The 54,742-nt window shown below is 70.6% G+C and carries 57 protein-coding genes (1 of these 57 cut by a window edge); 35 read left to right on the top strand and 22 right to left on the bottom strand.

All coding sequences use genetic code 11. The features are described 5' to 3' along the window. The first annotated feature begins 23 nt into the window (after window positions 1-23). Complete coding sequence (locus JI746_RS04630) at window positions 24-1,169, top strand: 2OG-Fe(II) oxygenase (protein ID WP_236599559.1); 1,146 nt, start codon at window positions 24-26, stop codon at window positions 1,167-1,169. Here JI746_RS04630 and JI746_RS04635 read toward each other — a convergent pair. Beyond that, a complete protein-coding gene (locus tag JI746_RS04635; protein ID WP_201687616.1) occupies window positions 1,159-2,934 on the bottom strand; it encodes an ABC transporter transmembrane domain-containing protein in 1,776 nt (591 codons plus the stop codon). The genes JI746_RS04630 and JI746_RS04635 overlap by 11 nt on opposite strands. Before the next feature lie 93 nt (window positions 2,935-3,027). On the opposite strand from JI746_RS04635, the gene JI746_RS04640 reads away from it, so the two are divergent. The 19 genes from JI746_RS04640 to JI746_RS04730 all read left to right on the top strand — a co-directional run bounded on the left by JI746_RS04640 (window position 3,028) and on the right by JI746_RS04730 (window position 23,217). After that, on the top strand, window positions 3,028-3,624 hold the full coding sequence (locus JI746_RS04640) for a hypothetical protein (RefSeq protein WP_201687617.1): 597 nt from the start codon (window positions 3,028-3,030) through the stop codon (window positions 3,622-3,624). A 49-nt stretch (window positions 3,625-3,673) separates the two neighbouring features. Further along, window positions 3,674-4,873: a PP2C family protein-serine/threonine phosphatase gene (locus tag JI746_RS04645; protein WP_201687618.1), complete on the top strand. Its 1,200-nt coding sequence runs from the start codon at window positions 3,674-3,676 to the stop codon at window positions 4,871-4,873. A gap of 15 nt (window positions 4,874-4,888) precedes the next feature. Continuing rightward, the gene (locus JI746_RS04650; RefSeq protein ID WP_201687619.1) at window positions 4,889-5,746 is read left to right on the top strand and encodes a glycoside hydrolase family 16 protein; all 858 of its coding nucleotides are present in this window, start codon (window positions 4,889-4,891) and stop codon (window positions 5,744-5,746) included. Next, window positions 5,746-6,672: a hypothetical protein gene (locus JI746_RS04655; protein WP_201687620.1), complete on the top strand. Its 927-nt coding sequence runs from the start codon at window positions 5,746-5,748 to the stop codon at window positions 6,670-6,672. The genes JI746_RS04650 and JI746_RS04655 overlap by 1 nt, the downstream gene beginning before the upstream one ends. A gap of 29 nt (window positions 6,673-6,701) precedes the next feature. Beyond that, the gene (locus JI746_RS04660; protein WP_201687621.1) at window positions 6,702-7,043 is read left to right on the top strand and encodes an STAS domain-containing protein; all 342 of its coding nucleotides are present in this window, start codon (window positions 6,702-6,704) and stop codon (window positions 7,041-7,043) included. Next, the gene (locus JI746_RS04665) at window positions 7,040-7,477 is read left to right on the top strand and encodes an ATP-binding protein (protein WP_201687622.1); all 438 of its coding nucleotides are present in this window, start codon (window positions 7,040-7,042) and stop codon (window positions 7,475-7,477) included. Before JI746_RS04660 ends, JI746_RS04665 begins: the two co-directional genes overlap by 4 nt. Beyond that, the gene (locus JI746_RS04670) at window positions 7,474-9,318 is read left to right on the top strand and encodes a glycosyltransferase family 2 protein (protein ID WP_201687623.1); all 1,845 of its coding nucleotides are present in this window, start codon (window positions 7,474-7,476) and stop codon (window positions 9,316-9,318) included. The genes JI746_RS04665 and JI746_RS04670 overlap by 4 nt, the downstream gene beginning before the upstream one ends. Next, window positions 9,315-10,664, top strand: a complete 1,350-nt coding sequence (locus tag JI746_RS04675; protein ID WP_201687624.1) for a DUF3131 domain-containing protein — start codon at window positions 9,315-9,317, stop codon at window positions 10,662-10,664. Before JI746_RS04670 ends, JI746_RS04675 begins: the two co-directional genes overlap by 4 nt. Further along, complete coding sequence (locus JI746_RS04680; protein ID WP_201687625.1) at window positions 10,664-12,058, top strand: DUF3131 domain-containing protein; 1,395 nt, start codon at window positions 10,664-10,666, stop codon at window positions 12,056-12,058. The genes JI746_RS04675 and JI746_RS04680 overlap by 1 nt, the downstream gene beginning before the upstream one ends. Further along, window positions 12,052-13,398 carry a DUF3131 domain-containing protein gene (locus tag JI746_RS04685; RefSeq protein ID WP_201687626.1) on the top strand — a complete coding sequence of 449 codons (1,347 nt, stop codon included), beginning with the start codon at window positions 12,052-12,054 and terminating at the stop codon, window positions 13,396-13,398. Before JI746_RS04680 ends, JI746_RS04685 begins: the two co-directional genes overlap by 7 nt. Before the next feature lie 877 nt (window positions 13,399-14,275). Further along, window positions 14,276-15,223: a LysR substrate-binding domain-containing protein gene (locus tag JI746_RS04690; RefSeq protein ID WP_201687627.1), complete on the top strand. Its 948-nt coding sequence runs from the start codon at window positions 14,276-14,278 to the stop codon at window positions 15,221-15,223. A 33-nt stretch (window positions 15,224-15,256) separates the two neighbouring features. Beyond that, the gene (locus JI746_RS04695; protein ID WP_201687628.1) at window positions 15,257-16,471 is read left to right on the top strand and encodes a CaiB/BaiF CoA transferase family protein; all 1,215 of its coding nucleotides are present in this window, start codon (window positions 15,257-15,259) and stop codon (window positions 16,469-16,471) included. Next, window positions 16,468-17,406, top strand: coding sequence for a hydroxymethylglutaryl-CoA lyase (locus tag JI746_RS04700; RefSeq protein ID WP_201687629.1), 939 nt, complete (start codon window positions 16,468-16,470; stop codon window positions 17,404-17,406). The genes JI746_RS04695 and JI746_RS04700 overlap by 4 nt, the downstream gene beginning before the upstream one ends. 53 nt (window positions 17,407-17,459) lie before the next feature. Further along, window positions 17,460-18,434, top strand: a complete 975-nt coding sequence (locus tag JI746_RS04705; RefSeq protein WP_201687630.1) for a Bug family tripartite tricarboxylate transporter substrate binding protein — start codon at window positions 17,460-17,462, stop codon at window positions 18,432-18,434. Window positions 18,435-18,543: 109 nt separating this feature from the next. Continuing rightward, complete coding sequence (locus tag JI746_RS04710; protein ID WP_201687631.1) at window positions 18,544-18,843, top strand: hypothetical protein; 300 nt, start codon at window positions 18,544-18,546, stop codon at window positions 18,841-18,843. A 39-nt stretch (window positions 18,844-18,882) separates the two neighbouring features. Next, complete coding sequence (gene ltnD / locus JI746_RS04715) at window positions 18,883-19,764, top strand: L-threonate dehydrogenase (protein WP_201687632.1); 882 nt, start codon at window positions 18,883-18,885, stop codon at window positions 19,762-19,764. A gap of 277 nt (window positions 19,765-20,041) precedes the next feature. After that, window positions 20,042-20,242: a hypothetical protein gene (locus JI746_RS04720; RefSeq protein WP_201687633.1), complete on the top strand. Its 201-nt coding sequence runs from the start codon at window positions 20,042-20,044 to the stop codon at window positions 20,240-20,242. 125 nt (window positions 20,243-20,367) lie between these two features. Next, window positions 20,368-21,807 (top strand): NAD-dependent succinate-semialdehyde dehydrogenase, encoded by a 1,440-nt coding sequence (locus JI746_RS04725; RefSeq protein ID WP_201687634.1) that lies wholly within the window; start codon window positions 20,368-20,370, stop codon window positions 21,805-21,807. Between the two features lie 621 nt (window positions 21,808-22,428). Next, window positions 22,429-23,217 carry a Crp/Fnr family transcriptional regulator gene (locus tag JI746_RS04730; RefSeq protein WP_201687635.1) on the top strand — a complete coding sequence of 263 codons (789 nt, stop codon included), beginning with the start codon at window positions 22,429-22,431 and terminating at the stop codon, window positions 23,215-23,217. Here the strand turns inward: JI746_RS04730 and JI746_RS04735 are convergent. From JI746_RS04735 to JI746_RS04765, 7 genes are all read right to left on the bottom strand, one after another. Next, entirely contained in the window at window positions 23,159-23,563 is a 405-nt protein-coding gene (locus JI746_RS04735) for a GNAT family N-acetyltransferase (protein ID WP_330892941.1), read from the bottom strand. The two genes, JI746_RS04730 and JI746_RS04735, sit on opposite strands and share 59 nt — an antisense overlap. A 36-nt stretch (window positions 23,564-23,599) precedes the next feature. Then, window positions 23,600-24,028 (bottom strand): DUF1810 domain-containing protein, encoded by a 429-nt coding sequence (locus JI746_RS04740; RefSeq protein WP_201687637.1) that lies wholly within the window; start codon window positions 24,026-24,028, stop codon window positions 23,600-23,602. Continuing rightward, window positions 24,028-24,426, bottom strand: coding sequence for a cupin domain-containing protein (locus JI746_RS04745; RefSeq protein WP_201687638.1), 399 nt, complete (start codon window positions 24,424-24,426; stop codon window positions 24,028-24,030). Before JI746_RS04745 ends, JI746_RS04740 begins: the two co-directional genes overlap by 1 nt. Window positions 24,427-24,471: 45 nt before the next feature. After that, window positions 24,472-25,230 carry a hypothetical protein gene (locus tag JI746_RS04750; RefSeq protein ID WP_201687639.1) on the bottom strand — a complete coding sequence of 253 codons (759 nt, stop codon included), beginning with the start codon at window positions 25,228-25,230 and terminating at the stop codon, window positions 24,472-24,474. Window positions 25,231-25,475: 245 nt separating this feature from the next. After that, complete coding sequence (locus JI746_RS04755; protein ID WP_201687640.1) at window positions 25,476-26,459, bottom strand: Bug family tripartite tricarboxylate transporter substrate binding protein; 984 nt, start codon at window positions 26,457-26,459, stop codon at window positions 25,476-25,478. Continuing rightward, window positions 26,456-27,406, bottom strand: a complete 951-nt coding sequence (locus JI746_RS04760) for a ketopantoate reductase family protein (protein ID WP_201687641.1) — start codon at window positions 27,404-27,406, stop codon at window positions 26,456-26,458. Before JI746_RS04760 ends, JI746_RS04755 begins: the two co-directional genes overlap by 4 nt. Further along, the gene (locus JI746_RS04765; RefSeq protein ID WP_201687642.1) at window positions 27,403-29,130 is read right to left on the bottom strand and encodes a thiamine pyrophosphate-requiring protein; all 1,728 of its coding nucleotides are present in this window, start codon (window positions 29,128-29,130) and stop codon (window positions 27,403-27,405) included. Before JI746_RS04765 ends, JI746_RS04760 begins: the two co-directional genes overlap by 4 nt. 160 nt (window positions 29,131-29,290) lie before the next feature. Between JI746_RS04765 and JI746_RS04770 the strand changes: the two genes are divergently transcribed. After that, window positions 29,291-29,497 (top strand): dodecin, encoded by a 207-nt coding sequence (locus tag JI746_RS04770; RefSeq protein ID WP_201687643.1) that lies wholly within the window; start codon window positions 29,291-29,293, stop codon window positions 29,495-29,497. 16 nt (window positions 29,498-29,513) lie between these two features. Here the strand turns inward: JI746_RS04770 and JI746_RS04775 are convergent, their stop codons facing one another. Both JI746_RS04775 and JI746_RS04780 read right to left on the bottom strand, forming a co-directional pair. Next, window positions 29,514-29,948 carry a VOC family protein gene (locus JI746_RS04775; protein ID WP_201687644.1) on the bottom strand — a complete coding sequence of 145 codons (435 nt, stop codon included), beginning with the start codon at window positions 29,946-29,948 and terminating at the stop codon, window positions 29,514-29,516. Window positions 29,949-29,971: 23 nt separating this feature from the next. Beyond that, window positions 29,972-30,490 (bottom strand): GFA family protein, encoded by a 519-nt coding sequence (locus JI746_RS04780; RefSeq protein ID WP_201687645.1) that lies wholly within the window; start codon window positions 30,488-30,490, stop codon window positions 29,972-29,974. 154 nt (window positions 30,491-30,644) lie between these two features. On the opposite strand from JI746_RS04780, the gene JI746_RS04785 reads away from it, so the two are divergent. The 3 genes from JI746_RS04785 to dctP all read left to right on the top strand — a co-directional run bounded on the left by JI746_RS04785 (window position 30,645) and on the right by dctP (window position 33,895). Continuing rightward, on the top strand, window positions 30,645-32,327 hold the full coding sequence (locus JI746_RS04785; RefSeq protein WP_201687646.1) for an acyl-CoA dehydrogenase family protein: 1,683 nt from the start codon (window positions 30,645-30,647) through the stop codon (window positions 32,325-32,327). 119 nt (window positions 32,328-32,446) lie between these two features. Next, complete coding sequence (locus JI746_RS04790; protein ID WP_201687647.1) at window positions 32,447-32,905, top strand: cupin domain-containing protein; 459 nt, start codon at window positions 32,447-32,449, stop codon at window positions 32,903-32,905. A 264-nt stretch (window positions 32,906-33,169) separates the two neighbouring features. Further along, window positions 33,170-33,895, top strand: a complete 726-nt coding sequence (gene dctP / locus JI746_RS04795; RefSeq protein WP_201687648.1) for a TRAP transporter substrate-binding protein DctP — start codon at window positions 33,170-33,172, stop codon at window positions 33,893-33,895. A 27-nt stretch (window positions 33,896-33,922) separates the two neighbouring features. Here dctP and JI746_RS04800 read toward each other — a convergent pair whose 3' ends face one another. The 5 genes from JI746_RS04800 to JI746_RS04820 all read right to left on the bottom strand — a co-directional run bounded on the left by JI746_RS04800 (window position 33,923) and on the right by JI746_RS04820 (window position 39,506). After that, complete coding sequence (locus JI746_RS04800; RefSeq protein ID WP_201687649.1) at window positions 33,923-34,750, bottom strand: hypothetical protein; 828 nt, start codon at window positions 34,748-34,750, stop codon at window positions 33,923-33,925. Between the two features lie 38 nt (window positions 34,751-34,788). After that, window positions 34,789-35,316 carry a menaquinone-dependent protoporphyrinogen IX dehydrogenase gene (gene hemG / locus JI746_RS04805; protein WP_201687650.1) on the bottom strand — a complete coding sequence of 176 codons (528 nt, stop codon included), beginning with the start codon at window positions 35,314-35,316 and terminating at the stop codon, window positions 34,789-34,791. Between the two features lie 106 nt (window positions 35,317-35,422). Beyond that, window positions 35,423-36,472: a lipocalin-like domain-containing protein gene (locus JI746_RS04810; RefSeq protein ID WP_201687651.1), complete on the bottom strand. Its 1,050-nt coding sequence runs from the start codon at window positions 36,470-36,472 to the stop codon at window positions 35,423-35,425. After that, on the bottom strand, window positions 36,472-38,988 hold the full coding sequence (locus JI746_RS04815; protein ID WP_201687652.1) for an ABC transporter permease: 2,517 nt from the start codon (window positions 38,986-38,988) through the stop codon (window positions 36,472-36,474). Before JI746_RS04815 ends, JI746_RS04810 begins: the two co-directional genes overlap by 1 nt. Before the next feature lie 38 nt (window positions 38,989-39,026). Continuing rightward, window positions 39,027-39,506 carry a hemerythrin domain-containing protein gene (locus JI746_RS04820; RefSeq protein WP_201687653.1) on the bottom strand — a complete coding sequence of 160 codons (480 nt, stop codon included), beginning with the start codon at window positions 39,504-39,506 and terminating at the stop codon, window positions 39,027-39,029. Between the two features lie 220 nt (window positions 39,507-39,726). Here JI746_RS04820 and JI746_RS04825 point away from each other — a divergent pair, with 220 nt between their 5' ends. The 4 genes from JI746_RS04825 (at window position 39,727) to JI746_RS04840 (ending at window position 42,654) form a co-directional block, all read left to right on the top strand. Then, complete coding sequence (locus tag JI746_RS04825) at window positions 39,727-39,987, top strand: hypothetical protein (protein ID WP_201687654.1); 261 nt, start codon at window positions 39,727-39,729, stop codon at window positions 39,985-39,987. Between the two features lie 72 nt (window positions 39,988-40,059). Next, complete coding sequence (locus JI746_RS04830) at window positions 40,060-40,449, top strand: response regulator (RefSeq protein ID WP_201687655.1); 390 nt, start codon at window positions 40,060-40,062, stop codon at window positions 40,447-40,449. Continuing rightward, a complete protein-coding gene (locus tag JI746_RS04835) occupies window positions 40,446-41,048 on the top strand; it encodes a thioredoxin fold domain-containing protein (protein WP_201687656.1) in 603 nt (200 codons plus the stop codon). The genes JI746_RS04830 and JI746_RS04835 overlap by 4 nt, the downstream gene beginning before the upstream one ends. Window positions 41,049-41,226: 178 nt before the next feature. Continuing rightward, window positions 41,227-42,654 (top strand): IS1182 family transposase, encoded by a 1,428-nt coding sequence (locus JI746_RS04840; protein ID WP_269129401.1) that lies wholly within the window; start codon window positions 41,227-41,229, stop codon window positions 42,652-42,654. Between the two features lie 197 nt (window positions 42,655-42,851). On the opposite strand, the gene JI746_RS04845 is transcribed toward JI746_RS04840, so the two are convergent. Beyond that, a complete protein-coding gene (locus JI746_RS04845; protein WP_201687658.1) occupies window positions 42,852-43,496 on the bottom strand; it encodes an ABC transporter ATP-binding protein in 645 nt (214 codons plus the stop codon). Further along, window positions 43,496-44,434: a tRNA (adenosine(37)-N6)-dimethylallyltransferase MiaA gene (gene miaA / locus JI746_RS04850; protein ID WP_201687659.1), complete on the bottom strand. Its 939-nt coding sequence runs from the start codon at window positions 44,432-44,434 to the stop codon at window positions 43,496-43,498. Before miaA ends, JI746_RS04845 begins: the two co-directional genes overlap by 1 nt. Window positions 44,435-44,566: 132 nt before the next feature. Here miaA and JI746_RS04855 point away from each other — a divergent pair, with 132 nt between their 5' ends. From JI746_RS04855 to aroD, 3 genes are all read left to right on the top strand, one after another. Next, entirely contained in the window at window positions 44,567-44,953 is a 387-nt protein-coding gene (locus tag JI746_RS04855) for a response regulator (RefSeq protein ID WP_201687660.1), read from the top strand. A 154-nt stretch (window positions 44,954-45,107) separates the two neighbouring features. Further along, complete coding sequence (locus JI746_RS04860) at window positions 45,108-45,278, top strand: hypothetical protein (protein ID WP_201687661.1); 171 nt, start codon at window positions 45,108-45,110, stop codon at window positions 45,276-45,278. A gap of 53 nt (window positions 45,279-45,331) precedes the next feature. Then, a complete protein-coding gene (aroD, locus tag JI746_RS04865) occupies window positions 45,332-46,102 on the top strand; it encodes a type I 3-dehydroquinate dehydratase (RefSeq protein WP_201687662.1) in 771 nt (256 codons plus the stop codon). On the opposite strand, the gene JI746_RS04870 is transcribed toward aroD, so the two are convergent. Next, the gene (locus JI746_RS04870; protein ID WP_201687663.1) at window positions 46,089-46,934 is read right to left on the bottom strand and encodes an alpha/beta hydrolase; all 846 of its coding nucleotides are present in this window, start codon (window positions 46,932-46,934) and stop codon (window positions 46,089-46,091) included. The two genes, aroD and JI746_RS04870, sit on opposite strands and share 14 nt — an antisense overlap. 53 nt (window positions 46,935-46,987) lie before the next feature. Next, the gene (gene mutL, locus JI746_RS04875) at window positions 46,988-48,838 is read right to left on the bottom strand and encodes a DNA mismatch repair endonuclease MutL (protein WP_201687664.1); all 1,851 of its coding nucleotides are present in this window, start codon (window positions 48,836-48,838) and stop codon (window positions 46,988-46,990) included. 43 nt (window positions 48,839-48,881) lie between these two features. On the opposite strand from mutL, the gene JI746_RS04880 reads away from it, so the two are divergent. The 4 genes from JI746_RS04880 (at window position 48,882) to JI746_RS04895 (ending at window position 52,562) form a co-directional block, all read left to right on the top strand. Further along, window positions 48,882-49,535, top strand: a complete 654-nt coding sequence (locus tag JI746_RS04880) for a DedA family protein (protein WP_201687665.1) — start codon at window positions 48,882-48,884, stop codon at window positions 49,533-49,535. A 252-nt stretch (window positions 49,536-49,787) separates the two neighbouring features. Then, a complete protein-coding gene (locus tag JI746_RS04885; RefSeq protein WP_201687666.1) occupies window positions 49,788-50,726 on the top strand; it encodes a M14 family metallopeptidase in 939 nt (312 codons plus the stop codon). A gap of 34 nt (window positions 50,727-50,760) precedes the next feature. Beyond that, window positions 50,761-52,086 carry an aromatic ring-hydroxylating dioxygenase subunit alpha gene (locus JI746_RS04890; RefSeq protein ID WP_201687667.1) on the top strand — a complete coding sequence of 442 codons (1,326 nt, stop codon included), beginning with the start codon at window positions 50,761-50,763 and terminating at the stop codon, window positions 52,084-52,086. Further along, a complete protein-coding gene (locus tag JI746_RS04895) occupies window positions 52,083-52,562 on the top strand; it encodes an aromatic-ring-hydroxylating dioxygenase subunit beta (RefSeq protein WP_201687668.1) in 480 nt (159 codons plus the stop codon). The genes JI746_RS04890 and JI746_RS04895 overlap by 4 nt, the downstream gene beginning before the upstream one ends. A gap of 2 nt (window positions 52,563-52,564) precedes the next feature. Here JI746_RS04895 and JI746_RS04900 read toward each other — a convergent pair whose 3' ends face one another. The 3 genes from JI746_RS04900 to JI746_RS04910 all read right to left on the bottom strand — a co-directional run. Further along, on the bottom strand, window positions 52,565-52,789 hold the full coding sequence (locus JI746_RS04900; protein ID WP_201687669.1) for a glycine zipper 2TM domain-containing protein: 225 nt from the start codon (window positions 52,787-52,789) through the stop codon (window positions 52,565-52,567). A gap of 245 nt (window positions 52,790-53,034) precedes the next feature. Further along, complete coding sequence (locus JI746_RS04905; protein WP_201687670.1) at window positions 53,035-53,241, bottom strand: glycine zipper 2TM domain-containing protein; 207 nt, start codon at window positions 53,239-53,241, stop codon at window positions 53,035-53,037. A gap of 243 nt (window positions 53,242-53,484) precedes the next feature. Next, window positions 53,485-54,742 carry the 3' portion of an N-acetylmuramoyl-L-alanine amidase gene (locus JI746_RS04910; protein ID WP_201687671.1) on the bottom strand. 62 nt of this gene lie beyond the right edge of the window, so the window shows 1,258 of its 1,320 coding nt (coding positions 63-1,320); its start codon lies beyond the right edge, outside the window; it ends in the stop codon at window positions 53,485-53,487.

Here is a 54,742-nt window from a genome sequence, read left to right on the forward strand (position 1 = left end):
GCCCGAAGTCACGTCCGGGAGGGATGATGGACGCATCCGGCTACCGCCAGCTCGCACCGGGCGAGCCCGCGCCGTGGTTCCGCCAGCGGACCACCGCCAAACCGTCGTTCGTTTTCGACACCGCCGGGGGGCGCTACATCGTCCTGTGCTTCTTCGCGTCCGCGCAGGATGCGGGCGGGCAGGCGGCCCTCGCCTTCGCCCAGGAGCACCGCTCCCTGTTCGACGACGTGCGCTTCTCCTTCTTCGGCGTCACCACCCACCCGGCCGACGTCGCCTCGGGCCGCTGCGTGGAGTCGCTGCCCGGCATCCGCCACTTCCTGGATTTCGACGGCTCGGTGTCGCGCCTGTACGGCGCGCTGCCGCAGGGCCCGCGGTCCGAGGGCGCGCCGTCGGAACGCTATCGCCGCATGTGGGTGGTGCTGAACCCCGGGCTGCAGGTCAAGGCCGTCCTGCCGTTCCGGCGCGACGGCAGCGATCGCCGGGCGCTGCGCGAGCTGCTGGCCGCGCAGCCGCCGGTCTCGCACTACGGCGGGCTGGAGATGCACGCGCCCGTCATCATCGTGCCGGACGTGCTGGAGCCGGCGCTGTGCGCGCAGCTGATCGAGTGCTACGACACGGCCGGCGGCAAGCCCTCCGGCTTCATGCGCGAGGTGAACGGGATGACGGTCGCGATGCACGACCCCGGCCACAAGCGGCGCAGCGACCACACGATCGAGGACGAGGCCTTGCGCCGGCTGCTGCAGCAGCGCGTGCAGCAGAAGGTGCTGCCGGTGATCCAGAAGGTGCACTGCTTCGAGGCCACCCGCATGGAGCGCTACCTGGTGGGCTGCTACGACGCCGAATCCGGCGGGCACTTCGCGCCGCACCGCGACAACTCGACCCGCGGCACCGCCCATCGCCGCTTCGCCCTGTCGGTCAACCTGAACGACGACTTCGAGGGCGGGGAGCTCGGCTTCCCGGAATACGGGCCGCGCAGCTACAAGGTGCCGGCCGGCTGCGCCATCGTGTTCGCCGGCGCGCTGCTGCACACCGTCAGCCCGGTGCGGCGGGGCCGCCGCTATGCCTTCCTGCCGTTCCTGTACGACGAGGAGGCGGCGGTCGTGCGGGAGCGCAACAGTGCCTATCTCGCGCCCGAGGTCGGCACCGCGCCGGCCTTGCTCAGGTCATGAACTGCAGCGCCGCCAGCCGCGCATACATGCCCTGCGCCTCCAGCAACTGCTCGTGCGTTCCTGATTCGACGATGTGGCCGTGGTCCAGGACCACGATGCGGTCGGCCTGTTGCACGGTCGCCAGGCGGTGGGCGATGACCAGCGTCGTGCGGCCCCGCATCGCGCTGGCGAGGGCGGCCTGCACCATGCGCTCGCTCTCGGCGTCCAGTGCGCTGGTCGCCTCGTCCAGCAGGAGCAGCGGCGGGTCCTTCAGGATCGCCCGCGCGATCGCGATGCGCTGGCGCTGCCCGCCGGAAAGGCGCACCCCTCGCTCGCCGAGGAAGGTGGCGTAGCCCTCCGGCAGCGCCCGCAGGAAGCCGTCGGCGAAGGCCGCCTGCGCCGCGGCATGCACTTCCTCGTTGCTGGCCTGGGGCCGGCCGTAGCGGATGTTCTCCAGGGCCGATGCGGAAAAGATCACGGGCTCCTGCGGCACCAGCGCGATGCGTGCGCGCAGCGCCTGCAGCTGCCAGTCCTGCACCGGGGTGCCGTCGATGGCGACGCTGCCCTGCTGCGGGTCGTAGAAGCGCAGCAGCAACTGGAACACCGTCGTCTTGCCGGCGCCGCTGGGGCCGACCAGGGCCACGGTCTCGCCGGGTGCGACCGCCAGCGCGAAGTCCGCCAGCGCCGCCGTCTGCGGCCGCGACGGGTAGTGGAAGCGCACGCTGTCCAGCCGCACCGCGCTGCCCCCGGCCGGCACCGGGGGGGCCACCGGCTGCGGCGGCGACACCACCGGCGAGCGGCTCGCCAGCAGTTCCATCAGCCGCTCGGTCGCGCCGGCGGCGCGCAGCAGTTCGCCATAGACCTCGCCCAGCACCGCCACGGCGCCAGCGAAGATCGCCACGTAGAAGGCGGCCTGCCCGAGCTGGCCGGCGGTGAGTTCGCCGCGCAGCACGGCCTGCGTGCCCTGGTACAGGCCCCACAGCATCAGCCCCGCGTTGGCGATGATCACGAAGGCCACCAGCGCGGCGCGGGCGCGGGTGCGCCGGATGCCGGTCTGGAAGGCGTTTTCGGTCGCCGCGGCGAAGCGCAGCGCCTCGCGCTGCTCCGCGGCGTGGCTCTGCACCACGGGAATCGCGTTCAACACTTCGGCGGCGATCGCGCTGGAATCGGCCACGCGGTCCTGGCTCGCCCGCGACAGCCGGCGCACGCGGCGGCCGAACAGCATGGCCGGCAACACCACCAGCAGGACGACGAGCAGCACCAGGGCCATCACGCGCGGATGCGTCACCACCAGCATCGCCAGCGCGCCGACGCCCATCACCAGGTTGCGCAGCCCCAGGGAGAAGGACGATCCCACCACCGTCTGGACCAGCGTCGTGTCGGTCGTCAGGCGCGACAGCACCTCGCCGGTCTGGGTGCTCTCGAAGAAGGCCGGGCTTTGCTGCAGCACGTGGGCGTAGACGGCGTTGCGCAGGTCCGCCGTGACGCGCTCGCCGATCCAGCTCACGAGGAAGAAGCGGGCGGCGGAGAACACGCCCAGGCCCACCGCGACGGCAAAGAGCAGCAGGAAGTGCTCGCGCAGCGCCACGATGCGCGTGCCGGGGTCGTTGTTCAGGCCGCGGTCGATCATCGTGCGCAAGGCCACCGGGAACACCAGCATCGCGCCGGCGGCCAGCAGCAGGAACAGGCCGGCGAGCGCCAGGCGGCCGCGGTAGGGCCGCAGGAAGGGCAGCAGGCCCGACAGGGAGCGCGGAGAGCGGGGCTTGGCCGCGGCAGCATCGGGCATCGCGGCAGTGTAGCCAGCAGCCCGGGCAGGGCCTTAATCTGGCTGACGGGCACGGAAGGGGGTGCCCCGGCGGCGGCTACAGTACGCGACGTGATGACTCCCTCCGTTCCCAAGGTTCCCCCGCGCAAGGGGGTCGATCTCGACCAGCCGTGGCATGCCGCCGACCCCATTCCGGCCGCCGAGGCGATCGCGAGCGACGGCGACTCCGCCTGGGCCCTGTGGAACGAGGTTTCGAAGCAGCACGAACAGAAGTTCGCCCCGACGGCGCCGATGACCCTGCCGCCCGGCCACCGGGAGCTGCCCGCCACCCTGGGCCCCGGCGAACGCGCCTGGGCCAGTACCGTGCCGGCCGATCGCTTGCCCCTCCTGCCGGTGCGGCGACCCAGGGAGGCGCTGTTCACGCTCGACACGGCCATGCTGGTGGCGCGCCGGAACAACCGCGTCTGCCCGCGCCCGGTGCGCTGGACGGAGTTCTTCGCCATGCTGCCACCCCGCAAGACGGCGCGCGGCCAGTACCTCCCGCCCGCCCCCGCCACCGGCCCCGCGTGGGACGTGACGCCCGCGCTCACCAAGCGCCTGTGCTTTCGCGAGCACATCGAATGGGCCGAGCGCGCCGGCATGCTCGAATCCGTGATGGCCTTCATGCAGTCCATGCGCGAGGACGAGTGGCTGCACATGGGCGAGGACTGAGGCAGCGTCCGAGCCCCGGCCTGCCCGGTCTGTGGCAGCATCGCGGCCCATGAGCGAGCCGCCCCCCAGGATCCGCGCGCTGGTGGTCGACGACGACCCCGTCGTGCTGCTGCTGCTCACCCGCTTCCTCCAGGGCCGCGGCTACGGCGTCGAGCACTGCCCCGACGGCGAGGCCGCGCTCGCGCGCGTGCGCGCCGGCGGCATCAACCTGGTGGTGACCGATCGCAACATGCCCCGCATGGACGGCCTGGCCCTGTGCCGGGCCGTGCGCGCGCTGGCCACCGAGCCCTACGTCTACACCATCATGCTCACCGCCTCGAACGAGCAGCAGTCGCTGGTCGCGGCAATGGAGGCGGGAGTCGACGATTTCATCGCCAAGCCGCCGAACCTGCCGGAGCTGGGCGCCCGCCTGCGCGCCGCCGAGCGCGTGCTCTCGCTGGAAGCGGGGCTCGCGCGCCGCAACGGGCAGCTCGCCGACGCCTACGGCCAGCTGCAGCGCGACCTGGAGCTGGCGCGCACGCTGCAGGTGGGCCACCTGCCCGCGCCGGGCGCCTTCGGGCCGGTTCGCTTCGACTGGCGCTTCGAGGCCTCCGGCTACGTGGGCGGCGACACCTTCGACTACTTCGCGCTCGGTGAGCATCACCTGTGCTTCTATCTCGCCGACGTCGCGGGCCATGGCGTGGCCGCCGCGATGATGGCCTTCCATGCCCAGCACCAGCTGCGCGCCGGCGCGGAACGCATGGCGCAGGCGCTGGCGCTGCCGCATGCCGACCTGGCACGGACCGCTGCCGCCGTCGTGGCCGAATACAACCGCCGCTTCCTGCAGATGGGCGAGAGCAGCCTGTTCGTCACCATGCTGTTCGGCCTGCTCGACCTGCGCAGCCTGCAGGCGGCCCTGGTGCATGCCGGCCATCCGCCGGCGCTGTTCTCGCCCGTGCGCGGCGCGCCCTTCGAGGCCATCGGCAGCGGCGGCGTGCCGGTCGGCGTGCTCGAGGAGCCGGGCCACGAGGCCACCCTCCTGCAACTGGCCGCCGGTGCCCGCCTGGTGCTGTATTCCGACGGCGCGACCGACTGCCGCGATGCCGGCGGCGAGCCCTTCGGCACGGAGCGCCTGCGCGACGTGCTCGCGTCGGCGGCCGGCGCGCCGCTGGAGAGGACCTGCGGGAGCGTGCACGCGGCGCTGCGCGCCTGGCGCGGCGAGGCGGGCTTCGAGGACGACGTGACCCTGCTCGCGCTGGAGCTCGGTTGAACGATGCGCATCGGCGTGGCCGCACTCCTGCTCCTGCCCGCGTCCGCTGCCATGGCGGGCTGGAAGCTGCAGCACGCGTTCGATTTCGCCGGCACGGGCACGCTCGATCCCGCCTTCTGGTCGCTTGAAACCGGCTTGCTGCGCAACCAGGAAAGCCAGTACTACACGCCGGCCAACGTGAGCGTCGAAGCGGGCTTCCTGCGCATCGAGGCGCGGCGCGAGCAGGTGCCCAACGCCGCCCACCGGCCGGGCGCGCGGGGCTGGCGCAGCAAGGCCGCGAACGCGCAGTACACCTCCGGCTCGATCGCCAGCCAGCCCGCGTTCCTCTACGGACGCTTCGAGATCGTGGCGCGCTCGCCGGGCGGCGCCGGCGTGTGGCCCGCGATCTGGCTGCTGCACGAGAGCGCCGGCCAGTACGGCGAGATCGACGTCCATGAATCGGTCGGCAAGCACCCGGACACGGTGTTCGCCGGCGTGCATTTCGGGCGCACGCCGAACACGCGCCAGCACCGCAACGCGAGCCGCGTCGTGCCGGGCTTCGAAGGCAGCTGGCGCACGCACGTGCTCGAATGGACGCCCGAGCGCATCGCCGTCTCGCTCGACGGCCAGCCGCTGATGGAGTTCGACCCGCGCAGTGCCGCCGGCGGCGGCATCGACCCGCTGCGCCGTCCGATGCGCCTGCGGATCAACCTCGCCCTCGGCGGCACCTGGGGCGGGGCGATCGACGACAGCCGCCTGCCGGCGCGCCTGGACATCGCCTCGATCCGCATCTGGCGCTGGGAGCCCGGGGCCGGCGAGGCGAGCACGCCGCCGCTGCAGGCCGCGCACGCGGCGTCCGAACCGTCGCCGCAAGTGCCGAGGTGGGGGCGCTGATGCGGGGGCTGCCGCTGGTCGTCGTGGCCCTCGCCGGCAGCGCTGCGGCGCAGGACCCGCCGCCCTCGGTGATCACGGAGCAACGCGGCGGCGTCTACGTGGCGCCGCCGGCCGAGGTGGATCCGGTCTACACCCCCGCCGGCCCGAACGCGCCGCCGCCGGCCGCTGCGGCCGAGGCTGCGCTGACGCTGCGCCTGGCGCTCGACGTGCCCCTGCGCCGGGGTGGCAAGGCCGGCGCCGGCCGCGGCGTGCAGGGCTCCACCACGGCGTCGTCGCCCACCTTGCAGGCGCAAGTGCGCTGGCAGCCGCTGCGCGATACGTGGTGGTTCGCCCAGCTCACCGCCTACCGCTACCTGCGCGGCGACCGGCAACAGCCCTGGCATCCCGACTTCAGCTACGCCTTCGGCTACGACGACTGGCACCCGGGCAGCTGGAGCCTGTTCTACGCCAACTACACCGGCACGCGCTGGCATCCCGATGCAGCCGCCGGCGAGCACCGCTTCAACTTCCCGGAGGGGCAGTGGACGCTGGCGCGGCGCTTCGCCCTGCCGGCGCGGCTGGAGCCGGCGCTGCTGGTCGGCGACGGCGACCAGGCGAACTGCAGCGCGGGCGCGCATCTCATGCCGCGCTTCGCCCGCAACGAAGGCGGTGTCGGCCGGCGCAAGAAGTCGGTGTCGCTCGGCTGCCGCTACACGCGCCCGCAGGGCTGGTACGCCGAGGCGGTCGTGTTCGCGTACCCGCAAGGTGGGCAGCAGCAGCCCTGGGACCCCGATTTCACCTATGGTTTCGGCTACACGGGCCAGCGGGGCCTCTCGGTGCAGTACAACAATTACTCGGGCAACCGCTTTCCCGGCCGCGCGCGCGCGCCGGGGGAGGGCCGCTTGCGCAGCGGCAGCCTCTCCGTTTCGTGGAGCACCCCGTGGTGAGCCGGAAGCAAGCGCACAAGGAGCGATGAATGGATCTGTTGGCCGTCAGCCGCGAGCGCGGCATCGCCGTCGTTGCACCGGCCGTGAAGCGGCTCGATGCGGCCGTCGCGCCCGCGTTCCGCCAGGCCGTGCTCGCGCTCGTCGAAGCCGGCGAGACGCGCCTCGTGCTGGACCTGCAAGGCCTGGAGTTCCTCGATTCGAGCGGGCTGGGCGCCATGGTGTCCATCCTCAAGGGCCTGGGCAGCCGCGGGGCGCTGGCCGTGTGCGGCGTGCACGGCGCGGTGCAGAGCCTGTTCCAGCTCACGCGCATGGACAAGGTGTTCGTCATCGTCCCCGGCCGCGACGAGGCCGTCACGCGGCTGGCCGGGTGAGCACGCCGCACAGCCCGCAGCTCCTGGTGCAGGCCACCCTGCAGGACGTGGCCCGCGCCGTGCCGGCGCTGCGCGCCGTCCTGCCGGCGCGCCTGGCCGGGCCGGAGCGCGACGCGCTGGAGATCGCGCTGGGCGAGGTGCTGACGAACATCGTGCTGCACGGCTTCGCCGGTGCCGTCGGCGCGCCCGTCGAAGTGCGCTGGGCGGAGCATCCGCACGCCTTCGTGGTGGAAGTCCGAGACACCGGCTGTGCCATCCCGCGCGCCAAGCTGGAAGCGGCCGGCACGGCGAGCTTCGCCTTCGATGCCGAGGACATCGCGGCACTCCCCGAAGGCGGCTTCGGGCTGGCCCTGGTCAAGGCTGCCTTCGACGTGGTGGATTACCGCAGCGAAGACGGCGTCAACTGCATGCACCTGGAGAAGCGACTGGCATGACGGCTCCCGGCTTCTACTTCGACCGCTTCGAACACCGGCGCCCGCCGCCGCCCCTGCCGTTCTCGCCGGCGCGCGAGCTGCTGTGGCAGTTCCTCGTGATCGTCGCGCTCGTGCTGGGCGCCAACTACATCCGCTGGCGCTGGATGCATTCGCTCAACCCGGATGCCCTGTGGTTCGCGATCCCGCTCGCGCTGGCCGAGACGCTGGCCTACATCGGCCTGGTGCTGTTCGCGTTCAACCTCTGGTGCACCCGCGACGTGCCGCGGCGGCCGCCGCCGGCGAGCATCGCCGAGTGCGGCGCGGATCCCGGCGCGGGCGAACGCCCGCTCGCCGTCGACGTCTTCATCACCACCTACAACGAGGACGAGGAACTGGTGCGGCTGTCGATCCGGGACGCCCGGCGCATCGCCTATCCGCACCCGATCACGCTGCGCATCCACGTGCTGGACGACGGCCGGCGGCCCACGATGCAGCAGGTGGCGCAGGAAGAGGGCGTGCACTACATCACGCGCGCGAACAACGTGGGCTTCAAGGCCGGCAACCTGCGCAACGCGATGGAGCAGACCTCGGGCGACTTCATCGTGATCTGCGACGCCGACACCCGCCTGTTCCCCACCATCCTCGCGCACACCCTGGGCTATTTCCGCGACCCGGACGTCGCCTGGGTGCAGACGCCGCAGTGGTTCTACGACATCCCCGAAGGCGTCGCGCTGCCCGACTGGCTGGGCCGTCGGCTCGGGGCGGCCGGCCGGCTGCTGGGACGCGGCATCGAGCGGGTGGTGGGCGAGGTGCGGCTCGGCCGCGATCCCTTCGTCAACGACCCGCAGATGTTCTACGACGTGATCATGCGCCGGCGCAACTGGTGCTTCGCCTCCTTCTGCTGCGGCGCCGGCTCGATCCACCGGCGCGAGGCGGTGATGCAGGCGGCGCTGCGCAGCTTCGCGCTCTCGGTCGACCGCGAGGTGGGCCGCTTCACCCGGGACATTCCCGACGCGCAGCTGCGCGACGACTTCGGCGACGCCATGCGCACGCAGGTCGCCATCGAGCAGGAGCTCACGCCCTACAAGTTCCACGTGTCCGAGGACATCTACACCTCGATCGTGCTGCACAACGACCCCGTGCGGCGCTGGAAATCGGTGCTGCATCCGGAGGTCGAATCGAAGATGCTGTCGCCGCAGGACCTGCTCACGTGGATGATCCAGCGCTTCAAGTACGCGGGCGGCACGCTCGACATCGCGCTGCGCGACAACCCGCTGCTGCGCGGCCGCATGACCTTGCCGCAGCGGCTGATGTACCTCACCACCTTCTGGTCCTACCTCGGCTGCCTGTGGAACATCGTGTTCCTGGCGGCGCCGGTCATCTACCTCTTCACGGGCATCGCGCCGCTGGCCGCGTATTCCAACGCGTTCTACCTGCACGCCTTGCCCTTCCTCGTCGTGACGGAGATCGCCTTCATGGTCGGCACCTGGGGCCTGCGCTCCTGGGACGGCAAGGCCTCCTACCTGTCGTTCTTCCCGGTGAACCTGCGCGCGCTGTGGACCGTGCTGCGCGGCCAGAAGATCAAGTTCCACGTCACGCCCAAGGACCGGCAGGAAGGCACTTTCCTGCACCTGGTGTGGCCGCAGATCGCCGTGATCGTGCTCACGCTCGCGGGCCTCGCCTATGCCGCATGGCGCGTGTTCGCCGCCGGTCACGCCGACGAGCTTCCGAACCTGGTGGTCAACGCCGCCTGGGGCCTGAACAACGTGGTCGCGATGCTGCCGCTGGTGCGCGCCGCCGTCTGGCGTCCCGACGACGAAACCGCGACCGATGCGGCCGCCACGGCGGCGGGTACGGCGTGAGCGCGCCCGCGCAAGGCAACCTGGTGCGCGCGCGCGGCAGCATCGTGTGGCTGCTGGCGCTGGCCTGCGCCTTCGGTGCGGTGTGGTGGATCGAGCGCGAGAGCGGGCGCGAACTCATTGCGCACCGGGCGCCGGCGGCAGCGCCGCCATCCGCGCCACCGCAACTGTCCGCCACCGCCCCGGTGACCGAGCCGGCGCCCCGGCCGCTCACCGAACAGGAGCGGCAGTGGGCCCGCATCGCCTGGAAGTACTTCGACACCAACATGGATGCGCGCAGCGGCCTGGCGCACTCGGTCGATGGCTTTCCGGCCGCCACCCTATGGGACACGGGGTCCTACCTGCTCGCGCTGCTCGCGGCCGAGGAACTCGAAGTGGTGGAGAAGCGCGAGTTCGACCTGCGCATCGCCAAGGCGCTGGTGGCGCTCGAACAGATGCCCCTCTACGCCGGCAAGCTGCCGAACAAGTCCTACGACACGGGCACGCTGTCCATGACCGACTACCGCAACCAGCCGGCGCCCGCCGGCATCGGCTGGTCGGCGCTCGACATCGGCCGCCTGCTGGTGCCGCTGCAGGCGCTGGTGTGGCGGCACCCGGTGCACACGCCGGCGGTGCGGCGCGTGCTGGCCCGCTGGGACCTGTCGCAGCTCGCCCGCGAGGGCCAGCTGTTCGCGATGCAGGCCGGCGCCCAGGGCGCGCCGCAGGCCGTGCAGGAGGGGCGCCTCGGCTACGAGCAGTACGCGGCACGTGCGTTCGCGCAGCTCGGGGTGGATGTGGCCACCGCCGGCGACTGGCGCAACCACCTGCGCCTGGTCGACGTGGAAGGCGTGCAGGTCTGCGCCGACGACCGCGACCCGCAGCGCTTCGGCGCGCCGAACTACGTGGTCAGCGAGCCCTACCTCCTGGCCGGACTCGAGTTCGGCTGGACGCGCAACGGCCGCGAGTGCGCCTGGCGCGCCTACCGCGCGCAGGAAGAACACTGGCGCCGCAGCGGCACGCTGACGGCCGTCACCGAGGACCACGTGGACCGGCCGCCGTACTTCGTCTACAACAGCATCTGGTCGAACGGCCGCGCCTGGGCCACCGTGACCGACAAGGGCGAGGACGCCGCGCCGCTGCGCACGCTGTCCGTCAAGGCGGCGTTCGGCTGGCACGCGCTGCTGCGCACCGAGTACACCGCGAAGCTGGTCGAGCGCGTCGCCACGCTGAACGATCCCGCCCGCGGCTGGTATGCCGGCCTCTACGAGGAGGACGGCAAGACCAACCAGGCCCTGGCCGCCAACACCAACGCCGTGGTGCTGGAGAGCCTGGCCTACCTCCAGCGCGGACGCCTGCTCCAGTACCGTTGATGGCCCATCCCATGACACCCCTGCTGCTCGCCCTGGCGCTCCTGCTTCCGCTCGCCGCTGCCGCGGCCGATCCGCCCGTCGCGCCCGCCGGCTGCCCGCAGCCGCTGGCGGCGGCGCAGTACGAACGCCGCAGCGGAGCGCTCACGGAGCGCGAGCTCGCGATGGCGCGCACCGCGTGGAAGTACTTCGAGAACAACACGCAGCCTTCCGGCCTCGCCAATGCGGTCGACAACTATCCTTCGTCGACGATGTGGGACACCGCTTCCTATCTCGCTGCCATCGTAGCGGCGCGCGAGCTGGGCGTGACCACGGCGCAGGATGCCGACAGCCGCCTCGGCAAGCTGCTGGAGGCGCTGGGGCGCCTGTCCTTCTTCCGCGACGAACTGCCCAACAAGGTCTACCACACGCAGACGCTGGAGAAGGTGGACTACGCGAACCGGCCGGGCGAGATCGGCTTTTCGGCGCTGGACCTCGGCCGCCTGCTGATCTGGCTGAAGATCGCCAAGGAGCGCTATCCGCGGCACGCCGATGCGATCGACCGCTTCGTGCTGCGCTGGAAGATGGACAAGGTCGTGGACCGCAGCGGCATGCTGTTCGGCGCCATCCTCGACCCGGAGCGCAAGGTGCAGTACGTGCAGGAAGGGCGCCTCGGCTACGAGGAGTACGCGGCGCGCGGTTTCGAGCTGTGGGGCTTCTCCACCGAACTGGCGGCGCGCAAGGAGCCGTTCGCCACCGTACCGGTCTACTGCGTGGAAGTGCCTTACGACGCGCGCGACCCGCGCAAGTTCCACCAGCACAACTACGTGGTTTCGGAGAGCTACGTCCTCGACGGCATCGAGTTCGACTGGGACCGCACCGGCGAGCGCGGCGCGGCCGGGCGCCACACGCACCCCTGGATGGCGGATTTCGCGCAGCGCGTGTACCAGGCGCAGGAGAACCGCTTCCGCGCGACCGGCATCCTCACGGCCCGCTCGGAGCACCAGCTCGAAGCCGAACCCTACTTCGTGTACGACACCGTCTTCACCGATGGCTATCCCTGGAACACCATCACGGAGGACGGCAAGTACGTGCCGCAGTTCGCCGCCGTCTCGCTGAAGGCGGCGCTGGGCATGTGGGTGCTGTGGCGCTCCGAGTACACCGACCGGCTGTTCGAGGCGATCGCGACGCAGTCCAATCCCGCGCGCGGTTTCCACGAAGGCATCCTCGAAAGCGGCAAGGGACCGATCCGCGCCTTCACGGCCAACAACAACGGGATCATGCTGGAAGCCTTGCTGTACAAGGCGCAGGGCAAGCTGCTGCGCTGGGGCCCGGCGCGCGAATCGCTGTGGGACCGCAGGGAAAGCACCGCGCCGGGCGCGCGACCCGGCTGCACCGCGGGAGCTGCAGCGTGCTGAGCCGGCGCGCATGGTTGGCAGCGGCTTCGGCGTTGCCGCTGGCGGGCTGCGGATGGTTGTTCCGCCCTGGGGCGCGCACGGGCCCGGCGCGCGGTGCTTCGCAGGCCGCGCCTTCCGACGAGCGTCGCGGCCGCATCGCGTGGCGCTACATCGAGAACAACACCGATTACGACACCGGCCTGGTCAACGGCATGGACCGCGCGCCCGTGTTCACGGCCTGGAACCTGGCCGACGCGATCGCGGCGGTGGTGGCCGGCCACGAGCTGAACCTGATCGAGACGCGCGAATTCGACCTGCGCCTGTCGCGCCTGCTCGGATTCGCCGCCACCATGGACCTGTCGGGTGGACAGATGCCCCACAAGGCGTATCACGCGGCCACCGGCAAGATGGTGGCCTTCGACGGCCGGCCGGACGACATCGGCTGGTCGGCGATCGACAGCGGCCGCCTGCTGCTGTGGCTGCGCATCGTGGCGCAGCGCCATCCGCGCTTCGCCGAGCACGCCGACAAGGCGGTGCTGCGCTGGAGCTTCTGCGACGCGATCGACGACTGCGGCACGCTGTACGGAACGGCCCGCACGGGCGGACAGGTGCAGCGCTACCAGGAAGGCCGCCTCGGCTACGAGCAGCTCGCGGCGGCCGGATACGCCGCCTGGGGCTTCGAGACGCGCCATTCGGCGAGCTGGGCGAACACGCAGGCGGTGAACATCTACGGCATCCCCGTCGCCCACGATGCGCGCGACCCGCGCACCACCGGCGCGCAGGCGCCCGTGCTCACCATGCCGCATGCGCTCATGGGCCTGGAGCTGGGCTGGCGGGATGCCCGCGCCCGCGCGTTGGCCGACGCGGTGTACCGGGTGCAGCAAGAGCGTTGGCGCCGCGAAGGCCAGCTCACTGCGCGCACGGACTACCAGAGCCGCCAGCCGCCCTACGTGGTGCTGGATTCCGTGTTCGCCGCAGGCTATCCCTGGAACACGATAGGCGCGGATGGCAAGGAATACGAGCAGCTCGCTCTGGTCTCCACGCGCGCCGCCTTCGCGATGGCGGCGCTGTGGCCGGGCGAGTACGCGCAGCGGCTGATGGAGGGCGTGCAGTGGCTGCACGACCCCGATCGCGGCTGGTACGAAGGCCGCTACGAGCAGGGCGGCGCGCCGCTGGCGAACATCACCTTGTCGACCAATGCGGCGATCCTGGAGACGCTGTTGTTCAAGGCGAAGGGACCGCTGTACGCGGGGCAGCCGCGCACGGGATTGTTCGAGCTGCGCACCGGGGATGTGTTCCAGCGGACCAAGCGCTGCAGCCCGGCGGAGCGGGCGGCATGCGCGGCGGAGGCGGCGCGCTGAGTTGCATTGCTCTTTCTCGTTCTCCCTCTCCCGCTTGCGGGAGAGGGCTGGGGTGAGGGTGCCGGTGTGCGGGCGCACGGTGCTGATGTGCGCCGAAGTTGCTTGCGGGGGCGTCGCGGCAGGCGGTGCGCGGTGCGTGACCGCGACGGTGTTCGGTCCGCGGCTGCGCGCGCGGACGACCCCGAAAGACCGGGCCCGCCGCCGCCCCGCACAACTCGCTGCGCGATTGCACGCGCGCGTGCAATCGCTACGCTCGAACAAGGCGCCGGGAGCATGAGACGTATGCGAGTCTCACATCGCTGTCGCTGTGTAGCCTCGCTGCGGCGGCGGGCCCGGTCTTTCGGGCTCCACCAACGCGGTCCCGCCCCGCGCACCGCCTGCCACGACGTTCAGCCGTGCAGGCGCCGTCGTTCCCGCGCAGGCGGGAACCCAGAGAGCGCGAAGCGCTGTGCCCGAAGATGACGCGACGTTCATCACGCCAAAGAAGACACTGCCGATCGTCGCGACGGCCGGCGCACGGTGCGGGACCGCGTTGGTGATGCCCGGGAAATCGGGCCTGCCGGCACAGCGAGGCTACACAGCGACAGCGATGTGAGCCTCGCGTACGTGGACATGCTCGCAACATCTGTTGGACCGGAGAGTTTGCCGCGCGCGGCAAACTCGCAGGGACTCATGTTGCGCGTGCCGGCAGGCCCGATTTTCCGGGGAAGTCCGGCGCGCGAAGCCGCCGGACCTTCACCGTACGTGCATTCGCACGACTACGCCGCTTTTCAGCGGCTCGGTCGCGGGCCCGCACCGTGCGCCGGCCGGCGCGACGCCCGGCAGAAGGATACGGGCGCGTTCGTGCAAGCCGAATCCAACAGCTACGATCCGCCCCATGCCCTCCGCCCCCAGCGGCTACAACCTCGCTCGCTTCGATCTCGTCTCGCTGCGCCTCGTCGTCGACTGCCTGCAGCAAGGTAGCCTCAGCGCCGCGGCGCGCGCTTCGCACCTCGCGCTGGCGGCGGCCAGCCGGCGGCTGCGCGAGCTGGAAGATGCCGTCGGCGAGCCGCTGTTCGAACGGCACGGACGCGGCCTGCTGCCCACCAGCGCGGGACGCGTGTTCGTGCGCCACGCGCTGGAGATGCTGCAGTCGCTCGAGCAGATGGGCAGCGAACTGGCCGACCTGCGCCGCGGCATCACGCGCCACATACGCCTGTGCGCCAGCACGGCCGCCATCAACCAGTTCCTGCCGCCGCTGCTGGCGCGCCATGCGCGCGAAGCGCGCCACGTGCACGTGGAACTGGAGGAACAGGTCTCCAGCCTGGTCGCGACGACGGTGCGCGAAGGGCGGGCCGATCTCGGCGTGTTCGTCGAAGGCGTCGCCACCGAAGGCCTCGAGTGCCAGCTGTTCCGCCGCGACGAACTGGTCCTGGTGCTGCCGGCGAAGCACCGCCTCAACGGCCGCGGTGCCGTGGCCTTCGCCGATGCGCTGGAAGAGGACTGGATCAGCCTGGCCGAAGGCGCGGCCCTGCTGCAGCAGCAGCACGAGGCGGCGCATGCCGCCGGCCGGCCGCTGAAGCTGCGCATGCAGGTGCGCAGCTTCGACGCCGTGTGCCACCTGGTGGCCTCCGGCCTCGGCATCGCGGTGCTGCCCAAGAGCGCCGCCGTGCCCATCGTGGGCGCCATGGGGCTGCGCTGGCGCGCCCTGGCCGATCCCTGGGCCTCGCGCCGGATGCTGCTCGCCACCCGCCCGGGCATGAACGACCCGGCGGTGGAACAGCTGGTGCGCGTGCTCGTCGAGCCTTCGCAAAAGGCGAAAGCTCCGGCGCGCAAAAGGCAATAGACGCCGGCGGGCGGCGCCCGCAGACTGCGCCCCATGGAAACCAAGCCTTCCACCGGCCCGCTGGCCGGCCTCAGGGTCGTGGAACTGGGCCAGCTCATCGCCGGCCCGTTCGCGGCCAAGACCCTCGCGGACTTCGGCGCCGACGTGGTCAAGATCGAACCCCCCGGGGCCGGCGACCCGCTGCGCAACTGGCGGCTGCTCAAGAACGGCACCTCCGTCTGGTGGCAGGTCCAGTCGCGCAACAAGCGGTCCGTCGCTCTCGACCTGAAGAACGCCGAGGCGCAGGAGATCGTGCGCCGCCTCGCAGCGGAGGCCGATGTGCTGATCGAGAACTTCCGCCCCGGCGCGATGGAGGGCTGGGGCCTCGATCCGCAGCGGCTGGTGGAGGCGAATCCGCGCCTGGTCGTGCTGCGCATCAGCGGCTACGGCCAGACCGGCCCGTACCGGGATCGACCCGGCTTCGGCGTGGTCGGCGAGGCGATGGGCGGGCTGCGCCACCTCACCGCCGAACCCGGCCGGGTGCCGGTGCGCGTGGGCGTGAGCATCGGCGACACACTGGCGGCGCTGCACGGCGTGATCGGCATCCTGATGGCCCTGCACGAGCGCCACCGCTCCGGCCAGGGCCAGGTGATCGACGTCGCCCTGTACGAGGCGGTCTTCAACTGCATGGAGAGCCTGCTGCCCGAATACAGCGCCTTCGGTGCGGTGCGCGGGCCGGCGGGCAGCGCGCTGCCCGGCATCGCGCCGACCAATGCCTACCTGTGCAGCGACGGCGGCTACGCGCTGATCGCGGGCAACGGCGACAGCATCTACAAGCGCCTGATGGCGGTGATCGGCCGCGACGACCTCGGCAGCGATCCGGAGCTGGCCAGCAACACCGGCCGCGTCCAGCGCGTGGAGGAAATCGACGCCGCGATCGGCGACTGGACGAAGACCCGCACGGTCGACGAAGTGCTGCAGGCCCTCGATGCGGCTTCGGTGCCCGGCGGCCGTATCTACACCGTGGCCGACATCGCGGCGGACCCCCACTATGCGGCCCGCGGAATGCTGCAGCAAGTCCGCCTGGACGACGGCGAAACGGTGACCGTGCCTGGCATCGTGCCCAAGCTCTCGCGCACGCCCGGCGGCCAGCACCGCAATGCGCCGCGCCTGGGGCAGGACAGCGAGGCGGTGATGCGCGAACTGGGACTGACCGAGGAACAGATCGTCGGCCTCAAGAGCCGCGGCGTGATCAAGGGCGAAGCATGAAGCAGCGGATCCACTTCAACGAGGTCGTCACCCGCGACGGCTTCCAGATCGAGGGCGAGTTCGTTCCTACCGAGGCCAAGGTGCGGCTGGTCGACGCGCTCTCCCAATGCGGCTACGCCAAGATCGAGGTCACCTCGTTCACCTCGCCCAAGGCCATTCCGATGCTGCGCGATGCCGAGGAGGTGATGGGCCGCATCCGCCGCGCGCCGGGCGTGGAATACACCGTGCTGGTGCCCAACCTGCGCGGCGCCGAACGGGCGATGGAATCGCGCGCCGACGAACTGAACCTGGTGATGTCCACCTCGGAGACGCACAACCTGGCCAACCTGCGCATGCCGCGCGAGAAGAGCTTCGCAGCCCTGGCCGACGTGATCCGCAACGCCTCCGGCCGCACGCCGGTCAACGTCTCGCTGTCGACGGCCTTCGGCTGCCCGATGGAGGGCGAGGTGCCGCAGGAAACGGTGCTCGGATGGGCCCGGCGCTTCGCCGACCTGGGCGTGCGCGGCGTGACGATCTGCGACACCACCGGCATGGCGCATCCGGCGCAGGTGGCGCGCATGTGCGAGGAGGCGCAGCGGCGCTTTCCGGACCTGCAGCTCACGCTGCACTTCCACAACACGCGCGGCATGGGCCTGGCCAACGTGCTGGCCGCGGTGCAGGCCGGCATCGTGCGCTTCGACGGCTCGCTCGGCGGGCTCGGCGGCTGCCCCTACGCGCCCGGCGCCAGCGGCAACATCTCGAGCGAGGACACGATCCACATGCTGCAGGCGATGGGCTACGACACGGGCGTGGACCTCGACGCGCTGCTGCAGGTGGCGCGAACGCTGCCGCAGATCGTCGGCCACGAGGTGCCGGGCCAGCTCGTAAAGGCCGGGCCGAGCACGCAACTGCATCCGGTGCCGCAGGCCGTGACCGAGCTGCGCGCCACCCTCTGATCCCCTTTTCCTCAACTGCAGACGCGCCCCGCAAGCGGCGCCATGGAGACACCATGCCTTCGATCCAACGCAGAACCCTGCTGGCGGCTGCCGCCGCCGGCGCCGCGGCGCTCGCACTCCCCGCGCGGGCCCAGTTCGCCGGCAAGAACATCACGCTGATCGTGCCGTCGGCTCCCGGCGGCACCACCGACATCTCCGCGCGCATGCTGGCCGAGCCGCTGGCGAAGCTGCTGCAGGCCAACGTGGTGGTCGACAACCGCAGCGGCGGCAACGGCAACATCGCCGGCCAGCTGGTGGCCCGGTCGGCCGGCGACGGCCTGACGCTGCTGGCGCAGTACTCCGGCTACCAGTGCATCACGCCGCTGGTGCAGCCGGTCGCCGGCTTCGATCCCGGCCGCGACCTCAAGCCGATCGGCCACCTGATCGACGCGCCGCAGGTGATGGTGGTGCGGGCCAGCTTCCCCGCCAGCACCTTCCAGGAATTCCTCGCCTACGTGAAGGCGAACCCCGGCAAGGTGAACTACGCCTCCAGCGGCAACGGCGCCCTGCAGCACGTGACGACCGAACTGCTGAAGGATCTGACGAAGACTGAGATGACGCACATCCCGTACCGCGGCACGGGTCCGGCGCTCAGCGACCTGCTGGCCGGCAACGTCGACCTCACCATCACCACGCCGCCGCCGCTGCTGCCGCACATCCACGCCGGCAAGCTCAAGGCGCTGATGACGACCGGCAGGACGCGGCTGGAGGCCCTGCCCAACGTGCCGACGGCCACCGAGGCGGGCGTGGCGCTGGTGGCTTCGTCGTGGTTCGCCGTGTACGGGCCTGCGAGCCTGCCCGCGGAGTTGCAGAACCGCTTGTCCGCCTCGGTGCGCCAGGTGGTCGAGACGCCGGACTTCCGGCGCCGGGCCGAAGAGCAGGGCGCCAAGGCCATCGCCATGACGCCGGCCGAACTGGCGGCGCTGGGCACGAAGGAGCGCGCCACCTGGGAACGCATCGTGAAGGTGGCGCACATCAAGGCCGACTGAATCACGGCGGACTGAGTCCCAGGGCCTTCCGTTCGCTGTGCCCCTGCCGCGCGTGACGGCAGCGTCGACTCCTGCCACCATGGGGGCCGATGCAGTCAGGAGACCTGCCATGCCGCATTCGCGCAAGCTCATGAAGGTGACCGGCGATACCCATCCGCCCGAAGTGGAAGACGACCTCGGCGGGCCCGACGAGGAGATCGCGACCGCCGAAGCGGCGACGCCCGCCGTGGAAGGCGCGGCGCCGGTCTCGGGGCGTCCCGGCAGCGGGGTGCGCAGCCTCGTGGTCTCGATGCCGGCGCGCGAGTACGTCGACACGGCGCGCGAACAGGTCCGCGCGCGGCCGCTGACCACCGCGGCGATCGCCTTCTTCGCCGGCTTCGCCATCGCCGTCGTCACGCGCTCGCGCTAGCCGACGGGGCGCGTGGCGCGGCCGTATCATGGCCGCACCATGAGAAACGTCGGATTGATCGGTTTGGGCGCGATGGGCCTGGGCATGGCCCAGTCGCTGCGCCGCGCAGGGCACCGGGTGCACGTGCACGATGTGCGCATGGACGTCACCCGTGCCTTCGCCGGCGACGGCGGCGTCGCCTGCGGCAGCCCCGCCGACGTGGCCTCGAAGTGCGAGGTCGTGATCAGCGTGGTGGTGAACGCGGCGCAGACCGAGCAGGTGCTGTTCGGCACCGGCGGGGCGGCCACGGTGATGCAGCGGGGCAGCGTCTTCGTCATGTGTTCGACGGTCGATCCGAACTGGTCGGTGGCGCTGGAGGAACGGCTGGCCGGCATGGGCCTGCTGTACCTCGATGCGCCGATCTCCGGCGGTGCCGCCAAGGCGGCGAGCGGCCAGATGACGATGATGACGGCCGGCCGGCCCGAGGCCTACGAGAAGCTGGGCGACCTGCTCGAAACCATGGCGGCCAAGGTCTACCGCCTGGGCGACCGCGCCGGCAACGGCAGCAAGGTCAAGATCATCAACCAGCTGCTCGCCGGCGTGCACATCGCCGCCGCCGCCGAGGCGATGGCGCTGGGCCTGCGCGAAGGCGTGGATCCGCAGGCGCTGTTCGACGTGATCACGCACAGCGCCGGCAACAGCTGGATGTTCGAGAACCGGATGCCGCACGTGCTGAAGGCCGACTACACGCCTCTTTCGGCCGTGGACATCTTCGTCAAGGACCTCGGGCTGGTGCTCGATACGGCGCGCGCCACGAAATTCCCGCTGCCGCTGGCTTCCACGGCGCACCAGATGTTCATGCAGGCCTCCGCTGGGGGCCATGGCCGCGAGGACGATGCCGCCGTGATCAAGATCTTCCCCGGCATCCGGCTGCCCGGCTGACCCCCTGCGGTCAAAAGCTTTCCCGCAGCGCTGGGGGTTTTGAGCCATTCCCCACTTCTGGGGGCCGAGCGGCCGCCCCACCCGCAACCGTTTCTTCAATGCCGGCGCGCACTTGCGCGTTCCCGGCAAGCTGTGCCGGCACTTTCGAGCTACGGGCACGCTTGATGCAAGGACTCTCACGGGAGCCTTCCAACGGGGGATGTCCACCGCACCGGAAAGTGCGACGCTGGGACCCGGAGAAGGCGCAAGCAATCGAATCGTTTTGACGGGGTGTGCCATGTGTCAAGCTACTTACGGCAAGTTCCAGCTTCGGTTCCAGTCGCTGTTCGCCAGCGGCCGCGGATTTGCATTCCCGTGCGACCACGAAGGCCATGTCGACCTGGACGGCATGACCGAGCGGGCGCGGAACAACTACTTCTTCGCCCGTGCCATGGTCGGCCGCGACCTGGCCTGCCCCGCCGTCGAAGCGACCGCCTGATGCGGCAGGCCCCGCGTGGCGGGCCGGCAGCCCGCGTGCCGCAGCCGCGGCGCCTGCAGGCTGGGAGGACCGGAGGGCATTGAGTGCCATCGCATAATCGGGCGACTCACCCGAGGGACGATGCGATGACCTACCCCCATACCCAGCTCTTCATCAACGGCCAGTGGCAGGATGCCGCCGACGGCCGCACGCTGCCGGTGTTCAACCCGGCGACCGGCCAGGAAATCGGGCGCGTCGCCCACGCCGGCAAGGCCGACCTCGACCGCGCGCTCGAGGCGGCCCAGAAGGGCTTCGAAACCTGGCGCGACATGAACCCCGCCGCACGCAGCGCCATCATGCGCAAGGCCGCCGGCTTCATGCGCGAGCGCGCCGCCGAGATCGCGCCGCTGCTGACCCAGGAACAGGGCAAGCCGCTGCCCGAAGCCAAGGGCGAGGCGATGGCCGCCGCCGACATCATCGAATGGTTCGCCGAAGAGGGCTTCCGCGTCTACGGGCGCCTGGTCCCCTCGCGCTACAGGCCGGAAGTGCGCCAGATGGTGCTGAAGGACCCGGTGGGCCCGGTCGCGGCCTTCACGCCCTGGAACTTCCCGATCAACCAGATCGTGCGCAAGGTCGGCGCCGCGCTCGCCGCCGGCTGCTCGATGCTGGTCAAGGCGCCGGAGGAAACCCCCGCTGCCGCCGCGGCGCTGATCAAGGCCTTCGCCGATGCCGGCCTGCCGCCCGGCGTGCTGGGCCTGGTGTACGGCAACCCGGCCGAGATCTCGGGCTACCTGATCCCGCATCCGGTGATCCGCAAGATCACCTTCACCGGCTCCACTCCGGTGGGCAAGCAGCTGGCGGGGCTGGCCGGCCAGCACATGAAGCGCGTCACCATGGAGCTGGGCGGGCACGCGCCGGTGATCGTCTGCGAAGACGCGGACATCGCGCTGGCCGTGAAATCCGCCGGCGCCGCCAAGTTCCGCAACGCGGGGCAGGTCTGCATCTCGCCCACCCGCTTCCTGGTGCACGAGAGCGTGAAGAACGACTTCGCGCAGGCCATGGCCAAGTACGCGCAGGGCCTGAAGGTGGGCGACGGCCTGCAGGAAGGCACGCAGATGGGCCCGCTGGCCAATCCGCGCCGCCTGACCGCGATGGGCGAATTCCACGCCGATGCGGTGGAGAAGGGCGCCCAGGTCCTGGCCGGCGGCAAGCGCATCGGCGACGCGGGCAACTTCTGGGAGCCCACGGTGCTGCTGGACGTGCCGCTGGAGGCCAAGCTGTTCAACGACGAGCCCTTCGGACCCGTGGCCGGCATCCGCGGCTTCACGAACCTCGATGAAGCGATCCGCGAAGCCAACCGCCTGTCGTACGGCCTGGCCGGCTATGCGTTCACCAGGTCGCTGAAGAACGCCGACCTGCTGTCGCGCCGCGTCGAAGTGGGCATGCTGTGGATCAACATGCCGGCCATGCCGAGCGCCGAAATGCCCTTCGGTGGGATCAAGGATTCGGGCTACGGCTCCGAAGGCGGCCCGGAGGCGCTGGAGGCGTACCTGAATGCGCGGTCGGTGGCGGTGATGAACGTGTGAGCTCGCTGATCCAGAAATCCTGCGGCCCCGTCGAACACGATCCCGGCGCAGACCCATGAAAAAGCCCGGCACTGCCGGGCTTTCCTGTTCTTGTGGCGCAAATGGCGGCCCCTCACCCCAGCCCTCCCCGTGCGGGAAGGGCTGGGGCGGGGCACGCGACCCCACTCCTCTTGCTTGCGGGCCCTCCAGATTCGTGCAGATCAGCCGCCGCAGACCCGGGCGCTGCGCATCAGGCGCCTGCTGCGCTGGAATTCCAGCTTCAGGGCGAGAGGCATCATGGCTGCTCCTTCGGGGTCGGTCGTCAGGACGATGGGTCGTGCGGCGGTCGGCGGACTATCATGGGCAAGGGATCAGCACCGCGCCGGCCGTTCGCCGCCGGCCGCGCCGCGCTTCCCGGCGATGGCCAGCGAGGCGGCGCAAGCACGCAGGGCGGCCGGGGGGCGAACGAAACATGGCGGATCTCCTTGGAAGGGGAAGCCCGGACGGGACCGGGTGGGGACATGGTGGGAGCAGCAGCGTGGCCGCGATGTACGGAATCGCACGCGCCGCTGGCGCCTTCCCCGCGTGGCGTGACATTTGTGGTGGCACGCCCCATCCCGGGACAGCCTGGAGCGAGAACCCATGCCTTCCAACATCCCGATGTCTTCCCTGGCCCTGGCGCGCATGCCGCTGCTGGCGGACCTGCCGCAGGAGCGCCTCGACGCCCTGGCCGCGCAGTGCACGTGGCGGCGCTTCGAGCCGGGGCAGCCGCTCGTCTCGCGCGACACCAGCGGCGGCGAGGTGCACCTGATCGTCGACGGTCGCGTGCGCATCCACGTCTATGCGGCCGACGGCCGCGAAGTGCTGTTCACCCACGTGCAGGAGGGATCGATCGTCGGCGACTTCGCCGCGGTCGACGGCGGCCTGCGCACGACCGACGCGCACGCCAGCACGCGCGTGCTCAGCGCATCGCTGTCCGGCGCGGAATTCAAGCAGCTGCTGCGCGAGGAGCCGCGCGTGGAGGAGCGCTACGTGCGCTACCTGGTGGGGCTGGTGCGCATGCTCACGGACCGCGTGATCGAACTGAGCACGCTGGCCGTGCAGAACCGCATCCGCGCCGAGGTGCTGCGGCAGGCGCAGGCGGCCGTCGAGCCGGACAGCGGCTTCGCGATCCTGGAGCCGGCACCGCGCCACGCGGACCTGGCCGCGCAGGTGGGCACGACGCGCGAGCAGGTCACGCGCGAGCTGTCGGCCCTCACGCGCCAGGGCCTGCTGCAGAAGACCGGCCGCGCGCTGCTGGTGCCCGACCTGCACCGGCTGCAGGACCTGGTGCGAGGCGGCGGCGAAGGCGGCCACGCGGCCCAGGCCGCGCTCACCTCTTCACGAGCGGGCCGTACTCCTTCTCATGACGGGCGATATAGCCCGCGATGAAGCTGCACTGCGGCAGCGCCTTGAGGCCGCGGCTGCGCACGTCGTCGAGCGCATAGGCGGCCAGGCGCGAGCCGAGCCCCTGGCCTTCGTGGGCTTCGTCGACTTCGGTGTGCGTGAAGACCACGGCGTCGCCGTCGCGGTGGTATTTCGCCAGCGCGACCACGCGGCCGTCCATGCGCAGTTCGTAGCGCCCAAGGGCTTCGTCGTGGGCGGTCTCGGCGGCGGCCGAGGGTTGTTGCTGCTGTTTCATGGCGCCATGCTGCCATGAGGCGGGTTCCAGCGGGGTACGCCGGCTCGTAGGCTGGCGGTGACGCGCCAAGCGCCGGAACCCCAGCGATGCGCGCAAGCGCTGGGGTTTGCGCTGCCGCGGCTCACCGCCAGTCTACCGGCGAGGGCAGAGCGCGACGGTGCGCGGGTCCGGCTCGCCGCCGTAGAAGCGCTGCAGGCACTCGCCGAAGACAGCCTCCTGCGGCGCCGCCAGCGAGAACAGCGTGACGCACGACCGGAACTTCAGGTCGTCGGGCGAGCCCAGGATCTCGTGCGCGCTGCGGCCCGGCACGGCCAGCATGAGCGCGCAGCACTCGCGCAAGCGCGGACCGAGCACCGGATGCGCGAGATAGGCCCGCGCTTCGTCGAGGGAATCCAGGCCATAGAACTGCGCCGTGCTGCTCGACCCGAGCCCCTTCAACTGCGGGAACACGAACCACATCCAGTGGCTGCGCTTGCGACCCGCACGCAGTTCCTCGCGCACCGCATCGATCACGTCATCCTGCGCGGCCACGAAGCGCTGCAGGTCGGGCCCGGCGCTCATCAGGCGCGCGTCGGCGAGTCCTTGTCGGGGGCGCGGCGGTTGCCCGCGCCGCCCTGGTTGCCGGCATCGCCACCGTGCAGCAGCAGCGTCACCAGCACCGCCGACTGGGCGCGGGCCTTGAGCGCATGCGGTTGCCCGGGCGGCAGCACGATCACGTTGCCGGGCCGCAGCTGGCGCACGCCGGCACCCATCATCAGGTCGACCTCGCCTTCCAGGCAGTGGATGGTGCACTCGTCGTCGACGTGGTGCATCGGCTGCTCCTGGTGGGCCGACAGCACCATGTGCAGCAGCTGGATGCGGTCCGTCTTGATCAGGCTGGTGCTCACCGTGCCGGGCAGCTGGTTGCCCAGCGGGGCGACGTTGATCACATCCAGGTGTTTCGCGTGCGGCAGGGCCATGGTTCGTCTCGCGTCTCGCTGTCGTGGACGCAAGACTAGCAAACCCTAGCGCGGATAGGGAGCAATCTCACCTGTCTTGACTCCGGTGAGGGCCGCGTGGTGCACCTGGGCGTTCGCCAGCGCCCAGGCCTTCAGGTGCTCGACGTACTCCTTGCGCTCCGGGTCGGCCTGCACGAAGCTCGGGTGCCACTCGCTCTCGCGCCAGTCGGCGACGGTGGAGGGCACGAAATCGACCAGTTCCGGGTTCACCGTGTAGTCGACCCACAGGTACTCGCCGGGCTGGAAGAAGCGCTCCTGCACCTGGAGCACGGTCTTGGGCACCTTGACGTTGTTCTCCTGCATCCACTGCCAGGCCTCGCGGTCGCTGTGGTCGCGCGGCTTGGTCTGCATGTAGCGCACCAGGTGGTTCATGATCACGCAGTTCTGCGAATGCGCGGGGCCGCCGAGCGCGGCGCGGAACAGCGTGTCCTCGCGCTGGCAGGCCTTGTCGCGCCATTCGATGGGCTTGCCCGCCTCGGTCGTCGCGCGCACGTGGAAGGAGCCGATGAAGCGCTTCAGCTGGTCGAACTGCACGAGGTAATAGGCCTTGTACGTGGCCCCGCTCGGAATGCCGTCCGAGCTCACGGCCTTGCCGGTGTGCTCCCCCACGACGTTCCAGGTGCCGGGCGGCAGCGCGACGCGCACGTTGCCGATTTCCACCGCGCTGCTCACGGTATCGCCCTTGGCGGGGTCCTTCGACGCCGCCGGGGCCGCGGCGATCAGGCTGGCGACGGCGACGGCCGCCGTGATCATGATGTTGCGCATGGCTTCCTCTTGCTTGCATCCGCGTTCGCGATTTCGTAGTCGGATGTTACGAAGCCGCCGAGTGACGGACGAGGCCCCCTGGTGACCGGGGGGCCCTACTGTCTGCGCGACTTGAGGGGAACCTTCGTGCCGAATCCGCCAGAACTGTTTGTATGTGTGAAAAACAGTATCCGGCTCCGGGCGCCGGAGGCGACGGTGTGAGAACGTTCGTACGCAGGGCAGGCTGCGCGCAGCGGAGCGGGGCCCTAATCGGCCCGGATGTTGTTGGCCTTGGCCACGCCGGCCCACAAGGGAAGCTCGTTCGCGATGACACGCGCGAATTCCTCCGGGGTGCTGCCCGCCGGGTCGATCGCCAGGGCCGCCATCCGCGCGCGCACGTCCGGCAGCCTGACGATGCGCTGCACCTCCGCCGCCAGCTTGTCGATGATCGGCTTGGGCGTGCCGGCCGGCGCCAGCAGGCCGCTCCAGAACTGGATGGTGAGGTCTATGCCCTGTTCGGCCATCGTGGGCACGTCGGGCAGGGCGGCGATGCGCTGCGGCGAGGTGACGGCCAGGCCCTTGAGCAGGCCGCCCTTGATCGGGCCCACCGCCGGCCCGGAGTCCACCAGCGTGAGCGTCAGCTGCCCCGAGGCGACGCCGTTGACCGACTCCATGCTGCCCTTGTAGGGGATGTGTTCGGCGTGGATGCCGGTGCGGCTTTTCAGCAGTTCGGTGGCGAGCCGGAACGAGGCCGCGCTGGACCCGTAGTTCGACTTCTCCGGGTTCGCCTTGGTGTAGGCCGCGAGTTCGGCCACCGACTTGAAAGGCGCGTTCGCAGCCACCGACAGCACCAGCGGGAAGGTGCCCACCAGGGACACCGGCACCAGGTCGCGGGTCGGCGAATAAGGAAGCTTCTCGTACAGCGCCGGATTGAACACGATCGGCCCGCTCGCCCCCATCAGCAGCGTGTAGCCATCCGGCGCTGCCGTGGCGACGGCGACACTGCCGACGATCGCCCCGGTGCTGGGCTTGTTCTCCACCACCACTTCGCGTCCCAGGCCCTCCTGCATCTTCTGGGCGAGGAGGCGCGCCAGGATGTCGTTGGCGCCGCCGGGTGCATAGCCGACCACGATGCGGATCGGCTTCGCCGGGAAGGCCGCGGCCGCGTTCGGCGCCTGCTGCGCGAGCGCCGGCACGGCGCACGCGGCGAGCAGGGCGGCGGCGGATTTCAGCAGGGTCTTGCGCTTCATGCGGAGCTCTCCTTGGCGGGGGAATGGCGCTCGCGGGCCGCGTATTCCAGGCCCTTCACCAGGGCCGTGACCGTGCGGCAGGCCGGCACCGGGATGCCCAGGCGCTCGGCCTGGACGACGATCCAGCCCGTGAGCGCATCGATCTCGGTCTCCTCGCCACGGGCGATGTCGAGGGCCATCGAGCCGGCGTGGCGCGGCAGGGGGACGGCCCCGGAGCGCACCTTGTGCACGAAGGCCATCGGGTCGAAGGAGAAGGAGCCGCCGAGTGCCCGCACGACCTGCTGGCATTCCTCGGCCATCGTGTCCACCAGCGCGCACACCTCGGGCACCTCGTAGCGCGCCGCGTTGTGGCCGGCGACCAGCGCACCCACGGGATTCATCACGCAGTTGAAGACGAACTTGGACCAGACAGTATCCATCGGGTCCTCCAGCACCTCGCAGGGCAGGCCGGCGGCGCAGAGAAGGTCGCTGAACCAGCGCATGTCGGCCAGGCTGCCTTGCCAGGGGCCGATCCACGTGTTGCCGCGGATCAGGTGTTCCACCTGGCCGGGCGCCACGTAGCGGCCGGCTGTCATGGTTGCCCCGCGCGCGACGGGTGCGCCGGTGGCGGCCAGCAGTTCGGCATTGCCCATGCCGTTCTGCAGCGTGAGCAGCAGCGGCCGCGAGGCCAGGTGGCCGGCCAGGTCCTGCAGCACCTGCGCGGTGGCGCGCGACTTGACCAGGAACACGATCGCGTCGAAGGGTTGCGCTATGAGTTCGCTGGCGTGGGTCACGCAGGGGAAATGGGCGCGCAGCCGCGTGGCGCCCTGCAATTCCAGTCCGTGTTCGCTGATGCAGCGGGCATGCGCCACGTTGCTGTCGACGCCGACCACCTGCGCGTACCCGGCCAGCTTGGCCGCCACGATGCCGCCGATGGCGCCGACGCCCACCACCAGGACGCGCGTCATGGTGCCGCCACCTTCACCTGCAGGACGGCCGCGCGGCCGCTGTCGACCGCTTGCAGGCAGCGCTGCAAGGCGGGGGCCAGCTCCTGCGGTTCCTCCACGAACTCGCCGTGCGCGCCGAAGGCCTGCGCCACCTGGTCGAAGCGGCGGACCTCGCCCTCGAGCCGCGCATGGAACTGCCTGGCCTGCGCCGCTTCGCCTTCGGGGTAGACGCGCAGCACGGCTTCCTGCACGGCCTGCCAGCCACCGTTGTCGAGGACGACGGTGAGGATCGGCAGTCGGTAGCGCTGCGCCACCGCATACACCGACGTCGGCGTCGAGAAGTGGAAGCCGCCGTCGCCGCACACCTGCACGACGCGCTGCGCGGGGCGGGCGAGCCTGGCGCCCAGCGCCATGCCGCCGCTGTAGCCGAGGCCGCCGCCGGAGCAGCCGATCAAAGTGCCGGGACGCGTGCGCCGGATCTGGGTCAGCACCGCCGGTGCGTTGCGGATCGCTTCGTTGACCACGATGTCGTCCTGCGACAGCGCGCGGTCCAGCGTGGCGCAGGCGAAGGCGGGGGCGATCGCGCCGCGGCTGCCGGCGTGCGCCGCGGCGGCGGCGATGGCGCGCCTGCGCTCGTCGCCTTCACGTTCCCAGCCGGCCGTGCGTTGCGCGACCCGCGCGCGCCAACCGGCGTCGGCCTGGGCGCGCACCGCCTCCAGCACCTCGGTGAGCGCCGCGGTGCAGTCGGCCTGCAGGCGCAGGTCGGTCGCGAAGCCCCACATAGGGAAGTCCTGCTTGAGCGGGTCGATGTCGATGTGGATGAAGCGCGTGGCGGCGTCGGGGCGCGTGAACTTCGGCAGCCAGGGGACATCGACATCGAGCAGCAGGCACAGGTCCGCCCCGGCGAGGGCTTTCGCGGGGTCGAAGCCGCCGAAGCAGGGCGCCTCGCGCGACACGCTCATGGCCGTCGGCATGAATTCGTGGACGCGGATGCCGCACTCGGTGGCCAGCGCCTCCAGTGCCGCCACGGCCTCGGGCCGCCGCCCCAGGTAGGACGTGATGACGATCGGCTTGCTCGCCTGCAGCAGGGCGCGGGCGACCTCCCGTGCCGCATCGGCCGGGATGCCGCCGGCGCGCACGGGCCCGTAGCGTTCGGCGGGGAAGCTCGCGACTTCCGTCGCGCAGGATTCGGCCAGCGTCTCGCGCGGCAGCGTGAGGAACACCGGCCCCGCCGGGTCGCTGTGCATCACGCTGTGCGCACGCCGCAGCACCTCCTTGGCCACCAGGCCGCTGGGCAGCGTGTATTCCCACTTCACGTACGGCCGCACCAGGCTGCCGATGTCGAACGGGTCCTGCACGAAGTGCACGTAGTTGTCGCGCGAGCCGGTGAGTTCGCCGCGCAGCGTGAAGGGCGACTTGCCGGCCATCAGCAGCACCGGCCAGCGCGAGCGGAACAGGTTGTGCATGCCCATCGCCGCATTGGCCGTGCCGGCGTCGACGTGCACCAGCACGCCCTGGCCGCGGCCGGTGACGGCCGCATGGCCGCCCGCCATGTGGATCGCGACGTTCTCGTGCGGGCACAGCAGCACCTGCGGCTGCGGCCGCCCTTCGCGGGTGAACTGCGCCATCGCCTCGATCAGCGACACGTGGTCGGTGCCGAGGTTGCAGAAGAGGTACTCGAGGCCCGCTTCCGCCAGCCCCTCGAGGAAGTGGTGGGCCGCGGTGCTGCGTGCTTGCGGTTTCATGGTCCTGCCTGGAGCGGCGCCTGCACCTGCCGCGGCGCCCGGGCTCGGAAGGATAGGCGCCACGGCCGCGTTGCCCAGATGGGGGAAACCCCGTTCACGCCGGACGGCGCCGCGCGGCCGGCATGCCGCTGGCAAGATGCGGCGAGACCAGGAGGCCCGCATGTCCAACCACGTCTACAAGACCCTCGAGATCACCGGCTCGTCGCCGACCGGCATCGAGGATGCCGTCAACGGCGCGATCGCCAAGGCCAGCGAGACGGTGCGCAACATGCAGTGGTTCAGCGTCGAGGAGACGCGCGGCCACATCGAGGACGGCAAGGTGGCCCACTGGCAGGTCACCATCAAGGTCGGGTTCACGCTGGAATAGCCCTCGCGCGCCGCGCTCAGGGCGCGGTGCCTTCCGCCAGTTGCAGGTCCGGGTTGAAGGCCACCTCCCACAGGTGGCCGTCCGGGTCCTGGAAGTAGGCGGCGTAGCCGCCCCAGAAGGTGTCGTGGGGGCGCTTGACGATGGTCGCGCCCGCGCGCTCCGCCAGCGCGATCGCCTCGTCGACTTCGCCCCGCGAGCCCACGTTGTGGGCCAGGTTGAACTCCGCCGGGCTGCGCGGTCCCACCGGCAGGCCGCAGTCGCGCGCGAGGCTGGCGCGGGGCCAGAGCGCCAGGCCCAGGCCCGCATCGAGCTTGAAGAACACCACCGCGCCGTACTCGAACTGCTGGCCGACGATGCCTTCGGTGGGCCAGCCCAGGCCGTCGCGGTAGAAGGCCAGTGCGCGTTCCAGGTCGTCGACGCCGAGGGTGATGAGGGTGATGCGCGGTCGCATGCGGACCTCCGGGGAAGGATTTTTCAGGGCTTGCGCTTCGAAGCCTGCCAGGCCTCGATCTGCGGCAGCAGGGCGCGCCGGCGCGCAAGGCTTTCCGCCGGCCAGTACGCCTCGCGGTCGTAGTACTCCGGCACGGCCGGCGTGCCGGGGTCCAGCACGATCCAGGGCTGCCGGGTCGCGGTGAAGATGTGGATGTCCGGCGGCAGCGCGTCGGGTGTGTCGAGGGTGCCCACCCGGACGAACTTCACCGCCGGGCCCGATCCCGCGTAATGGCTCCACAAGGCCAGGTGGCAGTGCGGGCAGCGCGCGATCTGCTGCCCCTGCCCGCTTTCGGAAGGCGTGTGGACCAGCATCACCTCGCCGGCGAGCGCCTCCACCTGGTCGCTTTCGATCAGCGCGTTGAGCGCGAACGACGCACCCGATTCGCGCTGGCACCAGCGGCAGTGGCAGCAGTGCACGAACAGCGGCCGGGCGTGCATGCGATAGCGCACCTGGCCGCAGTCGCAGCCACCGTCCAGGGAAAAGGCTCCGGGCTCGGTCATGGCAGGGTGGCGGGAAAGTGTGGCACCGCGCCCGGCGCGCCGCAACTGCATGTGCACTGTCGCCAGCCTCGTTAGATCGAAAGTCCGCTTTGCGCGAACGCAGGGAAGCGCGCCGGTCCTTCGTGCATCATCCCCGTTCGTAGCCGGAGGAGACATGCCCCAGAACCCGCAGGACCCGATCGCCACCGCCCGCAGCTTCCTCGTGCGACTGCGCGCGGCGTTCGAAGCCAGCGCGCTCGCGCTCGCGCAACGTTGCAGCGCGGGCGGCAAGCTCAGTGGCCGCAAGCTCGATGCCGAGCAGGTCGCCTCCTTCGAGCTGGCCTGGGCGGCTGCGGACCTGCTGGCGGCCGAGGCCGGCGTCGCCAGCCTGCGTGCGGACAGCAGCGAGATGGACCAGCAACTGGCGCTGCTGTTCGCCGCCGAAGCCGGCGACGCGGTGCTGGGCCGCCTGCACATGCTGGATCTGGAGCTGGGCCGCCCGCGCGAGCCGCTGCGCAGCCTGCGGGACGATCCGGCGTGGGAGGCGCTGTGCCTCGCGGCCGCCGGCGCGCAGGCGCTCGATGCCGCCGGTCGCGCCGTCGCCGCGTCGGACGGCGAGGTCGGGCAGCTCGCGCTGGACGAGTCGCATGCCATGGCGCAGGACGCGTTCCGCCGCTTCGCCGCCGACGTGGTGGCGCCGCAGGCCGAAGCCATCCACCGCCACAACCTCACCGTGCCCGAGTCGCTGCTGCGGCCGCTGCGCGAGATGGGCGTCTTCGGCCTGTCGGTGCCGCAGCAGTACGGCGGCAGCGCGCCCGACGACCGCGAGGACGCGCTGCTGATGGTGCTGGTGACGGAAGCCCTGTCGGAAGGTTCGCTCGCGGCGGCCGGCAGCCTGATCACCCGGCCCGAGATCCTCTCGCGTGCGCTGCTGGCCGGCGGCACGCGCGAGCAGCAGGCGCACTGGCTGCCGAGGCTCGCCGCCGGCGATCCCCTGTGCGCGATCGCGATCACCGAGCCCGACTACGGCTCCGACGTCGCCGGCCTCGCGCTGCGCGCCACGCGCGTGCAGGGCGGCTGGCGCCTGGGCGGCGCCAAGACCTGGTGCACCTTCGCCGGCAAGGCCGGCGTGCTGATGGTGGTGGCCCGCACGGACCCCGACCGCGCGCTGGGCCACAAGGGCCTGAGCGTGCTGCTGGTGGAAAAGCCCTCGTTCGAGGGCCACGACTTCGTGTACCGCCAGCCCGAAGGCGGCACGCTCAGCGGCCGCGCGATCCCCACGATCGGCTACCGCGGCATGCATTCCTTCGACCTGTCGTTCGAGGACCTGTTCGTGCCCGACGCCAATGTGCTGGGGGGCGAAGCGGGCCTGGGCAAGGGCTTCTACTACACCATGGCCGGCATGGTCGGCGGGCGCATGCAGACCGCCGCCCGCGCCTGCGGCGTGATGCGGGCGGCCCTGCGCGCGGCCATCCGCTACAGCCACGACCGCAAGGTGTTCGGCCAGGCGCTGGTGGAATTCCCGCTCACGCGGGCCAAGCTGGCGCGCATGGGCGCGCGGCTCGCGACCTGCCGCCAACTCGCCGGTTCGGTGGCCGCCCTGGTCGACCGCGGCGAAGGGCGCATGGAAGCGAGCCTGGTCAAGCTGCTCGCCTGCCGCTCCGCCGAGATGGTCACGCGCGAGGCGCTGCAGCTGCACGGCGGCATGGGCTATGCCGAGGAGTCGGCCGTCAGCCGCTACTTCGTCGATGCGCGCGTGCTGTCGATCTTCGAAGGCGCCGAGGAAACGCTGGCCCTGAAGGTCGTGGCGCGCAGCCTGATGGAGCGCGCGCTCGGCGTCGCGCCGACCGGCGCGTAAGGGTTGCGGCTTCCTTCGCGTTCGGTGCGTTGCTGCACTGCACGCTAGGGTAGGTCCCATGCTGCGGGCCGGAGCGGCTGGCTACCGTCGAGCCTTTTGTGCCCTACGGAGCCACACGCATGACCACGGCTTTGACACCGCGAGCCCGCAACCACGAGGGCCTCGGCCCGCTCGCCTCCCGCGTCGTCCACGCCAACGAGATGGACTGGGAACCGATCCGCTACCCGGGCTGCTACGTGAAGACCTTGATGGTCGATCCGAAGCAGGGGCTGCTGACCGTGCTGCTGAAGATGGATCCCGGCGCGCAACTGCCGGACCACGAGCACACCCTCGTGGAGCAGACCTACATGCTCGAAGGCCGCCTGGTCGACCTGGACGGACCGGAGAAGGGCCTGGAGGTCGGCCCCGGCGAATTCGTCTGGCGCCCGGCCGGCAGCCGCCACTCCGCCTGGACGCCCGAGGGCGGGCTGATGCTGGCCGTGTTCCAGGTGCCGAACAAGTTCTTCGAGCAGGACGGCTCGGTGGTCGACCTGGTCGGCAACGCCTGGGGCACGAAGTGGGGCCACGTGGTCGCCTGAACGAAAGCAGTACCAACATGAAGTCGATGTACGCCGCCGCCACGGTGATGGCCCTGGCCCTGTCCGCCCCCGCTGCCTTTGCCGAGAAGGTGAAATGGGACCTGCCGGCAGGCTATGCCGAGAACAACTTCCACACGCAGAACCTGCGCTGGTTCGCCGACGAGGTGAAGAAGGCCACCAAGGGCGAAGTGGAGATCCAGGTCCACAGCAATGCCTCGCTCTACAAGCTGCCGGAGATCAAGCGCTCCGTGCAGGGGGGGCCAGGTGGCCATCGGCGAGATCCTGCTGTCCAACCACGGCAACGAGGACCCGATCTACGAAGCCGACATGATCCCCTTCCTGGCCGCGGGCTTCGACCGGTCGTGGAAGCTGTACACGGTGCAAAAGCCGATCCTGCAGGAGCGCCTGGGCAAGCAGGGCATGCGCATGCTGTACTCGGTGGCCTGGCCGGGCAACGGCATCTTCAGCAAGACGCCGATGGATTCGCTGGCGGCCTTCAAGGGCGCCAAGTTCCGCGCCTACAACCGCATCACCGCGCGCTTCGCCGAGGAACTCGGCGCGCAGCCCACGACCATCCAGGCCGCGGAGCTGGCGCAGGCGTTCACCATGAACATGGCGAGCACCATGATCGCCTCGCCGCAGATCGGCGTCGACACCAAGGCCTGGGAGTTCCTGACATCGTTCTACGACACCAATGCCATGCATCCGCGCAATGCGGTGATCGTCAACGAGCGCGAGTTCGCCAGGCTGTCGAAGGACAACCAGGAAGCGATCGTCAAGGTCGCGGCGCAGGCGGAAGCGCGGGGCTGGGACATGGCGCGCGCGGCAGCGAAAGCCTCGGTCGATGCGCTGGCGAAGAACGGCCTGAAGGTCTACGAGCCCTCGGCCCCGATGCGCGCGGACTTCGAGCGCGTGAGCCAGCGGCTGATCGACGAGTGGAGCAGGAAGGCGGGAGCGGACGGCGAGAAGATCGTCAAGGGGATGCGCTGAGGCGCGGCGGGCGGCCTGGTGCCGCCCTCATTCCACCTTCGTGTAGCGCGACGTGTTGGTCTGGTGCTCGTTCAGCTGCACCTTGACGGGAAGGTAGATCCCCGCGTCCAGCAGGAATGCGTAGACGCCTTCTCGCGGCGTCTTGCCGTCCTCGGCGTAGCTGCACGTCACCGGGACGTACTTGCCCGGCAGGCCGGCCCCCAGATCCGTTGCGGGCATCGCTTGCGAGCCCACCGTGCAGGTCGCCGAGTCGGTGAGCGTGCGCAGCTTGTTCGAGGAGTACACGGCACCGGCGAACCGGCGCTGTTCCTGCCGCGTCGCTTCGTACGAGAACGTACTGCCGGGCGTGGGGTTGCAGATGTTGGACGTGCTCGACTTGAAGCTGACGATGCGGGACCGCCCGCCTGTGTCGCGCTTGCTGCTGATCGGAAGGGGAATGAACACCCCGCCGACCGGAGCGGCCGTCGTGGTTTGCGAGTCGCTCGTCGAGCCGGACTCGACCAGCAGCGGCACCAGCCCGCAGAGGCTTGTCGACTTCGTGCTCCAGGCAGCGGCTGCGGAGGGCGTCTTGAAGTTGCCGGTCGACGTGGTGGAAAGCCGATGCCCCTCCTGCCAGCGAAAGGTCAATCGCTCCTCGCTGGGGAGCCAGCGTCCGAGGTCGAACTTGTGAGCGAGGGTGGTGCTGCTATTGAGCGTCAGGAGTTCCACAGCCGCGGGATGGGCAGGGTGGTGCGGCGCCAGCGCTGCATCGAGCTCCGGTGGGATCCGCAGATCGATGTCGCCCTCGATGCTGGTCCCTTGGGAAGCGCAGCCGGCAAGGGCCAGGAGGCAGGCGAAGGGGATGGGGAGCTTCATGGTGGCGATCGATGCATTGGAAAGGAAGGACGCCGCGGTCAGAGCTCCACCACCCTGCGCGCGAACGCGTCCACGCTCGCCCAGTCGGTGAACTCCACGCAGGCGCGCGGGTCGGTCGGCCCGTGGGTGAGCCACATGATGAGGCGGATGACGTGGCGATCGACGAAGCCGTACCTGCGGTAGTCGATCCTGCCGGCGAACACCCCCACCAGCGCCGGCCGCCAGGTCGTGAGCTTGCGGAAGCTGCGGATGTAGGGGCTGCCTTCGGGCGTGTCCTTGCCGGGCTTGCGGGCGACGGCGTTGACGGTGAAGAAGGCACTCGGGCGGCGTTCCAGCGCGGCTTGCTGCTGCCGGATGAACGTGAAGACCTCCGGCCGGTGCTTGCCGTAGCGGATGCTGGCGCCGATCACGACCTTGTCGAAGCCGCCGGCATCCGGAGGCCCGCCGGCGCTGAGCGACGCGAGCGTCACCGCGTGGCCGGCGTCCTCCAGCACGCCTTGCACGCGCTCGCAGATGCTGCGGGTGTGGCCGTCGACGGTGGAATAGGCGAGGAGGATGCGCGCCATGGCAGGTGATCGGGACGAATGAGGGTCCCTCCACGCCATCGTGCCACCGTCCCGCGCGCGTTCCTTGACGCCGGCCAATCGCCGTGCGAATCGCCTTCGCCCGCGCCTACATCCTGAGTTTCGACGCGTATCCCGTCATCTCCAGGTAGCCGCGGCCGACGCGCCTGCCGTTGCCATCGAGCAGGTCCGACAGGCCCTCCCAGTAGATCGCGCCGGTGGAACGGCGGCTATCGAGCTCCTGGTTGTCGATCACCGCGCGCACGGTATAGAAGTCCGCCGGCGTGCGCACCATCCATTCGACCGGGTAGCTCGCATTCGACAGCGGGCTGGTCCAGCGCCGCTGCGGCCGGAACTCGGTCTCGCCCCGGCTGGCGACGTAGAGATCGCCGCGCGCACTGCGGAAGCTGCCGCCGTCCCACACCGTGCTGCCGTCCTTGCGCCGGATGCGAAAGGACATGAGCGCGCTGCCGTCGTCCAGGTTCATGCCGATCCAGTCCCAGCCGGCGGCCTCGGGATGCAGGTACTCGTCGCTGATCTCGTGGTCCATCCAGGCCTTGCCGGTGATCTCGAACGGCCGGCCCTGCACCGTCAGGCGGCCGCTGACCGCCAGCTGCGGCTCGCTGTAGTAGTAGCTCGCCTGGGCCGGATCGGGGCCCTTGCGCGACAGGCCGTGGTCGCCTTGCAGCAGCACCGCCTGCGTGGGAGCGCAGCGCAGGTCGAGCGCGAAGTCGCCGGCCGGCACGACGGCGTGCCAGGCGCCACCCTCGCGCGCGAGCGACCAGTCGCGCAGCTTCAGCTTGCCGTCGCCCAGCGCCGCCTCGGCGATGCCGAAGCCGGCGCGCGCGATGCGCTGGTCGTGCAGCAGCTTGCCGGCCTGCACGTTGGTGACCGCCGCGTGCGCGAACAGCAGTTGTCTGGCGGCGAACTTCGACTGCATCTGCTGCGTGCCGTCCACCCGCGCGCGGAAGAAGGTCACCTGGAAGCCGAAGCTGCGCCCGCCCGCCTGCGCCGCGCCGGTGATGTACCACCACTCGGTGCGGAACTCGGGATGTGCGCCGTGGTCGGCCGGAAAGGCCAGCCGGCGCGCCGGCAGGGCGAGCGTGTGCCGCGCCAGCGCGAGCAGCGGCAGCGCGGCCAGCAAGGGCCGCCGGCGCATCACCAGTCCTCCTTGACGGCGAGCACCGCATCGCGCGATGCCGCCGCGCGGCCGGCGAGCCACGCGGTGACCGTGCCGGCGACGATGACGGCGGCGCACAGCGCCAGCAGCCGCGCCCAGGGCAGCAGCAGGTCCATCGTCCAGTGGAAGCTCTGCGGATTCACCACGTCCACCAGCACCACGGCCACGGCCAGCCCCAGGCCCAGGCCGGCCAGCGCGCCGATCAGCGTCCACGCCGCGCCTTCGCCCGCCACCACGGCCAGCACCTGCCGGCGCGTGAGTCCCAGGTGCGCGAGCAGGCCGAACTCCTTGCGGCGCGCGAGCACCTGCGCGCTGAAGCTGGCCGCCACGCCGAACAGGCCGATCGCGATCGCCACCGCCTGCAGCCAGTAGGTGACCGCGAAGCTGCGGTCGAAGATGCGCAGCGAGATGTTGCGCACCTGCGAGGCCGAGGCGAAATCGATCAGGTCCGGGTTGCCCGTCTCGCGCGCCACCAGGGCGCGGATGCGCGCCTGCACGTCCTGCTCCGAGGCGTCGGGGGCGAGCCAGAGCTGCGCATCGTTGACGCGGGTGTCGCCGGTCAGGCGCAGGTAGTCGGCCTGGTCCACGATGATGGCGCCGCTTTGCCGCACGTAGTCGCGCCACACGCCGGCCACGGCGAAAGGGCCGCGGCCCAGCGCGCGCTCCAGCAGCGGCAGCGGCTGGCCCTTGCGGGCGCCGTACAGGTCCACCATCGCTTCGCTCACGTAGACCGGGATCGTCCCCGCCGGCACCGGCACGGGATCGCCCACCAGCGGCACGCCGCGATGCGGGTCGCCGACCGGGCGCGCCAGCAGCTCCACCGGCGGCCGCGCCGGATCGAGCAGCAGCAGGCGCAGGCGCTGCGTCGCCACGCGGGCCACGCCGGGCACCTGCGGCAGCGCGCGCACCAGTTCCGGCGTGAGGTAGGCCGTGTCGGCGGAGGCGGCGCTGAGGCTGGTGCGCAGGTACAGGTCCGCTGGCAGCACGACGTCGAGCCAGTCCGAGACCGACTGGCGAAAGCTCGCGACCATCACCGTGAGCGCCACGGCGAGGCTCAGCGCCGCCACCACCCCGCTCACGGCCACCGCAGCGCTCTCGCGCACCCGGCGTGCGCGTTCGACCGCCAGCAGCGGCAGCAGCCGGTGTGCCACAAGGGGCGCGAGCCGGTCGTAGAACCAGCCGACGGCGCCCGGCAACACCGAGATGCCGCCCACCAGCAGCAGGCCCACCGAGACGTAGGCCGCGAGCGGGATGCCGGCGATCGGCGGCAGCAGCGCGAGTGCGACGGCGGCGGCCAGCGCCAGCCATCCCGCCCAATGATGGCGCCCGCGCGGCAGGCCGGTGCCCAGGCCCTTGAGCGTCTGCGCCAGCGGCAGCCGCGCCGCGCTGCGCGCCGGCAGCCAGCCGCCGGCCATCGCCGCGACCACGCCCAGCACGCCGTACCCCGCGGCGGCGAGGCCGTCCCATTGCAGCTGCGGCTGCACGCCCGGGAAGTAGCCGCCGCCCAGGTCGCCCGAGAGAAAGGACAACGCGGCCGCTGCCAGCCCGGTGCCCAGCGCGACACCGGCGCCGCTCCCCACGACGCCCAGCAAGGCGGATTCGGTGAGCACCAGGCGCAGGCGCTCGCGCGCCGTGAGCCCCAGCACGCCCAGCAGCGCGAACTGCTGCGCGCGCCGCGCCACGCTGAGCGCCAGCACCGAGAACACCAGGAAGGCCCCGGTGAAGAGCGCGACCAGCGCCAGCACCGTGAGGTTCACGCGGTAGGCGCGCGAGAGCTGGCTGACCCGCTGGCCGCTGTCCTGCGGCTCGGCCGCCTGCACGCCGGCGGGCCACTGCTGCGCGCGCAGCCAGTCGGCCGGGTTGACGCCGGCCTTGAGCCGCACGTCGATGCGGGTGAGCTGGCCGCCCCGGCCGAACAGGTCCTGCGCGGCGGCGATGTCCATGACGGCGAGCGGACCACCGCCGGCCCCCGTGGAGCCCGCCACGCGCAGCTCGCGCAAGGCCAGGCCGGCCTGCAGACGGACGCGCTCGGCCGGGAGCACCTGGCGCGCCGCCGCATTGAGGAACACGGTGTCCGGCGCCAGCACGGAGAGGCGGTCGACGCCTTCGTCCGGCACCGGCACCAGTTGCGGCGCGGTGGCGCCGACCACCAGCGCGTCGATGCCCAGCACGCGCACGGCGGTGCGGGCGCCGTCCCGCGCGAGCGCCAGCGTCTGCAGTTCGAGCACCGGGCTGGCCCAGGCGACGCGCGTGTCGGTCGCGACGCGGGCATAGAGCGATTCGTCGAGGGCGCCCTGCGCGGCGCGCAGTTCCAGGTCCGGCTCACCGCCGGCGGAGCGCGCCGCGCTGGAAAACTCGTCCAGCGCCGATGCGTTGATCAGGTGGACGGAAAACGCGAGGGCCACGCCCAGCATGACCGCGAACACCGCGGTCGCGTTGCGCCAGGCGTGGTGCCTGAGTTCCTGCCAGGAGTAGGTCGCGAGGAGCGCGAGCATGCGGCCCATTGTGCCGCTGCGCGCGCGCCGCTACGGACCTACGCCATCTCTCCCATCAGTTCTTCCTTGCGCGTCATCAGCTCGTCGCGCATGGCCACCAGGTCCAGCTTGCGGGCGGCGCGCGCCTTCGGGAAGATCTCGCCGCGCTCTTCCTTCACGTGGTGGTCGATGTACTCGCCCAGGACCGTCACCTTGGCGTCGAACATCTCGTCGGCCTCGCCCATGCCCTCGATCTGCGCGATCAGGTCCTTGGCGGACTGGTGCTCGACTTCGGCCTCGGCGATGGTGTCGGTGTCCCTGAGCACCTCGCGCAGCGCCGGATAGAAGATCTCTTCCTCGATCTGCGCGTGCACGGTCAGCTCGTGGCAGATCTGCCGGGCCAGGTCCATCTTCTTCTGCGCGACGGTGCGGCCGCGCGAGTTCGTCAGTTCCTCGTACTGCTTGAACAGCTTCTTCACCGCCCGGTGATCGGCGTCGAGCAGGTCGCAAGCATCTTTTTCGCCTCGGGTGTTGGGCATGGATCGTTCTCCTTTGAAAAGGTCCAGCCATGATCCGCACGGCCGCGGCACGCCCATGTAGGAAAACAGCGGTATCCGCGGCTGTGCCTGACCGACGGGAATGCGGGTGCGCACCCGTGCCGGACGCGGGCTGATCCGGCGGCCACGCGCGCCGCTGTCGGACCGCTCAGGCTTGCTGCATTCACTACCCTCCACGCTGGTCTGGAAAGAAAGGAGTCCCATGAATCCCCTGCCGCATCCGAACATCGAACGGGCGAAGAGCAAGACGGTGGAGGTCCAGCGCGAGCTCGAGGTCGCCAGTGCGGAACTGGGCCTGACGCATGGCGCGCTGGAACGCGAGCTGCCGCAGAACGTGAAGCAGAAGAGCGACATCGCCTGGGCGATCCGCCAGAACGCGGAACTGGAGCGCAAGGTGCAGCAGGCCGCCGAGGACCTGGAGCACGTCACCGAGCTGCTCGAGCAGGTCCAGGACACCGCCTGAGCGCATGGCCGCGCAGGTCCGCGTCTAGAATCGCGAGGCAGTCGCAGTCATGGGGGCAAGGCCGAATTGAGCGTGCGTGTTTTCCTGGTCGAGGACATGCAGCAGGTGCAGGGCGTGGTGGCCGACCTGCTGGCGAGCCTGGGCGATTTCCGGTTGGTCGGGGCCACCCGCACCGAAGCCGAAGCGAAGCTGTGGCTGGAGGAAAACGCCGGCGCCTGGGACCTGGCGATCATCGACCTTGTCCTGGATCAAGGCACCGGCATGGCCGTGATCCCCCGGGCCCGGGATGCGATGGGGGGCGAGGGCGCTAACATCGTGGTCTTCAGCGACTACGCGAGCGACGGCATCCACAACCACTGCCTGAAGCTCGGCGCCGACGCCGTGTTCCTCAAATCGCAGACCCGGGAATTCATGGACTACTGTTCCGAGCTTGGCGGCCTCGCGGCCGCGACCGCATCATGAAGCGCCGCCTCGTGCTCACCGCCTCGGCCGCCGCCTGCCTGCTGGCCGCCTGCGGCAAGGAATCGACTTCCGGCGACGGCAGCAGCGCCGGCGGCAGTGGCGGCAAGCCCGCGCCGCAGCCGGTCTCCATCGAGGCGATCGAGCAGAAGGCCAAGGGCTTCAACGTCGGCTCCACGATGGCCGCGCGCGTGATCTACGTGTTCTTCGATCCGCAGTGCCCGCACTGCGCCGCGCTGTGGGAGAACGTCAAGCCGCTGAAGTCGCAGGCGCGCTTCGTGTGGATCCCGGTGGGCCTGATCGGCGACAAGAGCGTGGCCCAGGGGGCCGCGATCCTGGGCGCGTCGGACCCCGTCACGAAGATGGAGGAGAACGAAGCCTCCGTGCGCGGCCAGCAGGGCGGCATCAGCGCGATGGGCGTGGAAGACGCGCAGAAGGACGCCATCAAGGCCAACACCGCGCTCTTCACCAGCTTCGGTTTCACCGGCGTCCCGACCATCGTCGGCAAGCATGCGCAGACCGGCGGCGTGGTGACGATCGACGGCGCCGTGCCGGCGGTCACGCTGGCGCAGAAACTGGGCTTGACGGCGCCGGGCGGCTGAGCGCGCGCGGTTCGCGCGTCGGCGCTGGCTGTCGGTATGCGTAGGCTGGCGGTGAGCGCCGCAGGCCGAACCCCAGCGCTTCCCGCATCGCTGGGGTTCAGGCTGTGTATTAATCTAGTTGGGTCCACCAGGAGTGCCCGCCGAGCGTTGATGGCAAGGGCATCTCACTGGAGGTGGAATGGGACATCGGCGAGGAGAGAGCCGCCAGCAGGTGGCACTGTTTCCCGTGATGCTGGACGAGTTGGTCCAGCAGGATGCGCTTGTTCGGGTCATCGACGCGTGGGTGGGATCGCTGGACCTTCACAAGTTGGGCTTCGGCAAGGCGAAGGCGCAAGTCAGGGGCGCGCCTCCCTATGACCCGGCCGACCTGCTGAAGCTGTATCTGTGGGGCTACCTCAACGCTGTTCGTTCCACGCGTGCGCTGGAACGCGAATGCCACCGCGACGTGGAGTGCATGTGGCTGCTCGGAAGACTCGCGCCGGACCACAAGACGATCGCGGAGTTCCGCCGCACCAATACGGATGCTCTGGTTGGCGCATGCGCGGGCTTCGTCGGGTTTGCGCGCTGCAAGCGGCTGATCACCGGCAACGTGGTCGCAATCGACGGCAGCAAGATCCGCGCAGTCGCCTCGCGCAAGGCGGTGCTGCACAAGAACGAGCTGCTCGAGCAGGCCAAGCGCAACGCCCAGGAGATCGAACAATACCTGCAACTGCTCGATACGCAGGACAGCAGGGAAGAGGCAGGGGTGGTGCGCAGCCAGGACGTACGGCGTGCGCTCAAGCAGTTGCAGGATAAGCACGAACAAGTCCAGGCGCAGCTGCAGCGGCTTGAGCAAGGACGCGGCACAACTGCGGTGATGAGCGAGCCGGATGCACAGGTGATGGGGCATGCGAGCAGCCGCACTCCCGCCTACAACCTGCAGACAGCCGTGGAGAGCGACAGCCACCTGATCGTGGCTCACGAGGTCACCAGCGAGGCCAACGATCAGCGGCAACTGCAGCCCATGGCCGAAGCCGCCAGCGCCGCTCTGGGGCAGCCCGTGATCGGCGTAGCTGACGCGGGGTATGCGAATGCCGAGCAGATGCACGACCTGCAGGCGCAGGGCATCACCACCTATGTGGCGGAGAACCGCACGGTGAACAATCGCGGCGACGGGACACTGTATGACCGCAGCGTCTTCAGCTACGACCGTGAACGCGACTGCTTCACCTGCCCGGCGGGCAAGCTGCTGCAACGCAGCGGCGAGCACAAGAAAAACAAGCTCGTGATCTACGCAGCCAAGGCAAAGGAGTGCGGCAGCTGCCCCCAAAAGGCCGCTTGTACGCAAGCCCGTCGACGACACGTGACGCGCCACCTGTATGAGGATGCGCGCGAGGCAAATGCGCAACGCGTCGCACAGCACCCGGAGATGATGCGACTGCGGCAACAGACGGTGGAGCACCCGTTTGCCGACCTGAAGTACCGCATTCTGGGAACCGCGCGGCTATTGATGCGGGGAATGCAGGGTGCCAGAGGCGAGCTGAGCCTGGCAGTGCTGGCGTACAACCTGAAGCGCGCCTTCAACATGAAGGGCGCGACCTGGATGCAGCAGGCGATCCAGGGGTAAGTGCCCCTTTTTTTCGTTCGTCGACCCCAAAAGGCCTCGCCTGCGGCAGAGAACGCATCGGCAGCCGCGACGAATCGAGATCCGCCCCGCCGACGGCGCTCGAAGCTCCACCGCCGCGCCGCGATTACTTACACAGCCTGGGTTCGCGCGCTTCGCGGCTCACCACCAGCCTGCAGGAGTCCCTCCACCGCGCAAGCTCACGCGCCGACCCCGTCGCTCCTCAGGTGCAGCACCCGGTCGGCTTGCGCGGCGGCGGAGGCCGAGTGCGTGACCAGCACCAGCGCCGCACCACTTTCCTGCGCCTGGGCGCGCAGCACTTCCATGACGCGCGCCGCCGTCTGCGGATCGAGGTTGCCGGTCGGCTCGTCGGCCAGCAGCAGCTTCGGGCCATGCACCACGGCGCGCGCGATCGCCACGCGCTGCAGCTGGCCGCCGCTGAGTTCCTGCGGCAGCCGATGCCCCAGGCCCTCGAGTCCCACGGCGTGCAGCACCTGCGCCACCCGCTTCGCGTTGGGCCGACCGAGCAGCAGCAGCGGCAGGCCCACGTTCTGTGCCACGTCCAGGTGCGGCAGCACGTGGAAGGCCTGGAACACGAAACCGAGCTTTTCCCGCCGCAGCAGCGCGCGGCCTTCGTCGCCGAGCGTCGCCAGGTCCACGCCGTCGACGACGACGCGGCCGGCCTGCCACACGTCCAGCCCCGCCATGCAATTGAGCAGGGTGGACTTGCCCACGCCGGACTCGCCGACGATGGCGACGAACTCGCGCGCCGCGACGTCGAGCGTCACGTCGCGGAACACGTCCACCTCGCCATAGCGTTTCGCCAGTCCCTGCACTTCGAGCATCAGGCCTCCAGCCCCGCCGCGCGCAGCACCTGCGCCTGCGCGTCGGGCGCGTCGCAGGCGATCACACGCCGTTCGGGCATGCCGCGCAGCCAGGTGAGCTGCCGCTTGGCGAGCTGGCGCGTCGCGGCGATGCCGCGCTCGCGCAGTTCTTCCATCGGATACGCGCCGTCGAGGGCCTCCCACGCCTGCCGGTAGCCCACGCAGCGCATGCTGGGCAAGGACGGATGCAGGTCGCCGCGCGCGCGCAGCCGCCGCACTTCGTCGACGAAGCCGGCCGCCAGCATCGCGTCGAAGCGCTGCGCGATGCGCGCATGCAGCCAGCCGCGGTCAGCGGGCTCCAGCGACAGGAACAGGTCCGGCTGCGGCAGGGGATCGCGGGCCGCACGCTGGTGCAACTGCGACAGCGGCTGGCCGCTGACGCGGAACACCTCCAGCGCGCGCTGGATGCGCTGGGCGTCGTTCGGTGCCAGCCGCGCCGCGGTGGGCGGGTCGACCTGCGCGAGCTGCGCGTGCAGCGCCGGCCAGCCGCCGCGTGCCGCCTCGGCCTCGATCGCTGCCCGCACCTGCAGGTCCGCTGGCGGCATCGCGTCCAACCCTTCGAACAGCGCCTTGAAGTACAGCAGGGTGCCGCCGGCGAGCACGACCCGCCGCCCGCGCGCCGCGATGGCGGCCATCAGCCGGCGCGCATCGTGGGCGAACTCCGCGGCGCTGTAGGGCTCGGCGGGGTCGCGGATGTCGACCAGGTGGTGCGCCACGCGTGCCCGCTCGGCCGCAGTCGGCTTGGCGGTTCCGATGTCCATGCCGCGGTACACCAGTGCCGAGTCGACGCTGATGATCTCGGCGTCCAGCCTTTCGGCCAGCAGCAGCGCGGCGGCGCTCTTGCCCGAGGCCGTGGGCCCGGCGAGCGCCACGGTGGCGGGCAGGGCAGTGGTGGGCATCCCGACGAGGTTAGCAGATGCCACGGTCGCGCAGTCCGTGCGCAGCGCGTACGCAAATGGTTGCAGTGGGCCCGTACGGGCGCCCGCGGCGCGGACAATGGGCACACCAGAGTAGCAGGGAGAACGCGCGGCATGGACCTGAGGGTGTTCCTCGTCGAGGACTTGCAGCGCATGCGCGGCCTCCTGGGCGAATTGTTCGACTCCATGGGCGGATTGACCGTGGTGGCGAATGCCGGCACCGAGGCCGAAGCGAAGCTGTGGCTGGACGAACATCCCGGCGGCTGGGACGTCGCGGTCATCGACCTGGTGCTCGAGCAAGGCGCGGGCATGAACGTGATCCGACGCTGCAAGGCCGATCCGGGCGGCGGCCGCGTCGTCGTGTTCAGCAGCTATGCGACGCCGGGCGTGCGGCAGCATTGCCTGGACCTGGGCGCCGACGCGGTGTTCGACAAGAGCGACACCGGCGGCTTCATCCAGTGGGTGCAGGACCTGGAGAATCGCGAGAACTCCGGTCCCTGACCACACCAATGTCGGGTCGCGTCCGACACACATCTCCGTGCTTTCCGACACCGTTCTGCTGCTCGTCTCCTAGTATTCGGTCATGAGTATGAGCAGTTCAGGGGCCGCAACGGACGACGCGGACACCGGTACGTGGGCGACCGAATCCCTGCCGATGAGCGTGCGCAAGGAGTTGCTGGAACGCGAACTGAGCAAGCTGGGCTTCCGCAAGGCGGCCGCCCAGGCCGCTTCGCCTTCGCACGAAGGCGCCGGCTCGCAGCAGCAGGCCGAGACCGCATCCACGCATCCGCGCGCGGACGTTATCGGCTCCGGGCACGGCGAGTGAGCCTGTCGCCGCGGGCAGCGGGTGCGCCATCCGCCGCTGCTTAGAATCCCCCGATGATCCCCATCCAAGTCGCGGGCCGCGCGCTGGCCGGCGGGCGCTTGCCTGCCGTGTGCGCGCCGCTGGTGGGCCGCACGCGCGCGGCGCTGGCGGCCGAAATCGCCGTCGTCGCCGCCAAGCGTCCTGACCTGCTGGAGTGGCGGGTCGACTTCTTCGAGGCGATCGCCGACCCGCGCGAAGTGCTGGCCGCCGCGGCGGACCTGCGCGCGGCCAGCGGCGACATCCCGATCCTCTTCACCCGCCGTTGCGAACGCGAAGGCGGCCAGCCGATCGCACTGGCCGAGGCCGGCGTGCCGGCCCTGTACGAGGCCGTCGCTGGCAGCGGCTGCGTCGACCTGCTCGATTTCGAGATGGGCAACGATGCCGCGCACGTGGCGCAGGTGCGCGCCCTCGCGCGGCGGCACGGGCTGCCGCTGGTGCTGTCGTTCCACGATTTCCAGCGCACGCCCGGCGAGGCCGAACTGCGCGAACGCTTTGCGCAGGCGCAGCGGCTCGAGGCCGACATCGCCAAGGTCGCCGTGATGCCGCAATCGACGGAGGACGTGCACCGGCTGCTCGGCGCCACGCTGGAAGCCAGCCGCTCGCTGGCGATCCCGGTGATCAGCATGGCGATGGGCGGGCTGGGCGCCGTCACGCGCCTGTGCGGCGGCGTGTTCGGATCGGCCCTGACCTTCGCGGTGGGCGCCGCGCCTTCGGCGCCGGGCCAGATCGCGATCGAGGAAGTGCGCGCCGCCCTGGCGACGCTGCAGCGGGCTACTTCAGCCTGAAGAACTGCGCCAGCGCTTCGCGGTACTGCGCCTGGCCCACGGCCATGGTGCTGTGGTGCGAGCCGCCTTCCACCAGCAGGAAGCGCTTGCGGCCGGTGGCGGCCTCGTAGAGGCGCCGGCCCAGCGAGGCGTCGATCAGCGCGTCGTTCGCACCGTGCACCACCAGCAGCGGCGAGTGCACCTCGGCGACCTTGTGCAGCGAGTCGAAGCGCTGCGTGATCAGCGGTCCGATCGGCAGCCAGCCCCACTTCATCGTGCTCGCCACGTCGGGAATGGAAGTGAAGGTGCCTTCCACGATCACGCCCTGTTCGTCCTCCACGTGGGCCGCGAGGTCGATCGCGATCGCGCCCCCGAGTGAATGGCCGAACACGTAGCGGGGGCGCTGCGGGTAGTGGACGCCCAGCCAGTCCCAGGCGGCGCGGGCGTCTTCGTAGGCGGTGGCTTCCGACGGCAGTTCGCTGGTGGACTTGCCGAAGCCGCGGTAGTCGATCGCCAGCACGTTGAAGCCGAGTTCCTGCATGCGGCGGATGCGCGGCGCCGAGCCGTTGACGTTCCAGCGGGCGCCGTGCAGGTACAGCAGCACGGGCCGGGTTGCCGGCTCGCCTTCGGCGGGCAGCCACAGGCCGTGCAGGCGCGAGGGCTTGCCGGTGACCTTGGAGCCGAACGCGATCCAGACGTCCTCCATACCCTCGGAAGAGGCGGCGCTGCCGCCCCAGGCACGGTCGCTGGGCTGGAAGATCCATTCGCGCTGGCGCTCGTCGAGCGTGGTACAGCCCACGGACAGCAGGGTGGCCGCGACGGCGGCGGCGGCGAAGAGGAGGCGGCGCTGCATGGCTCTACTGCGGATTCGCTGCGGGCGCGGAAGTTCAGCCGTTTGCGCGGCGTTTACCGGCCGCGCAGGAACAGGGCGTCCAGTTCGCGCAGCGTGAGCTGGCGCCAGGTGGGGCGGCCGTGGTTGCACTGGTCGGAGCGCTCCGTGGCCTCCATCTGGCGCAGCAGGGCGTTCATTTCCTCCAGCGTCAGCCTGCGGTTGGCGCGCACAGCGCCGTGGCAGGCCATGGTGGCCAGCAGTTCGTTGCGGGCGCGCTCGACCACGCTGCTGGCGTCGTGCTGCGCGAGTTCCGCCAGCACGCCGCGCGTGAGTTCGACGGCATCGCCCTGGGCCAGGGTGGCGGGGACGGCGCGCACCGCCAGTGTCTTCGGCGTGAAGGGCGTGACCTGCAGGCCCAGGGTCTCCAGCGTGTCCTGGCAGGCTTGCGCCGTTGCCACTTCCGCGGGCGTGGCCGCGAAGGTGGCCGGGATCAGCAGCGGCTGCGAGCGGATCGCCTGCGCGTCCATCTGCGCCTTCAGGCGTTCGTAGACGATGCGTTCGTGCGCCGCGTGCATGTCGACGACGATCAGGCCGTGGGCGTTCTCGGCAAGGATGTAGATGCCGTGGAGCTGGGCGATGGCCTTGCCGAGGGGCCAGTCCGGCGCGGGATCGGGATTCGTAGGCTGGTGGTGACCGAAGGGAACCCCAGCTTCGCTGCGCTCGCCGATCGCTGGGGTTCCTTCGTCACCCCAGCCTACGGGAGCAGCTTCCGGCCTCCCCCAGAGTGCGCCCAGGTCGGTGACCCGCTCCCCTGCCTGCGGCACGAACGCAATCCCCGGCTGCCGCCAGGCCGGCAGGGGCGCCGGTGCGGCCTCGCCGGCGCTCGGCGCCAGTGCCGCTTGCGTGGACACCGCAGCGGCCCGCGGCGCGGACAGCGCCGATTCCATGGCGCGGCGCACCGCCTGGTGCACCTCGCGGCTGTCGCGAAAGCGCACCTCGATCTTGGTCGGATGCACGTTCACGTCGACCCGCGCCGGATCGATCTCCAGGTGCAGCGCATACACCGGCTGGCGCTGGCCGTGCAGCAGGTCCTCGTAGGCGCTGCGCGCGGCGTGGGTGATCACCTTGTCGCGCACGTAGCGCCCGTTCACGTACGCGAACTGCCAGTCGGCGCGCGAGCGGGCCGCATCAGGGATGCCCGCGCGACCGCGCACGCGCAGGGGCCCGGCGGCGAAATCGATCGCCACGCTGTCGGCCAGGAAGTCCTCGCCGAGCACGTCGGCCAGCCGCTGTTCGCGCGTGGCGGCGCGCCACTGCTCGCTCAGCTTGCCCTCGTGCCAGACGGCGAAGCCGACATCGGGGCGCGCCAGCGCGTGCCGCCGCACGGCCTCCAGGCAGTGGGCGAATTCGGTGGCATCGCTCTTGAGGAACTTGCGGCGCGCCGGCGTGCTGAAGAACAGCTCCTTGACTTCCACCGTGGTGCCGGTGGCCCGGGCAGCCGGCCGCAGCTCGCCGCTGGACGCATCGAGCAGGAAGGCGCTGGCCTGGCCGGCGGTGCGCGACAGCAGGTGCAGCTCGGACACCGAGGCGATCGCCGCCAGCGCTTCGCCGCGGAACCCCATGGTGGCGACCGACTCCAGGTCCGACAGCGATCCGATCTTGCTGGTGGCGTGGCGCCTGAGCGCGAGCGGCAGCTCCTCGCGGGCGATGCCGCAGCCGTCGTCCTCGATGGAAATCAGGCGCACGCCGCCGGCCAGCAGGCGCACCGTGACCTGGGTGGCGCCGGCGTCCAGCGCGTTGTCCACCAGCTCGCGCACGACCGAGGCGGGACGCTCCACCACCTCGCCGGCGGCGATCTGGCTGACCAGCTCGTCGGGCAGCTCGCGGATCGGCCGGCGCGGGGCGGGGGAGAGGACGGCGCTCATCGCCGCGATTCTAGGGTGCGCTGCCCGGCGATAATCGCGCCCCATGGACCTGGTGATGCTGCTGGTCGACTTCATCCTGCATGTCGACCGCTACCTCGAGAATTTCGTGACGAATTACGGCGCCTGGGTCTATGCCCTGTTGTTCCTCGTCATCTTCGTGGAAACGGGCGTGGTCGTCATGCCCTTCCTGCCCGGCGACTCGCTGCTGTTCGTGGTCGGCGCCCTGTGCGGGCTCGGGCTCATGAACTATCCGCTGTCGGTGGCGCTGCTCACGGCGGCGGCGGTGCTGGGCAACCAGAGCAACTACACCATCGGCCGCCATTTCGGCCCGCGCGTGTTCCAGTGGGAGGACTCGCGCTTCTTCAACCGCCGCGCCTTCGAGCAGGCCCATGCCTTCTACGAGAAGTACGGCGGCATCACCATCGTGCTGGCGCGCTTCATGCCGTTCCTGCGCACCTTCGCGCCCTTCGTGGCCGGCGTGGCGCAGATGACGCGCCGCAAGTTCAGCCTCTACGACGTCAGCGGCGGCACCCTGTGGGTCGGCGGCATCGTCACCGCGGGCTACTTCTTCGGCAGCATCCCGTGGGTCAAGGAGAACCTGGACAAGATCATCTGGACGATGATCCTGCTGCCGGGGGTGATCGTGCTGGCCGGCGCCTGGAAGGCCAGGCGCAAGGCGCCGGTCGCCGGCGCGTGAGAAGCTGTGAACGAATTGCTCGCACCCGCGTGAGGCCGCCATGAACCTCCTTGTGCTCTCAGGGCCGCGCCCAGCGGCTTCACCCTTCGGGCCGGGGCGCCTCGGGGCGCATGCCGTCGTTGCGCCCCTTGCCCAGGCGGCCAGCCTGGGCTGCGGGTCGCGCCTAGGCCTGCGCCCCGATGCACCCCGTCGCGGGCACGATCAATTCATTCACAGCTTCTGAGACGACGAGGGCGCTGACACAATGCGCCCATGAACCTCCCGGCCCCGGCTTTCGAAGTCCTGCCGCGCGACCTGTCCGCCTACCGGGCGGGCAACACCGGCATTCCCTACGTGCACCGCTTCGCCTCCGGGCGGCCCGGCCCGCACGTGCTGGTCAACGCCCTGACGCACGGCAACGAGCTGTGCGGCATGGTCGCGGCGAGCCACCTGCTCGATCAGGGCGTCCGCCCGCGCATCGGCACGCTCACGGTCAGCTTCGCCAACGTGGCGGCCTACGAATCCTTCGACATCGAACGGCCGTTCGACAGCCGCCAGCTGGTGCACAACCTGAACCGGGTGTGGTCGTCGCCACAGCTGGAAGGCGACGACGACAGCCCCGAGCTGCGCCGCGCACGCGAGTTGCGCCCGGTGGTGGCCGCGGCCGATCACATCCTGGACCTGCATTCGACCTCGCAGGACGTGGAGCCCTTCTGGGTCTATCCCGCGTTCGCCCGCAATGCCGAAGTGGCGCTCGCCATCGGCCGGCCGGCGGTCCACCTCGTGATGCCGCGCGGGCTCGGATCGGGCACGCCGGTGATCGAGCACGGCCGGCACGGCGACGCTGCTTCCGATGCCGGCGCGGCGCTGGTCGCCGAATGCGGCCAGCACTTCCGGCAGGCTTCCGCCGATGCGGCGGTGGCGGTGACGCTGGACTTCCTGGCGCATTTCGGCCTGATCGCGCCCCGCCCGCGCGCCGAGCGGCCGCCGCAGCGCCGCTTCGAGCTGCTGCAGACCTACGTGATCCGCAGCCCGGAGTTCCGCTTCGCGCGGCCGGTGATCGGCTTCGAGACCTTTGCCGGCGGCGAACGGGTGGCCACCGACGGCGCCGAGGAACTGCGCGCGCCCGAGGACTGCACCATCCTCATGCCGGCGCGCGAGCCGATCCCCGGGCGCGAGGGCTTCTACCTGGCCCGGCGGCTCGCGGCGTGACGCCGGCCTCTCATTCCTGCAGGAGACACCAGCCATGAACGCCCCCGAATCCCTTTCGCGCTGGGCCGGCACGGGCTCCAGCCGCGTGCCTTTCTGGGCCTACACCGACCCGCAGCTGTTCCAGCAGGAGCTGCAGAAGATCTTCTACGGCCCGCACTGGTGCTACATCGGCCTCGAAGTGGAGATCCCGAACGTCGGCGACTACCGCCTGAGCTGCGTCGGCGAGCGGCAGGTGATCATGGTGCGCGACCGCGTGGCGCCGAAGGACCGCGGGACGGACCCCGGCATCCGGGTCGTGGAAAACCGCTGCGCCCACCGCGGCGTGCGCTTCTGCCAGCAGCCGCAGGGCAACGCGCGCAGCTTCGTCTGCCCCTACCACCAGTGGACGTACAAGCTCAATGGCGAGCTCGCGGGCCTGCCGTTCAAGGACGGCGTGCCCGCCACCGATGCGAGCGGCAACGCCTGCGTGCACGGAGGCATGCCGGCGGATTTCGACCTGAAGCAGCATGGCCTCACGAAGCTGCGCGTGGCGGTGCTGCACGGCCTCGTGTTCGCCACCTTCAGCGAGGAGGCCGAGCCGCTGGCGGACTATCTCGGACCGGACATCCTGCCCTGGCTGGACCGCATCTTCGCCGGCCGCAAGCTCACGCTCCTGGGCTACAACCGCCAGCGCATCCCGGGCAACTGGAAGCTGATGATGGAGAACATCAAGGACCCGTACCACCCGGGCCTGCTGCACACCTGGTTCGTCACCTTCGGGCTGTGGCGCGCCGACCAGAAGAGCCGCATGGTGATGGACGCCCACGGCCGCCACGCGGTGATGATCTCGCGCCGCAACGAGGGCGGCGAGAACAAGGCCGTGACGCAGGGCGTGACCAGCTTCAAGGCCGACATGGCGCTGAACGACACGCGCATCCTCGACGTCGTGCCGGAGCCCTGGTGGAAGGTGCCCGACCCGGCCAACCCCGGCAGCGAGATCATGCCCAGCGTCACGATGATCACGCTGTTCCCCAGCCTGATCATCCAGCAGCAGGTCAATTCGCTCTCCACCCGCCACATCCAGCCGCGCGGGGAGGGCAGCTTCGATTTCGTCTGGACGCACTTCGGCTTCGCCGACGACAGCGAGGAGATGACGCGCCGCCGGCTGCGCCAGGCCAACCTGTTCGGCCCGGCCGGCTTCGTGAGCGCCGACGACGGCGAGGTGATCGCGTTCAGCCAGGACGGCTTCGCGCAATGGGGCGAGGACGGCCACACCCTGTGCGAACTCGGAGGCACCGGCACGCAAGGCACCGAGCACATGGTGACGGAGACGCTGATCCGCAGCATGTACGCCTATTGGCGCAAGGTGATGGCGGTATGAACGAGCGCCTGCTGCTGCAACTGGAGATCGACCAGCTCAATGCCGCCTATGCCGCGGCGCTGGACGAACGCCGCTTCGACGACTGGCCCGGGTTCTTCCTGGCCGACGGCCGGTACAAGGTGCAGGCGCGCGAGAACTTCGACCGCCAGCTGCCGCTCGCGCTGATCGCGATGGAGAGCCAGGGGATGATGAAGGACCGGGTCTACGGGATCACGCAGACCATCTACCACGGGCCCTACTACACGCGGCATGTCGTGAGCCCCGCGCAGGTGCTGGGGGAAGGGGAGGACGGGCGCATCCGCGCCCAGGCCCACTACGCCGTGTTCCGCACCCGGCCGGGCGATGCCAGCGAGGTCTACAACGTGGGCCGCTACATCGACGAGATCGAACGCACGCCGGCCGGCCTGAAACTGGCCAGCCGGCTGTGCGTCTACGACAGCGAGATGGTGCTCAACTCGCTGATCTATCCGATCTAGGCTTAGCGGTTCAGCGCGTGGCCGGGCTTCGTCAGCTCGTGGCCGGCCAGGGCGCCCGCGCCGGCGCCGAGGATGGTCGCGCCGGTGCCGCCGACGGCGTTACCGAGCACGCCGCCGACCACGGCACCGCCCACGGTACCGACGGTCTGGCGATCCATGGTGGCGCAGCCACCCAGACCCAGCAGGGAAACAGCCAGCACGGCCGCGGAGATGAATTTCGTCTTCATGGGACACCTTCCAAATCGTTTGTTTCGTTCCACCGCTCGGAGGGGCGGCAACCTGTGCAAGGGAACTGTAGGCACAGGGGCTTTGCGGAACTGTAGGAACCTTCCACCGCGTCTTGTCGTCGCCTGCGAAGCCCGCTTGCAGGAGACCGGGGCGTCCCTGAGGTACCGGGCGCGCCCATGAAAAACGGGGTCGCGCAGGACCCCGTTTTCCTGGTGTCGGCGCCACTGGCGCCGCTCGTGCGAACTCAGCGCTTGGCCGCCTGGTTGCCCAGGAAGGCGCCGGCGCCGGCACCGAGGATGGTGGCGCCCGTGCCACCGACGGCGCTGCCCACCAGGCCGCCCACGACGGCACCACCCACCGTACCGACGGTGGTGCGGTCCATCGTGGCGCAGCCACCGAGGCCCATGAGCGAGACAGCCAGGACGGCCGTGGAAATGATCTTGGTCTTCATGCGATCCCCTTGGATTCGATTCTTTGCAACCGCTGGAGGCGCGGCAACCTGGTGAAGAGGAATGTAGATAGCCGGACCGCCGCGGGTTGTAGGAACGCCGCGAAGGGGAATGTCGTCTGTGCGCAGGGATCGATGAGGGGCCGCACAGGCGCGACCGCATCGCAACGGAATGTTTCGGGCAGGGAAAGCGCTGGGGTTCGCGCTGGCGCGGCTCACCGCCAGCCTACAGGCCGGCGGCGGAAGTCACATCGGGCGGCTGCGGGCCAGGGGCGGATTGCGCGAGAAATAGCGCTCGATGCCGCGGACCACGGCGGTGGCGAGCTGCTCCTGGTAGGCGGTGCTGCGCAGCTTCTGCTCTTCCTCGGGATTGCTGATGAAGGCCGTCTCCACCAGCACGCTGGGGATGTCGGGCGCCTTCAGCACCGCGAAGCCGGCCTGTTCGACCTGGCCCTTGTGCAGTCGCCCGACGCTGCCGATCTCTCCCAGCAGTTCGTGACCGAGCTTCATGCTGTCCTTGATCTGCGCGGTGGTGCTCATGTCCAGCAGCGCGCGCGTGACGTGCACGTCGTGCGTCTTGATGTTCACGCCGCCGATCAGGTCGGCCTTGTTCTCGCGGTCGGCCATCCAGCGTGCCGCGGTGCTGGAAGCGCCGCTCTGGCTCAGGGCGAACACGCTGGCGCCGCGCGCCGTCGGGGTCATGAAGGCATCGGCATGGATGCTCACGAACAGGTCGGCCTGCACGCGCCGCGCCTTGTCCACGCGCACGTGCAGCGGCACGAAGAAATCGGCGTCGCGCGTCATGAAGGCGCGCATCGGATTGCCGTTGATCGTCATCGCGTTGAGGCGTTCGCGCAGCCGGTGCCCGATCTCCAGCACGACGTCCTTCTCGCGGGTGCCGTTCGGGCCGATCGCGCCGGGGTCCTCGCCGCCGTGGCCGGGGTCGAGCGCCACGATGATCAGGCGATCGGTCTTGGCCAGCGCCAGGGCCGGCCGCGCGACTTCCGACGCGGGGATCGCCAGGCGGCCGGGCCGCTGCACCCGCTGCGCGATCAGCTCTCCCAGCGGGTCGGCCGGTTCCGGCGCGGCGGCCGCCGCGAGGGGCTGCGAGGCCTTCTCCTTCAGCCGCTCGGCGATCAGCGCTTCCAGCGGGTCCACCGGCTTGGGCGGATAGAAGTCCACCACCAGCCGGTGCCGGTACGCGGCCACCGGCTGCAGCTGGAACACCTGCGGCAGGGCCGGCTGCTTGAGGTCGACCTGCAGGCGCACCACGCCGGCCGCATGCTGCAGCACGCGGATGCCGGCGATGTACGGATCGTCGGCCTTCACCTTGGCGACCAACTCGCGCAGCGTGGCATCGAGCGTGAGGCCCTGGATGTCGAGCGACAGGCGTTCGGGCGCGATCGCCGTGGTGCTGGCGAGCAGGGTGTCGGATTCGATCGTCAGGCGCGTGTATTCGGGCGCCGGCCACAGGCGCACGGCCAGCACGCCGGCGCCGCGCGCG

Source organism: Ramlibacter alkalitolerans (assembly GCF_016722765.1).
Classification (GTDB): domain Bacteria; phylum Pseudomonadota; class Gammaproteobacteria; order Burkholderiales; family Burkholderiaceae_C; genus Ramlibacter; species Ramlibacter alkalitolerans.

Bases quoted from the DNA above. Each gene is read 5' to 3' on its own strand.
- JI746_RS04780 (WP_201687645.1), bottom strand. From the start codon at position 30,490: ATGACCGAGCCCGGAGCCTTTTCCCTGGACGGTGGCTGCGACTGCGGC.
- JI746_RS04695 (WP_201687628.1), top strand. From the start codon at position 15,257: ATGGAAACCAAGCCTTCCACCGGCCCGCTGGCCGGCCTCAGGGTCGTG.
- JI746_RS04785 (WP_201687646.1), top strand. From the start codon at position 30,645: ATGCCCCAGAACCCGCAGGACCCGATCGCCACCGCCCGCAGCTTCCTC.
- JI746_RS04720 (WP_201687633.1), top strand. From the start codon at position 20,042: ATGTGTCAAGCTACTTACGGCAAGTTCCAGCTTCGGTTCCAGTCGCTG.
- JI746_RS04870 (WP_201687663.1), bottom strand. From the start codon at position 46,934: ATGCAGCGCCGCCTCCTCTTCGCCGCCGCCGCCGTCGCGGCCACCCTG.
- JI746_RS04680 (WP_201687625.1), top strand. From the start codon at position 10,664: ATGGCCCATCCCATGACACCCCTGCTGCTCGCCCTGGCGCTCCTGCTT.
- JI746_RS04710 (WP_201687631.1), top strand. From the start codon at position 18,544: ATGCCGCATTCGCGCAAGCTCATGAAGGTGACCGGCGATACCCATCCG.
- JI746_RS04705 (WP_201687630.1), top strand. From the start codon at position 17,460: ATGCCTTCGATCCAACGCAGAACCCTGCTGGCGGCTGCCGCCGCCGGC.
- JI746_RS04885 (WP_201687666.1), top strand. From the start codon at position 49,788: ATGAACCTCCCGGCCCCGGCTTTCGAAGTCCTGCCGCGCGACCTGTCC.
- JI746_RS04855 (WP_201687660.1), top strand. From the start codon at position 44,567: ATGGACCTGAGGGTGTTCCTCGTCGAGGACTTGCAGCGCATGCGCGGC.
- JI746_RS04890 (WP_201687667.1), top strand. From the start codon at position 50,761: ATGAACGCCCCCGAATCCCTTTCGCGCTGGGCCGGCACGGGCTCCAGC.
- JI746_RS04835 (WP_201687656.1), top strand. From the start codon at position 40,446: ATGAAGCGCCGCCTCGTGCTCACCGCCTCGGCCGCCGCCTGCCTGCTG.
- JI746_RS04900 (WP_201687669.1), bottom strand. From the start codon at position 52,789: ATGAAGACGAAATTCATCTCCGCGGCCGTGCTGGCTGTTTCCCTGCTG.
- JI746_RS04775 (WP_201687644.1), bottom strand. From the start codon at position 29,948: ATGCGACCGCGCATCACCCTCATCACCCTCGGCGTCGACGACCTGGAA.
- JI746_RS04745 (WP_201687638.1), bottom strand. From the start codon at position 24,426: ATGGCCCTGCCGCACGCGAAACACCTGGATGTGATCAACGTCGCCCCG.
- JI746_RS04810 (WP_201687651.1), bottom strand. From the start codon at position 36,472: ATGCGCCGGCGGCCCTTGCTGGCCGCGCTGCCGCTGCTCGCGCTGGCG.
- JI746_RS04770 (WP_201687643.1), top strand. From the start codon at position 29,291: ATGTCCAACCACGTCTACAAGACCCTCGAGATCACCGGCTCGTCGCCG.
- JI746_RS04755 (WP_201687640.1), bottom strand. From the start codon at position 26,459: ATGAAGCGCAAGACCCTGCTGAAATCCGCCGCCGCCCTGCTCGCCGCG.
- JI746_RS04765 (WP_201687642.1), bottom strand. From the start codon at position 29,130: ATGAAACCGCAAGCACGCAGCACCGCGGCCCACCACTTCCTCGAGGGG.
- JI746_RS04635 (WP_201687616.1), bottom strand. From the start codon at position 2,934: ATGCCCGATGCTGCCGCGGCCAAGCCCCGCTCTCCGCGCTCCCTGTCG.
- aroD (WP_201687662.1), top strand. From the start codon at position 45,332: ATGATCCCCATCCAAGTCGCGGGCCGCGCGCTGGCCGGCGGGCGCTTG.
- ltnD (WP_201687632.1), top strand. From the start codon at position 18,883: ATGAGAAACGTCGGATTGATCGGTTTGGGCGCGATGGGCCTGGGCATG.
- miaA (WP_201687659.1), bottom strand. From the start codon at position 44,434: ATGCCCACCACTGCCCTGCCCGCCACCGTGGCGCTCGCCGGGCCCACG.
- mutL (WP_201687664.1), bottom strand. From the start codon at position 48,838: ATGAGCGCCGTCCTCTCCCCCGCCCCGCGCCGGCCGATCCGCGAGCTG.
- JI746_RS04880 (WP_201687665.1), top strand. From the start codon at position 48,882: ATGGACCTGGTGATGCTGCTGGTCGACTTCATCCTGCATGTCGACCGC.
- JI746_RS04825 (WP_201687654.1), top strand. From the start codon at position 39,727: ATGAATCCCCTGCCGCATCCGAACATCGAACGGGCGAAGAGCAAGACG.
- JI746_RS04845 (WP_201687658.1), bottom strand. From the start codon at position 43,496: ATGCTCGAAGTGCAGGGACTGGCGAAACGCTATGGCGAGGTGGACGTG.
- JI746_RS04655 (WP_201687620.1), top strand. From the start codon at position 5,746: ATGCGGGGGCTGCCGCTGGTCGTCGTGGCCCTCGCCGGCAGCGCTGCG.
- JI746_RS04815 (WP_201687652.1), bottom strand. From the start codon at position 38,988: ATGCTCGCGCTCCTCGCGACCTACTCCTGGCAGGAACTCAGGCACCAC.
- JI746_RS04820 (WP_201687653.1), bottom strand. From the start codon at position 39,506: ATGCCCAACACCCGAGGCGAAAAAGATGCTTGCGACCTGCTCGACGCC.
- JI746_RS04645 (WP_201687618.1), top strand. From the start codon at position 3,674: ATGAGCGAGCCGCCCCCCAGGATCCGCGCGCTGGTGGTCGACGACGAC.
- JI746_RS04790 (WP_201687647.1), top strand. From the start codon at position 32,447: ATGACCACGGCTTTGACACCGCGAGCCCGCAACCACGAGGGCCTCGGC.
- JI746_RS04895 (WP_201687668.1), top strand. From the start codon at position 52,083: ATGAACGAGCGCCTGCTGCTGCAACTGGAGATCGACCAGCTCAATGCC.
- JI746_RS04860 (WP_201687661.1), top strand. From the start codon at position 45,108: ATGAGCGTGCGCAAGGAGTTGCTGGAACGCGAACTGAGCAAGCTGGGC.
- JI746_RS04750 (WP_201687639.1), bottom strand. From the start codon at position 25,230: ATGCGCAACATCATGATCACGGCGGCCGTCGCCGTCGCCAGCCTGATC.
- JI746_RS04800 (WP_201687649.1), bottom strand. From the start codon at position 34,750: ATGAAGCTCCCCATCCCCTTCGCCTGCCTCCTGGCCCTTGCCGGCTGC.
- JI746_RS04700 (WP_201687629.1), top strand. From the start codon at position 16,468: ATGAAGCAGCGGATCCACTTCAACGAGGTCGTCACCCGCGACGGCTTC.
- JI746_RS04630 (WP_236599559.1), top strand. From the start codon at position 24: ATGATGGACGCATCCGGCTACCGCCAGCTCGCACCGGGCGAGCCCGCG.
- JI746_RS04905 (WP_201687670.1), bottom strand. From the start codon at position 53,241: ATGAAGACCAAGATCATTTCCACGGCCGTCCTGGCTGTCTCGCTCATG.
- JI746_RS04640 (WP_201687617.1), top strand. From the start codon at position 3,028: ATGACTCCCTCCGTTCCCAAGGTTCCCCCGCGCAAGGGGGTCGATCTC.
- JI746_RS04690 (WP_201687627.1), top strand. From the start codon at position 14,276: ATGCCCTCCGCCCCCAGCGGCTACAACCTCGCTCGCTTCGATCTCGTC.
- hemG (WP_201687650.1), bottom strand. From the start codon at position 35,316: ATGGCGCGCATCCTCCTCGCCTATTCCACCGTCGACGGCCACACCCGC.
- JI746_RS04725 (WP_201687634.1), top strand. From the start codon at position 20,368: ATGACCTACCCCCATACCCAGCTCTTCATCAACGGCCAGTGGCAGGAT.
- JI746_RS04740 (WP_201687637.1), bottom strand. From the start codon at position 24,028: ATGAGCGCCGGGCCCGACCTGCAGCGCTTCGTGGCCGCGCAGGATGAC.
- JI746_RS04760 (WP_201687641.1), bottom strand. From the start codon at position 27,406: ATGACGCGCGTCCTGGTGGTGGGCGTCGGCGCCATCGGCGGCATCGTG.
- JI746_RS04840 (WP_269129401.1), top strand. From the start codon at position 41,227: ATGGGACATCGGCGAGGAGAGAGCCGCCAGCAGGTGGCACTGTTTCCC.
- JI746_RS04730 (WP_201687635.1), top strand. From the start codon at position 22,429: ATGCCTTCCAACATCCCGATGTCTTCCCTGGCCCTGGCGCGCATGCCG.
- JI746_RS04660 (WP_201687621.1), top strand. From the start codon at position 6,702: ATGGATCTGTTGGCCGTCAGCCGCGAGCGCGGCATCGCCGTCGTTGCA.
- JI746_RS04670 (WP_201687623.1), top strand. From the start codon at position 7,474: ATGACGGCTCCCGGCTTCTACTTCGACCGCTTCGAACACCGGCGCCCG.